This is a genomic window from Undibacterium sp. JH2W (assembly GCF_049340425.1).
Classification (GTDB): Bacteria; Pseudomonadota; Gammaproteobacteria; order Burkholderiales; family Burkholderiaceae_D; genus Undibacterium.
The window spans coordinates 1-40,552 of the sequence record NZ_JBMPOT010000030.1 but is presented as its reverse complement, the minus strand read 5'-3'; the positions used below and the strand labels follow the sequence as shown (position 1 = coordinate 40,552).

Here is a 40,552-nt window from a genome sequence, read left to right as displayed (position 1 = left end):
TGGCAACGACCATGGTGTCCATGAATTCTGCTGCCGGGCGAACATTGAGGCGGCCGCCATTGTAGCGGCCATTGCTCATGACGAGACCATTGAGGGAGGCACCGGTTTCGGTGGCCAGCACGGTTTCGCTATTGGCCTGGTGGCTGCTGGTGAGGTTGGTGTTGGCCTTGTACCAGTCTACGATGACTTCATGGCCCTGGGCATCGCGATACCAGACTTTGTAGTAAATGGCTTTGGCAGGCAGCGGGATGTGTTTGATATCGGCCTTGAAGCCGCCACCATATTGATCCATGACGATGTCATTGGCGAAGCTGAGTCCGTCGCCAGCACCCGCATCTCCCCAAGAGAAGTGCAAGCCTGTGGCCATGCGGCTGCTGTCGCTGGCGGGCAGGATGGTGTAGAGGCTGAGGTCGTAGCCTTTGTGGACCCAGTAGCCTTTGTCTTCGCCATTGACGAAGTTGGGAACCCATTCCATCCATTTGCTGCTGCTGATGCCGGTCTGGTTCTGGTCTTCGTTGTGGTTGCTGTAGTAGATGCCCACCGCGCTGCTATTGACGGACAGGGGCAAGTGGGCGATGACGCGGTCGTCTTCGCCCGGTTTGCCGGGGTCGTTGGCGACCGGGGCTTTGCCTTTGAGGCGTTCGGTGTCAACTGGCTGGCCTTTGACGATGATGACCTGGGAGTCACCATCCGGTGGCGCTGACCAGGCAACGGTGTTGTAGGCAGTGCTGGTGGCGGTGTTGCCAGTCATTTTGTAGACCATGTGGTCGACAATGACTTCTTTGCCGTCCTGGTCTACGCCTTCGACCAGGATTTCATATTCCACGCCTGCATTCATGGCCTTGGTGTCGCCCAGGACGAGGTGGTACTGGCCATTGTCGAGGGTATTGCCGGTGGAGGCAAATGGCTCGTCGTTGACGCCTTTTTTATAGACACGCCATTTGGCTGTCAGAAGGCTGATGTTGGTGGCCCCCAGCGGTTGCATCTGGCTGTCGAACTTGAGCAATAAACCTTTGCTGGTGCTGACTTCGGACAGGGTGTTGATGCTGCCCTGGCGTTTGGCCGGGGCTTCAAAGCTTTGTTCTGTACTGGCGAAGGCGACACCATTGGCGTTTTGCCAACCAAGGCGGAAGGCCAGGGTATTGGGGTCGAGCGCTGCCGACAGGATACCTTCGTAGTAACCATCGCCAACGGCGCTCATGGGTACTGAGGAGGTGGTCGCGCCTTTGGGGCCATAGATCAGGGCCGGGCTGGCAAGACCAGGGCCGAAGCGGGCTTTGACATGCACCTGACCATATTGGTCAACGCTGGCTTTGACGTCCTGTACTTCGGGCGGCATGTCGAGCTTGATTTCGGCACTATAGGCAAGGTTACCCGCCTTGTCCTGGGTGACCACGCGGTAGTAGGTGGTGCTGTTATAGGCAGGACGGGGGATATTGCTGTAGCCGTCTTGCGAGTTGCCATTGATGGTGAGTTCTGACTTGTTGGTATACCCATCCAGGGTGGCATGCGAGACGCTGTCCCACACCACATAGGACGGAATGCGCAAGTCACTGAGGTGGTAGCTGATGTTGAGGGTGGTGCTCAAGGCATCGCTGAGGCTGGCGTGTACATTGGTAGCGGTAATGGCTTCGCTGGCACGTTCACCAGTGACACTATGGGTGACATTACCAGCAGCGTCATAGGCCTGGCGTGAGCCTGTGCCGTCAGGGCCGACGATGTGGGTGACGCGATTGGCGGCATCGTATTGCGAACGGGTGACGCGACCGTTGTCATCCAACAGGGTACGGTTGCCAAGGGCATCGTACTGGTAGTTCTTGGTGTAGGCCGTGGTGAAGGCAATGTTGAAGCTGTCAGCATCTTTGGCTGTTGCGCTGGCCTGGGAAGTGGCTTCGGCTTCGCTAGTGACCTGGCCCCGGGCGTCATAGGTGTAGCGAGTGGCTTTGTCACCTGCATTGGCAGCAACCAGTTGCAGTAAGGCGGTAGCACTGGCAGTGACGCTATTGAGGTCGACACTGCCAGGTACGGCGGTAACATAGCTGATCTTGGCTTGCAGGTGTCCTATATTGTCATAGCTGTAGAGGGTCAGCGCACGACCGGTGCTGACGCTGGCAATGCGGCGGTTGCGGCTGTCATAGTAGTTGTACTCGGCCTGCTCTACGCTGCTGCCGGCGGCGATGGTTTTTTGCACCAGGTTGCCGCTCTTGTCGTAGCGGTAACGGGTGATGGTGACATCGCTGGTTTCTGCACGGCTGTTTTGGTCCATCAACAGAGCGGCAGGTGTGCGTTGCTCTATCAGGCGGTTGGCAGCATCATAGAGGTAGTTGGTGGTGGCAACTTTGCCACCGACGGCAACCGGGATCTGGTTAGGATCGAGCTTGCTGATGTCAACTGCTGCGGTGTACATGCGCTTTTGCAGCAGGTTGCCGCTCTTGTCATAGTCAAAGCGGGACAGATAACCCAGGGCATCAACTTGTGCCACCATGCGGCCTGCCGCATCGTAATAGCCATAGGTATGACCACCATTGGTGGCGACGGATTCGATGACATTACCGGCGGCATCGTAGCGGGCGGTTTCTTCCGGGTTTTCTGATGCTTTGCTGGCATTCGGGTTGGCCGTATCGCTATTACCCAGGTGGGTAATGATGACTTGCGGATAGACTTTGCGGACCTGTCTGCCCATGAGGTCGTATTCAAAGCCATAGATGCGCACTTCTCCTGGCCATGGGGCTGGGCGCTCCGCCGGATTATGGGCGGATTTGTCCAGTCGTACCATGTACATGCGTTCGGCCGTCTTGTCACCAAAGGCATCGTAATCAAATTCATGCAAGACATTGTCGGTATCAAGCTGGGCGACTAAGCGGTTGTCACGGTCATAGTAGTTGGTGGTTTTAAAGCCAGCCGCATTGGTGACTTCAATGAGATTGCCAACGGCATCGTATTGCATGGTGCTGACACCATTGCTGGTGCCATAACCACTATCGAGTTCAAACTTGCCGACGCTGTCGAGGGTGACGCTGGTGCGACGGTTATTGGCATCATAGCTATAGGTTTTATGGCCATCCTTGCCGTATTCATTGATGATATTGCCGTTGAGGTCGTAGTCGAAGGATTGCAGCAGGTTGCTGGAGGCATCCCGGACTTCTTTGAGGCGGCCCATGAGGTCGTACTGACGGGTTGTCAGGCGGCCTTCACCGTCGCGGCTTTCAATGACATTGCCCAGATCATCGACTTTTTGGGTCTGGGAGATGGCCAGGCCGGATGGGTCGAGGGTGGTGCAGACGCGGTGGCCGTCAAGGTCATAGATGTACAGGGTACTGCGGGTAACTTCTCCAGACTTGAGCAATTGTTCGACGATGACGCGGCCTGCACCATCGTAGCCAAATTGGGTGGTCACGCCATCTGCGGTGGTCTTGCTCAGCAGGCGACCGTTTTTGTCATAGCTGTAGCTGGTGTCGCGTCTGACGGCAGTACCAATGAAGTTTTTATCGAGTACCTTGTTACCAGCGCCATCAGTGACGAATTCAGTACGCACATGGTCCGCTGTGGTCTGGGCGATGATGTGGTTGTTTTTATCATACTCAGCCAGGATGCTGCGATCCATGGCTTGTTGTACTGCCTGGGGTAACTGGCTGACGCTGACGTTACCGCTATAACGGCTGGCGTACTGGGTCATGCCTGTGCGATTGTCGGCACTGTCGTACTGATAGCTGGTCAGGTAGCCTTCTGCATCAAGGCTGGCGACCATACGTTTGTCGGCGTCATACCAGAAGTAGCTGGTGTTGCCCTTGGCATCCTTGACACTTTGGCGGTTACCGTTTTTGTCATAGGTGTATTCGGTGCGTTTGCCGGCATTGTCTATGCTGGCGGTTTCCCTGCCATCGGCATCATATTCATGCTGGATGGTCTGGGTGCCATTGGTGGTGCTGATTTCATTGCCAAGGACATCAAACGCATGTTGGATGAGGCTGACACCGGCGATATTTTCTTGTATCAGGCGACCATTGGCATCGTAATCATAGGTGGTGGTGACGGCCGGTCCAAAGCGGTTCTTGCGCAATTCACTGGCCGGTTTGGTACTGCTTTTTTCACCATAGGTGTAGACCGTTTCTGCACCTTCGGGGCTGACGACTTTGATGACGCGGTCAGCACCGTCATAGGTATAGGCAGTGGTCGCCGGGCGGGTATTGCTGGCTTCGGTGACGCTGGTGCGGTTACCACGGGCATCGTAGCCATAGGTGGTGATATTACCTTCGCCGTCAGTGCTGCTGATGAGGCGATTGAGCTTGTCATAGATGGCACTGCGGGTGGATGGCTTGGCCAGGGCGGCCTTGGCGGCATCGCTGGCGCTGAGTGGCGCTGAGTGGTGTGGAGGCAGGAGTTGAGGCAGGAGTTGAGGCTGATGCGGCCAGGTTGGCTGGCGTCGCCGGTGTTGCAGCATAGAGGCCGCTGGTGACGGTCAGCTTATTATCATACAGGTCGTAGGTGATGCTGCTCAGATAGCCTTCGCCATCGACCGTTGTCGTAAGACGGTCTTTCAGATCATAGGCGTAGGTAGTGGTACGCACCTCGCTACCATCGGTCTTGGCTGTGGTGTTGCTGCTCAGGTTGCCCGCGATGTCATAGGTCTTGCTGTCAAGTTTGCCGGTTTCTGTCCTGGTCGTGAGGAGGTGGCTACTGATGTCAAAAACTTGGGTGGTGAGATGACCTTCGGCATCGCGGATTTGCAGGCGATTGCCACGACCATCGACCACAAAGCCGCTGCTAAAGCCCATGGGGTCAGTGATGCCAACGAGCTGGTTGTCGAGGTTGTAACGGTAGTTGGTGGTGCGCTCTTTACCCGCCACGCCTTTTGCTTCTGTGCTGCTGAGGAGGTTGCCAGCACCATCATAGGCGTAGGTAGTCTTGACATGGGCTTTGTCGGTACTGCTGTCGACCTTGTGGTTGGCATCGTAGTGGAAGGTCTGTTCACTGAGGGTACTGCCATTGACTTCGGCGATGCTGATGCGGTTACCCAGGGCATCATAGGCGATGGCAGTTTTAAGGCTGCCCATGCTCAGGTTGGTGCTGAGGACGAGCTGGTTTTCTGCATCGTAGGAGTAGATGAAGCGCTGTTCTTCACCCAGACCTGCGGCGACTGTCTGCCTGATCTTGTTACCGTTGGCATCATATTCAAACAGGCTGACATGACCCAGAGCATTGGTACTCTTGACCAGATTATGGACAGCATCATAGACATTGGTGGTGACACGGTCACCGTCGGTCATGACGAGCAGATTGTCAACAGCATCGTACTGGTAGCTGCTGACTTTGCCAAGTACATCAGTGTCAGTGACCTTGCGGCTCAACAAGTCATAGCTGCTGGTGGAGTTGCGTTCTTGCGGAGTACCGATGTACTGGGTGACGCTGTTACGGTTACCCAGGTTGTCGTAGCTGTAGCTACTGACTGCACCATTGATATCGGTCATGCCTGTCATGTGATAGACATTGTCGTAACGATAGCTTTGGGTATAGGCGACATCCCCTGCCCCACCGGCGTTGATGTTGGTGTGCCCAGTTTTAGCTGTGAGGTTATTGACGAGGTCGTAGGTAAAGGTGGTCAGGTAGCCTTCGGCTGACTTTTGTGATGCGCGACGGTTGATGTTGTCGTAGGTATAGGTGGTCGTTGCGTATTTGCCATTCTTGTCAATCTGCTGGCTGCTTTGCAAGACGTTGCCAGCCGCATCAAGAACGTAATTGGTCATGTAGCCATTACCATCGGTCAGACCAGTACGCTGGCCTGCGCGGTTGTAGCGGTATTCAACGGTGAAGCCACCACGAGTTTGGCGCACTTCATTACCGCTTTGGTCGTATGCATGGGTGGTGGCATTGCCATTACGGTCGGTGTCGCTGATGAGCCTGTCATTGGCATCGTAAGCCAGGGTTTCTTTACCATTGCGCCCATCGGTCTTGCTCAGCAGATTGTCTTTGGCGTCGTAGGTAAGGACGCTAGCAAAGCCAAGTGCATCTGTTGTCTTGACCAGGCGGTTCTTGGCGTCATACTCATAGCTAGTATTATTGCCAAGGGCATCGGTCAGTTTGACGAGCTTACCGGCCTTGTCGTTGACATAGGTCGTCTCACCACCAAGGGCATCGGTTTCCTTGACTTTTTGGTTGGCGGCATTGTAGGTCCAGCTGGTCTTTGCGGCTTGACCTGTGCCTGAGGCTTCGGTACGGCTGGTCATGCTACCTATGCCATCATAGGTAAATGCAGTGATGAGGCCATTGGCGGCAGTGCTGGTGCTCAGGCGGTTATTGGCGTCATAGCTAAAGCTGGTGGCATTGCCGAGTGCATCGGTAAGTTTGGTGCGGTTGCCGACGGCATCGTATTCCAGTTTATTGATGGCACCGATGGCATTGGTCTGTGTGGTCATGCGATTGACAGCGTCATACACCATGGTGGTGGTATGGCCGTTTGCATCGCTACTGTTGATGACATTGCCAACGGCATCGTAATTCAGGCTGCTGGTATGCCCTTCTCCATCCGTATGCTGAACCTGGCGATTGACGGCGTCGTACGCAAAGCTTTCGCTTTGGTCGAGCGTGGCATTACTGTTGACGCTAATGGCCGTGCTGCCATTCCAGCCCACGGTAGTAAAGCGGGTAGCAAAGTGGATACGGCTCAGCAGTTTGCCGACCTTGTCATAGCTGTTGCTGATGACGTAGCCTTCCGCATCGAGTGTCGTGACCAACTGATTGATGGCATCGTACTGGAAGTAGTTGCTGTGGTTGTTGGCATCCGTTACTTTGGTACGGTTACCGACCGCATCATAGCTATATTGGGTCAAGCCACTCAATGCATCCGTCACCGTCAACAAACGATCATTGCTGTCGTAGCCATATTTGGTGACATTGCCATTCTGGTCTGTCAGTTTGCTGCGGTTGCCAACGGCATCATACTCAAATGCAGTCACATAACCGAGTGCATCGGTCTGGCTGCTCAGGCGATTGATGAGGTCATAGACATAGGTGACGGTATTGCCGTTTTCATCTTTGGCAGTGAGGCGGTTACCCGCTGCATCATAGGTAAAGCTGGCTGTCTTGCCCATGGTGTCGGTACGGCTGGCCAGGCGGTCAACGGCGTCATAGATATAGCTGGTAGCATGGCCATTGGCATCGGTGACTTTGCTGCGGTTACCAACGGCATCGTATTCATAGGCAGTGATATGGCCAAGGGCATCTGTTTCCTTGGTCAGGTGGTAGACCGCATCATAGGTATAGGTGGTGGCATTGCCATTGGCATCGGTCAGCTTGGTGCGGTTTCCTTCTGCATCAAGGACATAGGATGTCACGTTACCGAGGGCATCGGTCTGGCTGATGAGTTTATCATCGGCGTCGTAGGCATAGCTGGTGGCATGGCCATTGGCATCGGTGACTTTGCTGCGGTTACCGACGGCGTCATAGTCTATGCGGGTGAGCTGGCCGAGGGCATCGGTCTGGGTAGCAAGGCGATTATTGGCGTCGTAGCTGTAGCTGGTGACGTGCTTATTGGCATCGGTGGTCTTGACGCGGTTGCCGACAGCATCATAGGCATAGCTGGTGAGCTGGCCCATGGCATCCGTTTCACTGATGAGATGGTTGGCATTGTCGTAAATGAAGCTGTTTTCATGACCGTTCTTGTCGATGATCTTGCTACGGTTACCGACCTTGTCATAGGAATAGCTGATGAATTTACTGAGGGCATCGGTTTCTTTGGCCAGTCGGTTCAGTGCGTCATAAGAATACGTAGTGGCGTTTTTGTTGGCATCTGTCACTTTAGTGCGGTTGCCTACTGCATCGTATTCTATGTTGGTGATTTTACCCAGGGCATCGGTCTGGCTGATAACGCGGTTGTCGGCATCATAGTCCCAGGTGATGGCATGTCCATTAGCATCGGTCGCCTTGATGCGGTTGCTGGCGGCATCGTAAGCATAGGACGTGGTTTCGTCCAGCGCATTTTTTTCTGTGATCAGACGGTTGTCTGCATCATAGGTGTAGGTGGTGGCGTTGCCGTTCCTGTCAGTGAGCTTGGTACGGTTACCCACAGCATCATAGGTGTAAGACGTGGATTTACCGAGCGGGTCTTTTTCGTTGGTGAGGCGATAAACGGCGTCATAGGTGTAGGTCGTGGCATGGCCATTGGCGTCTGTACGCCCGGTCAACTTGCCTACTTTATTGTAGGCGTAGCTGGTGACTTTGCCGAGCGGGTCTTGTTCGCTGATAAGCTGGTCATCGGCATCATAGGTGTAAGTGGTTGTATTGCCATTGGCATCGGTGAGTTTGGTGCGGTTACCTACTGCATCGTATTCAAGCTTGCTGATGTTGCCGAGTGCATCGGTCTGACTCAACAGGCGATTCCTGGCATCGTAGACATAGCTGGTGGCATTGCCATTGGCATCTTTGGTCTTGATGCGGTTGCCAACATTGTCGTAGTCATAGGTCGTCACTTCCGTCAGCGCATTGGTGACGGTGATGAGACGGTTCAGTGCATCATAGGCATAGCTGGTGGCTTGTTTGTTCCTGTCGGTGACTTTGGTGCGATTGCCAACGGCGTCATAGGCATAGCTGGTGCTATTGCCCAGCGCGTCTTTTTCGGTGATGAGCTGGTTGTCAGCATCATAGTCAAAGGTGGTGACATTCTTTTTGGGGTCAGTGACGGTAATGCGGTTGCCAGCTGCGTCATAACCATAGGCTGTGACATTACCGAGCGCATCCGTTTGCGTGACCAGACGATTGGCAGCATCGTAGGTATAGCTGGTCGCCTGGGTATTGGCATCGGTGACTTTACTGCGATTACCAACGGCGTCATATTCAAAGCTGGTAATCTCGCCAAGTGCATTGGTCTGGCTAATGAGGCGGTCATCTGCATCATAAGCAAAGGTCGTAGCATTACCCTGCGCATCGGTAAGCTTGGTGCGCTTGCCTACTGCATCGTACTGATAAGCCGTGATATAGCCTAACGGATCTTTTTCGCTGATGAGGCGGTCATCCAGATCATAGGTATAGGTCGTGATGTGACCATTGGCATCAGTTTTCTTGATGCGGTTGCCAACGGCGTCATAGGCATAGCTGGTGACGTTGCCAAGAGCGTCTTTTTCTGTGGCGAGACGATTGTCAGCATCATAGGTGTAGCTGGTGATATTGCCATTGGCATCCGTCATTTTGCTGCGCTTGCCGACGGCATCGTATTCAAACGTAGTGATCTTGCCCAGGGCATCTTTCTGGCTGATGAGCTGGTTGGCAGCATCATAGTCATAGGTGGTCACTGCGCCTTTACCATCAGTCAGGCTGATGAGATTGCCTTGTTTGTCGTAAGCATAGGACGTCACTGCACCGAAGCCATCGGTTTTACTGATGAGGTGATTGGCCTTGTCGTAGGCAAACTGGGTGGCATGGCCATTGGCGTCAGTGACTTTAGTGCGGTTACCGACTGCGTCATAGACAAAGCTGATGACATTGCCGAGTGCATCGGTCTGGGTAATGAGGCGATCGTCTGCATCATAGGCCATAGTAGTCACATGTTTGTTGGCATCGGTGACTTTGAGGCGATTACCGACAGCGTCCAGCTCATAGCTCGTCAGATTGCCTAAGGCGTCTTTTTCTGTGACGAGGCGATTGTCAGCATCATAGGTGTAGCTGGTTTCGTGCCCATTGGCATCGGTGCGCTTGGTGAGCTTGCCGACAGCATCATAGACATAGGATGTCATGAAGCCCATGGGGTCAATCTCGCTTAGCAGGCGATTGACTTCATCATAGATGTAGCTGGTGCTGTGACCATTACCGTCAGTACGTTTAAGGAGTTTGCCTACGCCGTCATAAGCAAAGCTGGTGGTGTAACCCAGGGCATCGGTCTGGCTGATGAGCCTGTCATCTGCGTCATATTCAAAGCTGGAAGCATGGTTGTTGGCATCAAACAGTTTGATGCGGTTGCCAACAGCATCCATGACATAGCTGGTGGTATGACCAAGTGCATCGGTCTGGCTGGTCAGGCGGTTGTCAGCATCATAGACGTAAGATGTGACGTTGCCATTCGCATCCGTCATTTTGATACGATTGCCAACGGCATCGTAGTCGAAGGTACTGAAATTACCCAGGCCGTCGGTCTGTTTGATGAGGCGGTTGGCAGCGTCATAACTGAAGCTGGTAACGTGGCCTATGCCGTCATTGCGACTCAGCAAGAGGCCTATGCCGTCATAAGTCAGGTAGCTGGTGTTGCGCAGCGGGTCGGTGACGCTGGAGAGACGATTCACACCATCATAGGTGTAGGTCGTGACGTGGCCATTGGCGTCAGTCATTTTGCTGCGATTGCCTACGGCATCGTAGTCGTAGGTGGTGACTTTACCGAGTGCATCAGTCTGGCTGATGAGGCGGTTGTCAGCATCGTAGGCAAAGCTGGTGACGTGCTTGTTGGCGTCGGTGACTTTGCTGCGCTTGCCTACGGCATCATATTCATAGGATGTGACGTTGCCCAGAGCATCTTTTTCAGTGAGAAGGCGGTTGTCAGCATCATAGGTGTAAGCTGTGGCGTGGCCATTGGCATCGGTGAGTTGGGTACGGTTACCAATAGCATCATAGGCATAGGCAGTCACCAGACCCAGTGGGTCTGTTTCTGTGAGCAGGCGGTTGATGGCATCATAGACGAAGCTGGTGGCATGACCATTGGCGTCGGTGCGCTTGATCAGTTTGCCGATACCATCATAGGCATACTTGGTGACATTGCCCAGTGCATCGGTTTCGCTGATAAGACGGTCATCGGCATCATAGATGTAGGTGGTGCTGTGCAGGTTGGCATCAGTGACGTTGCTAAGATTGCCGACGGCATCATAGGCATAAGTCGTTATTTTGCCGAGCGCGTCTGTCTTGCTGGTCTGGCGGTTGGCTGCATCATAGACATAGCTGGTCGCATGACCATTGCCGTCAGTCACTTTGGTGCGGTTGCCGACATTGTCGTAGACATAGCTGGTTGCAGCACCTGTGCCATCGGTTTCACTGGTGAGGCGATTGAGCAGGTCATACGCCAGAGTGCTGATGTGCTTATTCCTGTCAGTAATGGTGACCCGGTTACCGACTTCGTCATAGGTGTAGCTGGTGAGATTGCCGAGTGCGTCTTTTTCTGTGATCAGACGGTCATTGGCGTCATAGCTGTAAGTGGTGACGTGCAGGTTCGCATCGGTACTGGTGATGCGATTGCCAACGGCATCATAGCCGTAGCTAGTAACATTGCCCAGGGCATCGGTTTCACTGGCAAGACGGTTTTCTGCGGCGTAGGTGTAGCTGGTCGCATGCCCATTGGCATCCGTCACTTTGTTACGATTACCGAGGGCGTCGTATTCTATTTTGCTGACATTACCCAGGGCATCCGTCTGGCTAATGACGCGGTTGTCTGCATCATAGCTGTAGGTGGTGATATGACCGTTGGCATCGGTGACTTTAGTACGCTTGCCGACGGCATCATATTCATAGGCGGTGACATAGCCTAGTGGGTCTTTTTCTGAGACGAGGCGGTCGTCGGCATCATAGCTGTAGGTGGTGACATGACCATTGGCATCGGTACGGGTAGTACGGTTACCTTCAGCATCATAGGCATAGCCGGTGATATTGCCGAGGGCGTCTTTTTCACTGACGAGGCGGTCATTGGCGTCATAGGTATAGCTGACGGCATTGCCATTGGCATCGGTAAGTGTGGTACGGTTGCCTGCCGCGTCATAGTCAACACGGCTGATCTTGCCCAGGGCGTCGGTCTGTGCCACGAGACGGTTGGCTGCATCGTAGGTATAGGTGGTAAGGGCTAACCTGGCATTGGTCGTGCTGATGCGGTTACCAACGGCATCATAGGCATAGGTAGTGACTTTACCGAGCGCATCCGTCTGGGTAATGAGACGATTGAGCTTGTCGTAAGTGGCGCTGTTGACGTGAGTATTGGCATCAGTGGTGCTGAGACGATTACCGACGGCATCGTAGGTATAGGTCGTGACTTTACCCAGGGCATCGGTCTGGCTGATCAGGCGGTTCAGTTTGTCGTAGGCAAAGCTGGTGACATTGCCTTTGGCATCTGTGACTATGCTGCGGTTGCCATTGACGTCATAGCTGAGGCTGGTGATATTACCCAGGGCATCGGTCTGACTGCTCAGGCGGTTATCCGCATCATAGCTATAGCTGGTGGCATGACCGTTTTTATCGGTGACTTTGCTGCGCTTGCCTACCGCATCGTAGGCATAAGTAGTGATAAAACCGAGAGGGTCTTTTTCGCTAACGAGTCGGTCGTCTGCGTCATAGCTGTAGGTGGTGACATGGCCATTACGGTCTGTCATCTTGGTGCGATTGCCTACGGCATCATAGTCGTAGGACGTGATTTGACCCAGAGGGTCTTTTTCACTGAGCAAGCGGTTGGCTGCGTCATAGGTGTAAGCAGTGACATGACCGTTGGCATCAGTGCGTTTGATCAGCTTGCCTACGGCATCATAGGCATAGCCGGTAACATTGCCATCAGCGTCTTTGACGCTGACAAGCTGGTCACCGGCATCATAGGTGTAGAGGGTGTCGTGGCCGTTTTTGTCGGTGACTTTGCTGCGATTACCTTTGGCGTCATAGCTGTAGCTGATGACTTTACTATAGGCATCGGTCTCGCTGACCTGACGGTTAACCACGTCGTAAGCATATTGTGTGGTGACACCATTGGCATCGATGCTGCTGATACGGTTACCAACGGCATCATAGGTGTAGCTGGTGACCTGATTCAGTGCATTGGTAATGCTGAGAAGTCTGTTGAGCTTATCGTAGCTATAGCTGGTGATATTGCCTTTGGCATCTGTCGATGTCAGGCGGTTGCCCATGGCATCATAGGTATAGCTGGTCAGGTTGCCGAGGGCATCTTTTTCTGTCAGTACGCGGTTATTCAGGTCATAGGTGTAGCTGCTGGCATGACCATTGGCATCGGTGATTTTGCTGCGATTGCCGAAGGCATCGTATTCCAGGCGGGTGACATTACCAAGTGCATCCGTCTGCCCTGAGACGCGGTTCATGGCATCGTAGGTATAGCTGGTGGCGTGGCCATTGGCATCAATGACTTTGCTACGATTGCCTATAGGGTCGTATTCGTAACTGGTGATATGGCCCAGGGCATCTTTTTCAGTAAGCAGGCGGTTGTCGGCATCGTAGGTGTAAGTTGTTGCATGGCCATTGCCATCAACTACTTTGCTCCTATTGCCTACACCATCATATTCGTAGGCAGTGACTTGGCCCAGGGCATCTTTGATGCTCGATAAACGGTTGTCCGCATCATAGGCGAGTGTCGTTGCGTGCCCATTGGCATCAGTGACCTGGGTGCGGTTGCCCGCAGCATCATAGATATAAGAGGTGACTTTGCCGAGTGCATCGGTCTCGGTCGTGACGCGGTTCAGGCTGTCATAGGCATAGGTCGTGTCATTACCATTTTTATCCGTGACTTTGGTACGGTTGCTGGCAGCGTCGTAGGCGTAGCGTGTGGTTTTATACAAGGCATCGGTCACCACGGTCAGGCGATTGATGGCATCGTAAGTATAGCTGGTCAGGTTGCCATTGACATTGCTCATCGTCAGGCGATTGCCGACGTTGTCGTAGGTATAGGAAGTTGCCTTACCGAGGGCATCGACGGTGTTAATCAGACGGTTGTGGTCATCATAGGTGTTGCTGGTGATGACGACACCGTTGGTGTTGATTTCCTTGAGCAAGTTACCGACATTGTCGTAGGTATAGCTGGTGCTGAAACCGAGGGCATCGGTTTTCTTGATGATGCGACTGTCGGCATCGTAGTCATAAAGGGTAGTGAAACCATTTTTGTTGGTGACAGCGGTCAGGTTGCCGACTTTGTCATAGGCATAGCTTTCACCGAAACCAAGTGCTGAGGTCAGCTTACTCAGTTGATGTTTGCCATCATAGTCGTAGCTGGTGGTGTGAGCATTGCGGTCAGTCACCGCTGTGCGGTTGCCTACACTATCATAGGTATAGGTTTCAGCCACACCCATGGCGTCCACCGTTTTGCTGAGACGATTATCCGCATCGTAGTAATAGCTGGTTTTATTGCCATTGCCATCAGTTTGGCTAGTAAGCTTACCTACCGCATTATAGGTCTGGCTTTGTACATTGCCCAGCGCGTCGGTGGTGCTGATAAGCTGGTTGTTGGCATCATACACATAGGTGGTGACCTTGCCATTGGCGTCCGTCAGTTTGGTCAGGTTGCCAACACCATCGTATTCATAGCTGACTTTATTGCCGAGTGCATCGGTCTTGCTGGTCAGGCGGTTTTTGTCATCATAGGTATAGTTGGTGACTTTGCTGTTTTCATCTGTTGACTTTATTTTATTGCCAGCGTAATCGTAGACATTGTAGACCCACGCAGAGGCATTGCCATGCATGAGATGCTGGCCATCAGTCGTATAGATGTCATTGACAATATTGCCGTTTGCGTCTGTTACCGAAATCCTTTCCTGATCCCTGTCATAGATGGATTCGCTATAGTTAGTGACCTTACCGAGTGCATCGGTCTTGCTCGTCAGACGATGGCTGGTATCGTAGGCATAGGTCGTCGTATGACCATTGGCATCAGTGACGGTGGCAAGATTGCCCACCGTGTCATAGGTATAGGTCTCGATACCGCCTAGTGCATCCGTTTTACTGATGACGCGATTGCCCGCATCATAGGCAGTTTTGCTGGTATAGCCTTTGGCATCCTTGGTTTCAAGCAAGTTGCCGACATTATCATAGGTGTAGCTGGTTTTGTTGCCGATGGCATCAGTTTGCGCAATCAGGCGGTGATTGGCATCATAGGCATACTGTGTGGTCTGGCCCAGCGCATCTGTCATGGCGGTACGATTGCCCGCGGCATCGTAACTATAGTGTGTTATCTGGCCGAGGGCATCGGTCTGGCTAATGAGCTGGTTGTCGAGATCGTAAGCAAAACTGGTGGTGTGACCGTTTTCATCAGTGATGCTGCTACGGTTACCCATGGCATCATAGGCGTAGAGCTTGGTGTAACCCAGGGGGTCGGTCTGTTTTGTCAAACGGTTGAGGGCATCGTAGGCATAGGTCGTTGCCCTGCCCATTTTGTCTGTAGACTTGACTAAATTACCGGTCGCATCGTAGACGAAGGTTTTTGTTAAAATAACGTAGACGCCTGTTTTTTCTGTCAGTATCCTGCCGTTTTTATCGCGAGTATATTGAGTCTGGGCTAGGCGCCTGTTATTGACAACAGCGATCAAATCCTTGGTATAGTAATCGTAGTTGTATTGTATGTCGCCATCCAGGCCTGTCGTATTGTCGTAGCTGTGAGAAACTTTACCGGACAAACTATAGGCATAGTCTTTTTGTGTGACAACGCCATTTTCGGTAGTGGTGGCAATATTACCCATCACATCATAGGTATACAGCTTGACCTGCCCTACTGCATTGGTTTCCTTACTCAGGCGATTGACTTTATCGTACTCATAGAGCGTGACATTGCCATTTTCATCCGTCAGTGAAGCACGATTGCCATTGTTATCGTAGGTATAGGACTTGGTCTTACCCAGAGCATCGGTCTCGGCAATCAAGCGATTGGCCGCATCAAACTTGTAGCCTCGCACATTGCCCAACCCATCGATCATGCTGGTGCGGTTATGGTTATTGTCATAGCCAAAACTGGTGATATTGCCCAGTGCATCCGTCACTTTGACCAGTTGATTGTCCGCATCATAGGCCAAGGTGACTTGACCGCCATTAGCCTGGGTCACGCCAACACGGTTGCCCGCCGCATCATAGCTATACTGGGTGATATTACCCAGAGCATCGGTTTCCTGGATCAGGCGATTCGCACCGTCATAGCGATAAGACCTGACATTGCCACGGGCATCGGTAACAGTCTGGCGATTACCCATGGCATCATAGGTGTAGCTATTGGCATTGCCTTCCGGATCAGTTTCTTTGATCAACCTGCCTGCTGCATCGTAGGCATAGGTCGTGGTCACGTTGCTACTAGATTGCGTCTTGCTCAGGCGATTGCCGGATGCATCATAGGTATAAGTAAATTGTTTTTCGGAATAGGATTCGCCCGTCAGACGGTTAGCATTATCATAGGAATTGAGGAAAGAACCCCTGTCCCACAGGTAGCCACCAGTCACCTGACCAAAAGGGTTCCAGTTAAAAGTGCGCACCCGCCCCAGGGCGTCAGTTTCAGTCGTTAACTGATGCGCAAGGTTATAGGTATACTTTGTGACTTGTCCATTGCCATCCGTTGCGGTAATACGGTTGCCCGCACCATCATAGGTGTAGCTGATCGTGACGCCTAGCGGGCTGGTTTGTTCCAGCAGGCGATTGTCTTGATCGTATTTGTATTTGGTGGTGTTGCCGAGGCCATCGGTACTGCTGACTTTATTGCCGTTCAGGTCATATACATTGCTGCTGACATGACCTAATGCATCAGTGGTGCTGAGCAAGCGGTTTTCTGCATCGTAGGCATAGGTGCTGACATGACCATTGCCATCAGTGACGTGGATAGTATTACCCGCTCCATCATAATCATAGGCAGTGACCAGGGCCAGACCATCCGGGTCTTTGATTTCCTGTATGCGCTGACCTTTGTCGTTATAAACGTATTTGACCACATTCGCTACAACACCGCCCTGGCTATGGGCAACCGCCAATTCCCTGCCCTTGGCATCATGGGTATATTCAGTTTGCAGCTTGAGGCCATCTGGATCGATGGTGACACGTGCCAGTTGACCATTCAAATCATATTCTGTCCTGGTCACCGTGCCGTTAGGCTCGGTCACCGTCACCGTACGGCCATTGTCTGTATAGACATAGCTGGTTTTAAGATTCAGGCCCGTAGGTTCAAAGACTTTGCTCAGGACACGGTTTGCTAAGTCGTAAGTAAATACAGTAACCCGGCCATAAGCATCATTCGTCTGGCTTACACGCCCTCCATCATCATAGAAATAACTAAAAGACGAGTTGGGAGATGCGCGTAATTCATTGGCAAGACTACCGTCATTATTGTAGCCATAGGTTTCGGTCCTGCCGCTAGAATCTTCTACAAAATAGATCTTCTTATTGGCATAACCATCACCATCGAATTGCGTCGTGCTGACAACCCCTTCTGGTGTCGTGACTTTGAGGGTGTGATATGAATCGTCATAGACGTAAGTCGTCGCATGTCCCAGTGCATCTTTGATTTGCAGAGTGCGATCAAAGGCGTCGTAAATCATGGTTTGCTGCGCACCATCACTATTGGTGGTGACAATCAGACGACCCTTGAGGTCATACTGATTGCTGGTGGTCTTGCCATTGCCATCGGTGACCGCAATAGCGCGACCAAAGGCATCATATTGCGTGTGTTTGACAGCAGCGGTATTGCCAGCGCCAAGTATCTCGGCCAGCTTCAAGCCGCGGTGATCATATTGATAGGCCAGGACTTCTTGCAGCATGGTGCTGCGGGTCAGGCTGGTTTCCTTGACGAGGTCACCGAAGGCATTGTAGTCACGGGAAGTTTGATTTCCCATGGCATCAAAGGCATTTTTAATTTGTCCACGCAGATTGTAGTCTGTCTGCTTCAAGGAATCATGCAGGGGATCATTGGCATCCGCCAGTTTGGCCAGCAAGGCTGTATTTTTACCGCCAGTCAAACCATCAAGGCTGATATGTTTGGCATATTGCTTGGTTTCTATGACTTCACCAAAGCTATTGTAGCGAATCGCTTGTATGTCACCTACGCTATTGATGGTGTGTGTAAGACGACCAGCATCATCATAGAAATACAAAGTGGTCGCACCGGTGGTGGCACTACGCGAGCGCACCATCAGGCCATTGTCGTCATACTCGTAGGTGGTCTGGTATTTCTTCCAGACTGCGTCGTCTTGTGCTGAGTAACCACTGATATTGCCATTATCCGTGATGGACACCGCACCTAAACCAAGGATATCAGCAATTTTTCTGCCCAGCAGATCATAACGGACCGCTATATTGCCTGTGTCGCGTGGGTCCTGGATCAGGACCGTGCGACCCATCTCATCACGTGCATACGTCTTATTACCAGTAGGCATGCCTGAGCCAGATTCCGAGTAAACGAAATTATCTGCAGAACTGCCATAGCTAACAACTTTATCCAAGGCATTGGTCTGGGGACGTAATTGCTCCAGACTGTTAGCCGTATCCACATTGATCGCCTTGTTCGCATAGCGGGTCGTTTTTTCTAGTCCACCGAAGACACTATAACGATACTCCGTCAGATAATTCTCACCATCCAGTTGAGCGATCACTTTATCCAGGCCATTGTAAAAAAACCTGGTCTGGATATCTGCACTGGATGCGCTCGGTGCCAGTTGGGGCAAAGTGGCTGTCGCCCTCAAGGCAACATCGGTCGCCGTGGCGAACTTGATGGTTTTAGATACCCTGCCAGCTGCATCATAGATATTCCGGGTCAGGTAACCTTCGGCATCAAGTACCGCAGTTTGCTTACCGTCCTTGTTATAAAAATACCGGTTTAGCCTGTCTTCTGTAGAAGTCGCCAGGTGCACATCAGCCGCCGTTAATTGGGCTGGCAAGGCGCTAGTATTGATGGCATTGGCATAACTGATCTTGCTGATCAATTGCGCGTGGCTGTCAAACATCTGTTGCGTGACGTAGCCCAGTTCATCGATGGAATAAATTTCCTGATTGTTTTGGTTGTAGATTTTACGGATGACCCTGTCTTCATTGGAAGAAACGGGCCTGAGTGTATCCAGGTCAGGGTGGGCTGGTGTGCCATCGGTATTCAATAACAGCGCGGTATTGACCAGGGTGGCATGACGCACAGAACGCGTCAGGTTGCCGACTGCGTCGTAGATGTTTTCTGTCAAACCACCAAAGCCATTGATTTCGGCAATTTGCCTGCCCATGGCATCATAAAAATAATGCGTGCGTACACCGCGTTCATCTTGCTTGGTTGTCAGGTGACCATCAGCGTCAAAGAAGTTTTTTGCTTGCGCTAATACAGCACTCGTCGCCGCATTGCTTTGTATGGTGCTGATGAGATTGCCAGCAGCATCATAGACCGTGGTGCTTGCCAGACCATTCGGTAATTTGGTGGTGATACTGTGGTGCGCATCATCGTATTGATACAGCGTAATGATGCCCATCTTGCTTGAACTGAGCATCCTGCCCAGGGCATCATAGGTAAAATGATTTTGGGAATTGTAGCCATCTCTGCTTCCTGTCGTGATCAGATTACCGTGAGCGTCATAGCTAATCCCCTCGTTGACACCACCATAAGTTACATTCCCATCACTACCAACGGCACCATAATGCGTAATAGATTGTGATCGCCCATTCGCCTCCAAAATAGTAGATTTTATCAACAATGTTGTAGTGATATCTTGTGCCGCAGCCCAAGTCACCATGCTTGCTTCGGTGACTACGCTATCCAAATTCAGTGTACTTGTATCAAATGCTGCACCAGCGTAGACGATTTTTGACTGATTGATAGGAAGTCGCAGCAAAGAATAGCCTAACCATACCCCTTGCCAATTATCAATGCGATTTTCATTAACTCGTCCCTCGGCACTAATCGTGAAACGCAAGTGATTGGCCGCGTCATAAACATAGCGGGTAATGGCTGGAGCTGGGTCTGCATCACCTGCTGAGACGGATTCAGCCAGCAATTGATTGCTGGTGCTGAATACGCGTTTTGTGATAGTGCCCGCAGCATCTTTTTGCTCAATCTGGTTCCCATTGGCATCATAGGCCATGGTGCTGGTATTGCCATTACCATCGACGATTTGTGTGATGTTTCCTTTTTCGTCATAGACGTAGCGGGTCTCATAGCGCACGCCGTTGATGGCGGGGCTTTGTATTTTAGTGAGCTGGCCATCTGCATCATAAAAATAGCTGGTCAGGTAACCCATAGGGTCGATCAGATCCGTTCTGCCAGCAGCAGTGTCGTAAATGAAGCGCGTCAGATTGCCCTGGGCATCCGTGACGGTGGCAATCTTGAACTGGTCACCGACCTCGACATAGGTGAAGGTTTGGGTGCTGCCGTCGGTCTGGCTGACACTGGCGATACGCGTGCTGTCGCCATCATAGGTGTAGGTGGTTTGGTAGGTATCTGCAACACCGTTGGTGGTGGTGCCCAACACAACAGTGACCTTGGTCAGTCGATTTAGATTGTCGTAGGCGTAGGTGGTATCGACCGCATCAGCACCATTTTTAAGGCGGATGAGGTTTTTATTGCTGTCGTAGTCCATGCGTACAGCATCACCCCCACCATCCCAGGCCACGGTCACCAGGTTGTCGCTGTTATAGGTAAAGCCAGCCGTATTTCCATCGGCATCGGTGATGGTCGTCACTAAACCTTTATTGTTATAGGCCTCAACTTGTTGCGTGGTTCCGTCGCGCCATTCCCAGGTAGCGTCGGCTTTAAACGTGAGTTTGTCGTAAGCCCCGCTGCCAGAAGTGCTGATATACAGGTTTTGTGTTGTATCGAACGTGTAGAGAGATTGACTGCCGTCGCCTTCGGTGCGGATGACGGTGCTGCCAGCGGTATTAATAACGCCACTTTGCAAGGCGACTGACTTGTACATGCCCATGCGCCAGTTATTGTTACTGTTGGCATCGCTCAATTTACCCTGGCTGTTATAGGTGCGCAAAATGCTGGCATCAGGAGTAACGGAACGGAAATACTCATCCTGGCGCTGTATCATCAAATTGCCATTGGCGGCATTGACGTAGATATTTTCGTTGTTCGTGCCTGCCTTGGCATTGCCTGAGGCGCCCCGGTTACCTAGGGTGTTCATTGAGCTATTTTGCAATCCCAAGCCGCTACCAGTCACAATCGCTGTCATATCTTTTCCTATATGTCGAAATATTCGTCTTCTTGCTGAACACGTTGACGTGTTCGTTCTGTCGTAATAGTCCAAACATTTCAGAATTTGTTTAGGCGAAATCGAAAATAATTTGCATATCCGTGGATTATTTTTAAAATAAATCTAATTTGTTATAAAAATATGGATATTCAATTTGAATTACAAAATAAATGACGGCATCGACATCTTGCTAACGAACTGTTTTTAGAAGACCCGGTAATGTCATTGGTCTGGAAGTTAAGCGATCAGGCACGCACTTAAATCTGTATGGGGGCTCGCTTTTTGGCTAGAATGGCGCGGTGTTTGCGTCTTTGCAGCACGATTGGACAGACTATTACCGGGACTTTATTGATGAATACCACTACTACCGCCAGCTTTGATGAGACCTTGCAGGAGGCTTTGCGTGTCAGTCAGGCTAATGATGGCCCGGCAGCAATCAGGCTGTTTCAGCAGGCATTGGCGATCAATCCACAGTCAGCGACGACGTTTTGTTTGCTGGCGGCAGAGTACATTGCCATGGGACAGGTAGCGGAGAGTGAGGCTGCTTATGCAAATGCGCTGGTGCTGGCACCTGACTTCCACTTGGCACGGTTTCAGATGGGCTTGTTGCAGTTTACCTCGGCCAGGGTGGCAGTTGCTCTGTTGGCTTGGCAGCCATTATTAGCTTTGCCGGATAATAATGCTTTGAAATTGTTTGCCATGGGCTTTGCGCATATGGCGCGGGATGATTTTAATGTGGCGTTGGGGTATTTTGAGCGGGGTGTTACTTGCAATGTTGACATCCCACCTTTGAATACGGATATTGAGCGGGTGATTGCGGAGATCAAGGCTTTGCAGGCAAAAACTGACTCGGTGGCGTCGAGTTCTGCTGAGACATCTCCAGCTATTACGCTAGCAGAAGAAGAAAGTAAAGAAGACGATGCCAATGTGCATTTCTTGCTGAACAATTATCAGCAACAAGGGCCTTTGCATTAAATATGCCCACGAGGAAGTCGATTTCAACTGAGATCCACACTGCTATTTTGGTAGTTTATTTCAGTGTGTCCTACGTCAAACACACAATCCTGCTCATGCTGATGTGTAAGAAGCAGATGATATCGCCTACTTTGTTTGCTGAACACTTTAATCGGCAATCCCAGGCTGCTTAGAACATGAGTGTCCGCTATTGACAGTACACCTCACTATTTTTTGCTAGTAAATAGGAACTTCCCAAATGGCATCGTCAGGTTGAAAAGTATCAACTTGTTGTCTTTGGATGGAAAGTATCGAGATGTTGTCTTTTTGTCGAAAAGTATCAACTTGTTGTCACGCTTCGGTGACATCAAGTTGATACAGAATTCGGGCGCTTAGAGGGAAGCCATCGTTGAAACGCACCACAACTTGTTGTCGGCGTTCTGCGATGACAGGCCGAATGACAGGCCGACATTGTTTTGATCTTTCCGATATAGGTTAGATACAAAACTAGAACCGCAACTCATACTGCATCATGATCAGCAGTTCATTTCAGGGAATACGCGTTTAAACACTTCTAAGTATCTGCCTTGCATATCGTTCTTGCCCTTTGGTATCTGATCTTCGGTTTTAGACGCGGCATCAATTGTACTACTCAACAGCGCGGCATACTCAGGCACGCTTTTGCCTGTCATTCGTGCCATGTTCCGAATGTCTTTGTCTGTTAAGGATGCAACCTTAACCATGCCTTCTTGTGTTAGCGCTACGCTGCTCAGGTCGGTTAATTCGGGTAATGCAGGCGTATTGGTTAACGCGACACTGACGAGTGATTGCACTTCAAAAGTCTCCTTTGAATAGGTAAAAACAGGTGAAATGAACCGATACTCATTTGCCACGATCATCGCTTTAGCTGCCGCTGTCCATTGTGCGGCTTGGACATATAAACCGTCTGGCTTCCAGACAAGGGTGTTAAGCCACCCTGCCGCTGGCGATTGCTGACCAGAAAGGCTTTGATGTTCATAGTCAATCATGCTTGTTTTACGTCCGAAATTGGTACAGGTTGTCTATTGCTCAGCAATCCATTCTGTCTAATAATGCTCAACTCAAGGGTGATTTCGGCGCGCTGCCAATCGACATACCGCGCGACCGTCAAAGCACGTTCGAACCGCAAATCATCGCCAAGCATCAAACCCACTGACTGGAAAGGAGCACTCAATCGCTTTACCGTCCAGTTCGATGACCGGATGTCGCTGAAATAAATGAAAAACCGTTTACACAAAATCCCGGACACCCCCTAGTACAAAGGCAAGGTTGCTTCCCTTTTCATCAGTTCACAATTTCCTGCGACGCAAAAGCAAATACACTGCTGGCACAACAAACATCGACAGCAATGGTGCTGTGACCATGCCACCCACCATAGGTGCTGCGATGCGCTTCATGACTTCCGAACTGGTACCCGTACCAAGCATGATGGGAACCAGACCTGCAATGATGACAGCGACCGTCATTGCTTTCGGCCTCACCCGCAGTACTGCACCTTCCCGAATAGCTTCCAGCAAATCTTTTTCATCGGCACTTCCATTGGCGACACGCGCTTCCCAGGCATGCTTCAGATACAAAAGCATGATCACACCAAATTCAGCGGAAACACCCGCCAGTGCGATAAAGCCGACGCCACTGGCAACCGACAGATTATGGCCAAGCGCCCATAGCAACCATATACCACCAGCCAATGCAAACGGCAAGGTCGCCATGATCAGTGCTGCTTCGTCGACACGCTTGAAGGTCATGTATAACAGTACAAAGATGATTAGCAAGGTCGCCGGTACGACGATTTTCAGTTTGGCAGTGGCACGCTCCAGATATTCAAATTGTCCGGACCAGGCAATCGAATAACCTGCAGTCAGCTTGACTTCCCTGGTAACGACCTCCTGCATTTCACGTACTGTCGAGTTCAAGTCACGATCACGGATGTCAACGTATACCCACCCGGACAGGCGGGCATTTTCGCTCTTCAACATAGGTGGCCCGTCATTAATGCGAATTTCTGCTACATCACCCAGCCGGATTTGTGCGCCACGTTCAGTCAGCACTGGTAACTGCCGCAGCTTTTCGACTGAGTCACGTACTTCTCTCGGATATCGAACGTTGATCGGAAATCGCTGTAAGCCCTCAATGGTTTCGCCGATATTATCCCCGCCAATCGCTGCGGTCACGATGCTTTGTACATCTGCGATATTGAGACCGTAGCGCGCCGCTGCATCCCGGTTGATATCGACATCGATATAACGTCCGCCATTGAGTCTTTCCGCCAGGGCTGAAGACACTCCAGGAAGGTTTTTGATAACACGTTCAATATCGCTGGTAATCCGGTCTATTTCTTTCAGGCTGGTGCCTGCCACTTTAACGCCCACCGGACTCTTAATACCGGTCGCAAGCATGTCGATGCGATTCCGGATAGGTGGCACCCAGATATTGGATAGCCCAGGGGCTTTAACTATACGATCCAGTTCTTCTACCAGCTTATCGGTCGTCATGCCAGGCCGCCATTGATCTCGTGGCTTGAATTGTATCGTGGTCTCGAACATTTCCAGGGGAGCCGGATCAGTCGCACTTTCAGCACGCCCTGCTTTGCCAAATACACTTTTTACCTCTGGTACTGTTTTAATCAATCGATCGGTCTGCTGTAGTAACTCTGAAACCTTGCCAGCGCCTATGCCTGGTAGCGCAGACGGCATATAAAGCAAATCACCTTCATCCAGTGGCGGCATGAACTCACCACCAAGCCGTGCCATTGGCCACACTGTTACTACAGCAACCAAACCTGCGACCAGTAAAGTGCTTTTCGGGAAGCGTAATACTACGTCCAATAAAGGCCGGTATATGGCAATCAAGACGCGATTCAAGGGGTTCTGTTGTTCATCAGGTATCTTGCCACGGATCAGGTAACCCATTAGTACTGGTATCAAGGTCACAGCAAGGCCTGCTGCCGCCGCCATGGCATACGTCTTGGTAAATGCCAGCGGAGAAAATAAGCGCCCTTCCTGCGCCTCCAGGGTAAAGACCGGTATAAAGGACAAGACAATGATGAGCAATGAAAAAAACAGGGCTGGTCCTACCTCAGTTGCCGCATCACCGATCACCCGCCAATGGGCTTCGCCGTGAAGTTTCTCACCGGAATGCGCGTGGTTCCACGCTTCGATATGCTTGTGGGCATTCTCTATCATGACCACTGCTGCATCAACCATGGCACCGACTGCAATGGCAATCCCGCCCAGCGACATGATATTGGCATTCACGCCCTGGTAATACATGACGATGAAGGCCATCAGTATACCAATTGGCAAAGTGACGATGGCGACCAACGCTGAGCGCAGATGAAACAAGAAAATGGCGCAGACAATGGCGACAACAATGAATTCCTCTATTAACTTCTCTTGCAGGTTCTTGACGGCGCGATTGATTAGATTGGACCGGTCATAGGTAGTGACGATTTCCACACCCGCAGGAAGGCTAGCCTTGAGCTTTGCCAGCTTGACTTTGACTGCATCGATGGTTTCCAGTGCGTTTTTGCCGGACCGCATGACAATCACACCACCAGCAACCTCGCCTTCACCGTTCAAGTCGGCGATGCCGCGCCGCATTTCAGGTCCGATCTGTATGCGGGCCACGTCTCCCAGTCGCACTGATACACCGGCATCTGTAGTCATCAAAGGTATTTTACGGAAGTCATCCAATGATTTCAGGTACCCGGATGCACGCACTATATACTCGGCTTCCCCCAGTTCCAGTACTGAACCACCGGTTTCCTGATTGGCCTTCTGCACAGCTGCTATGATTTTTCCATGCGGGATGTTGTAGGCGCGCATCTTATCTGGGTCGAGCTGTATCTGGTACTGGCGTACCATGCCGCCTATGCTGGCCACCTCGGACACATTTGGCACTGATTTCAGTTCGTACTTCAAGAACCAGTCCTGGAATGCCCGTAATTGCGATAAATCCATCTTGCCGCTGCGGTCCACCAAGGCATATTCATACACCCAACCTACACCCGTGGCATCAGGGCCGAGTGAAGCTTTTGCCTGGGGCGGCAAGCGAGACTGCACTTGGTTCAGGTATTCCAATACGCGGGAACGTGCCCAGTACATATCGGTACCATCTTCAAACAATACATAGACGAAAGAATCCCCAAAGAATGAATAGCCGCGTACCGTCTTGGCACCCGGTACGGAGAGCATGGTCGTCGTCAAAGGATAGGTAATCTGGTTTTCAACAATTTGTGGTGCCTGGCCGGGGTAACTTGTACGGATGATGACTTGTACATCCGACAGGTCAGGAATCGCATCGAGCGGTGTACGCGACAAAGACCAGATACCCCAGGCCGTCATCATCAGCGTAGCCAGCAACACTAGAAAGCGGTTGGCGATTGACCAGCGTATTAGTTTGGCCATCATTTTTTTGCTCCTGCAGATGAGGAAGGCATCTTCACCGTATCGTTCATCTTTTTAGCTGGTGGGCCGGATTTGGGTGTTTCTGCCGTTGGTGAGATCGAAGTGATCTGGTACAAACCGTCCTTGGTTTGGCGTATGTCAAAAATCACGCTATCGCCAACGGCGACGTTTGCAGGCAAACCATTCGATGGTAGCTTGAAGCCCATCGTCATCGCTTTCCATTCCAGAGACGGTATAGGATCATGAGATAGCGTGATTTCGTTCTTGTCTATGTTTTCGACTTTGCCACTACCGTGGTGTGTCGCTGCGGTAGCTTTGTCGGCATTGACCGTTGGCGCATCCCCCATGCGCGTCGCTGTACCTTTCAGGCTCGCTTCGGAATCGATCAGGAATTGACCGGATACCACGACTTTTTGTCCAGCTTCCAGGCCTTTAAGGATTTCAGTTTGTCCATTTGCCTCTGTACCGGTTTCGACATCAACGGGTATGAATTTACCATCGCCTTGTGCGACCATCACCACGGCGCGAGTGCCCGTCTGGATGACAGCCTCGGTAGGTACTTGCAAAATATCGTTGCGGGCCTCAGAACTGAAGCTCAAATTGGCAAACATGCCTGGCACCAGTTGACCAGTCGGATTTGCCAGTTCGATACGTGCTTTCAGAGTACGGGTAGCGACGTCAATCTGGGGAAGAATGGCACTGACCCTGCCTTTGAAGATAACGCCTGGCAAGGATGGAGTGCGTGCTTCGACGGCATTTCCTACGTGTACCTTGGCAGATAGATTTTCAGGAATGTCGGCATTGACCCAGATCGTGCCCAGACCATTGATACGGAATAAGGGCGCACCGGTCGTGACGGTCATACCTTCACGTACAGACAATTCCGAGACTACGCCGCTGACCGGGGCCGTGACAGTGATACGTGTGTGCACCTTGCCGCTAGCCTCTACTGCGCGTATTTGATCATCGCTCATCCCAACCAGGCGCATGCGTTGCTTGGCCCCATCCATTAATCCGGCAATACCGCTAGCCTGCATGCGCTTCGCCGTCAGGTATTCTTCCTGTGCAGCAACCCAATCCGGCACGTATAGCTCAGCCAGTACCTGGCCTTTCTTGACTGTATCTAAAGGTGCGCGAACGTAGAGTTTTTCGACAAAGGCATTGCTACGTGCCTGTACCAGAGCGACATCACGCTCGTTATAAGCAACACTGCCAAGCGCCACCACAGCCGATGCCAGGCTGCTGCGTGTCACTTCTGCAGTGCGTATACCAAGATTTTGTTGTACACGGGGACTGATGCTGACCGAACCTTCATCGCCACCATCAGCATAAACAGGTACTAATTGCATGTCCATGAAAGGCGATTTGCCAGGCTTATCAAATTTTTGACCGGGAACCATGGGATCATGCCAATACAGTACCTTTTTAATACCCGTAGCAGAACTCGTTGTTGAGGCACTTGAGTGTGACCCGTCAGCCTCTTGCATTCCTTGCTTGAGGCCAAGGCGATACAGACCATAACCACTACCAGTCAGTACGCCAGCACTAACCAGGGCAATGAGGATTTTCTTATTGTTCATGGCATATCCTTTTTCATGGATTGGGTTGGATACGTCGCTTGGACATCGACAGGAAACAGGAAATTAAGTTGCGCCCATAAACGGGCAGTGTCGGCTTGTAGTTGCAAGGCCTGTAGTCGTACGTCGGTTTCGTTGCGGCGAGCCGCCAGCACATCACCCAGACTGGACTTGCCGCCGCGATAGGCACCCAATATGGCTTGAGTATGCTCTTTTGCCAGCGGTATCAATTCGTGCTCATAACGAGTACAGCGTTCGAGGTCAGTTTGCCACTCTTCTATCATCGCTTTCGTTTCCGCAACATGTGCACGCAATGTTTCATCACGTTCTGCCTTAGCCTGTTCGACCATTGCCAATTTGGAAGACAGTTCACGATCTTGGCGATTCTTTTGATCCCACTGGAAAGGCAGTGATATGCCGACCGAAACCATATTGGAATAAGCTGGGCCACGTTGCTGGAACGCGACTTCAACACTCCAGTCGGTTTTTTTATTGGCTTCGGCCAATCTGGCATCTGTCTCAGCAATCTCCGTTTGCCTGGTCAGCACTGCAATCTGGGGATGGTGAGCAAGTGACTTGTCCAGTGCCGATAAATCCAGGCGAATCTTCTCGATACTGGGCTCACCTGCCAACGCAAGTTCTGGGTCACCTCCAGTCCAACGGCTTAACATCGTCTTGGCCGTACGCACTTTGCGTAAGATTTCACTTTGACGGTCATCGACCATGCTGAGTGCACTTCGGGCTGCGAAGATATCTGCCTGGTTGCCACGACCAGCGCGGTAACTACTCTCGGCCGCTTCAATTTCAAGTTTGGCCTGAATGGATTGTTCTGTGACTACAGCAGCCATACGTTCTGCGTAGTATCGATCGAGCCAAGCGACAGCGGTGTCGCGTTGGATAGCGGCAATCGCGCTGCTTTTCTCTGCCAGGGACTTGTCGGCAAGCCGGTCGTAGCGCTCTGCGCGTAATTGGCGTTTGTCGTTTCTGGTCAATTCTTGCATGACGCCAATGCGACGCATGGTCATGAAATCGCTAGTCAAACTGCCACGGTCAGGGCCGCTGATTGGCAAATTATCGATTCCAGCCTTCAAGATAGGATCAGGCAACTGACCGGCAGCGACTGCCATTTCTCGGGAAGCAGTGACAGCCATATCTTGCGCGATCAATTGACGGGAACGGATAACTGCAAGTTGTTGGGCATTGCCCAAAGTCAGTAAAGACTCTGTAGCGAGAACATTGAGCGGAGTAAGCCCAAAAGCAATCGCTACAGGAATCAGCACTAGGAACTGAGAATGCAGTTTTGTTTTTTGGTGCGCAAACATAGGCGCACGGAATGAGAATGACATGAAACCTCCAGATAGCAAAAAATGGCACTTCCGTCGATAAGACGTAGCAGTGACAGACTAGGCAATCTGGAAATTTAAATGCGGAAACAGCAGTTGCGTATAGCGATGGGCGGTGCGCTGGAACGTGCCAGATGGGAGAGTTGCGGTTGACGCTCTGGTGGAAGACCTGCAGTGTCCGTCAGTTGCAAGGTCAGCGTCAATCCCGCCAATACAAAGGGTTGCACATCGGGTGTTTGCGGCTTATCCAATGATTGTTTTGAATACGGATCGTCGGCATGCGCATGACACAATGCAGGTTGCTCTTTGTCCATGCCAGCACAATCGCCCATTGCGACAAAGCTGATATCTCCAGATAAAGCAGGAATTTCACTACCCGTAATATGGCCCGGGCACACGTATGACGCCACAGCAAACTGCATAAACAGCATGCTGAAGAGTATGATCAACGCAGTGAGCAAGCGATGTGGACGAGATAATTTCACGTATTTTTATTGCATTTAATTAACTTAACATAAAAAATGGATCAGGAAATCAGTGAACTGCATTAATTAATTTCCTTACCCAGATTATAGTTGCCTTTGCCAGATATTTCCTTGATCAGTCTCAAATAGTCAGATGTCCACATCATCGAATATAAAACGCCAGTAGCAGCTGGAAAATCTAGGACGCCCATTTACGCAGTCTTCCTAGACTTTTTTATCGGGTCCGCTGCCGCTATACGTGGTCACAATTACCGGATATTGATGCTATTGAAACTGGAATTCGTTCATTGCTATTTCGCTTTTCGCGAAGACCAATGCACATGCACGATTTGCCAGTCTTCGCCATTTTTTTGCAGTAAGGCAGTTTCTGTTCCAAGAATTTGTATGTCCTTACCCTTTACTTTGGCTTTGGTCTCTGTTTCCGCCCAAATCACTGCCAGATTTCCGTTAACTCTTTGGTTTTGCTGCAATACCGTACGTGTCGATGTCTTGGCAAAAGCGATATCTTCCGACAGATGATGTCCGGCATACTCTGCCCGTGAACGTTCGACATAACCGGACTCATAGATCGTGACGTCCGGTACAAGAAGTTCAGTGGCCTTCGCTTTATCACCTGCAGCCATGGCCGCATAGAAGGCAGCCAAGGCATCTTTTGGCTCACTGGCACACGTAGCGCGTTGCGTTTATTTTGCGACTTGTATTTCCGTGACCACGATTGCGCCATCCACTTTTTCAGCTCTGAATTCCACCTTGTCTCCAGCCTTCAGTGTGTCAAGTGCAGCGGGGTCTTTGATCTTGAACACCATGGTCATGCCAGGCATATTCAGGTTCTTGATATCGCCGTGTTTCAGCGTGATCTTGTTAGTACTCTTATCAATTTTTTTGACTTCGCCATCCGTCATGTCGCTACTGGCACTATTGGCACTACTCATGGAAGCAGATGCTTTTGCAGACATGAAGTGATCTGAAGCAAAGGCTGTATGAAATGTGATGGCAGTAAGAACGCCCAAGGTCAGAGATTTAATAATGGTCATGATGTTTCCTATTTTTTAAGTGAATAAATCAAATTACCGTGCAATCAGTTGCGTACACGGTCTGCATCATTAGTGTTTGTGTTCGTGAGCATCAGGTTCAGCACCGGCACTAGCTGCGGCAACCGTCTTGCCTTTTGCGACGGTGACCTTACCCTTCATGCCAGCGTCATAATGACCAGGTTGCAGGCATGCGAAATCAATCTTTCCAGCCTTGGTGAATTGCCAAACAACTTCACCTGTCTGACCACCAGCCAGGGTGATCATGTTGGGATCACTGTGTTCCATTTCTGGATTTTTCTTCATGACTTCGTAGTGTTCTTTCAGTTCCTTTTCTGTTCCCAGGACGAATTCATGCTTTATGCCGCCTGAATTCTTAATCACGAAACGGATGGTTTCACCTTGCTTGGCGACGATGTTGGAAGGTGTAAAACGCATGTTGTCAGTCATGTTGACATTGACCGTACGGGTAGTTGCCGTGGCGACGCCTGGCTTCCCGATGGCTTCGCTATCATGACCATGTGCGTGGTCATCATGGGCGAAACTGGTTTGAGCGGCGAATGCGAGCGCTAAAGTGACTGTGATGGTAGTGAGACGAGTTTTCATGGGGTGATCCTTTCAGTATTAAATATTAATGTTCCATCTTGCCGACAGGTTTGCGGACTTGTACTTCTACTTGTTGCTGATTTTTTTGTTTCAAGGGCATGGATTTACCGCCTACGGTTGTTGCCCGAGCAGGTTCTGCGATGTTGCCGGTCCATTCCTGCGCAACTGTTCCTGGCGGGTGTTTGTACCATCCGTGATCCTTGTAGTCGCCTGGCTTCTGGTCTTTCCTGACTTTCAGGACGCTGAACATCCCCCCCATCTCGACGCCACCAAATGGGCCTTCACCCGTCATCATAGGCAAGGTATTGTCAGGGAGCGGCATTTCCATTTCCCCCATATTAGCCATGCCACGTTCACCCATGGCCATGTATTCAGGGATGAGGCTGGTGATTTTCTTAGCAACACCAGTGTGGTCAACACCGATAAGGTTAGGAGTGTCGTGGCCCATCGCGTTCATGGTGTGGTGCGACTTGTGGCAATGGAAGGCCCAGTCCCCTTCTTCATCTGCAAGAAACTCGATCTGGCGCATTTGGCCTACCGCGATATCTGTCGTGACTTCTGGCCAGCGCGCAGATTGAGGAACCGGGCCGCCGTCCGTGCCTGTGACCTGGAATTCATGGCCATGAATGTGAATAGGATGATTCGTCATCGTCAGATTACCGATACGGATACGAACCTTGTCGTTCTTACGTACGACGAACGGGTCAATGCCGGGGAAGACGCGGCTATTCCAGCTCCACAGGTTGAAGTCCAGCATGGTCGAAGTCTTGGGGGTGAAGGCACCAGGATCAATATCGTAGGCATTGAGCAGGAATACGAAATCGCGATCCACTTCAGCAATCTGCGGATGTTTAGCTTTGGGATGCGTTACCCAAAAGCCCATCATGCCCATCGCCATTTGTGTCATTTCATCCGCATGCGGGTGATACATAAAAGTGCCAGGCCTGCGTGCGACAAACTCATACATGAATGTCTTGCCAGGCTGTATCGACTTTTGGGTCAGGCCTGAAACACCATCCATGCCGTTCGGCAGGCGTTGCCCATGCCAGTGCACGCTGGTATGTTCTGGCAGCTTGTTAGTGACAAATATCCGCACGCGGTCGCCTTCGACCACTTCGATGGTAGGACCAGGTGACTGGCCGTTATAACCCCACAAGTGTGCTTTCATGCCTGGAGCCATTTCACGCACGACAGGTTCAGCCACCAGATGGAATTCCTTGACGCCATTATTCATCCTCCATGGCAAGGTCCAGCCATTAAGGGTGACCACCGGGTTATACGGGCGTCCTGTATTTGGCACTAGCGGTGCCATGGTATCCGGCGAGGTCTGGGTGGCAGGTTCTGGCAATGCTGCCATGGCGACTTTGCTGACTGACGCAGCGGAGGCAGCAGCAGTGATCGCGCCCAGGCCGCTTAAAAAACTTCTTCTTGAACTCATTTTATTTCCTCTATTTTGAGAATGCGCGACGTCATCAATGTCCAGCAGCCGGTGCATCACTGCCACCCATACCAGTCATCGGTGCGGCGCTCATGCTGGGACGGCCCAATAAGCTCATTTCCAGATCAGCTTGCGCAATCCAGAAATCACGACTGGCCTCAATTGCACTGTTAACACTGGCGATTTGGGAGCGCGCATCGGCCAGCAGATCAAACACGCCGATCAGCATGCCGTTGTAGCGCAACTGGTTTTCTTCAGACACGCGCTTCTTCAAAGGCACGATTTCATTCTGATAATGCATGGCAATGTCATAGCTGGAGCGATAGCCCAGATAGGCTTCCCTGACTTCAGATCGCGCATTGACGGCAATTTCCGCAGTGCGATTGATTGATTGCATATACAGTGCTTCCGCTTTCGCTACCCTGGCACCGCTCCAGTCAAAGAGTGGCAACTCTAGTGTTACCGAGTAACCTTTCTGTATTGGTTGATCATTGAACGTATTACGAATAGCACCTACTTCCAGCACATTGATGAAACGCGTCGCCTTGCTCAGTCCCAGATTTTTAGCCAGTTGCTCTGTACTCAGACGAGCGGCCTGGACATCCAGGCGTTGCATCATTGCTAGTTGCTCGACATTCGTCATTTCATCTGGCTTTTTGGGTAGGTCGGGCAATTTAAGCGGCAAGGTAAAGGCTGTTTGAGGCCCCCATATTCCGATTAGGCGCGTCAGCTTCTCTTTGCTACGCGTTTGCGCCTGCTCAGCACGCGCCAAGTTGAGGGCGGCTTCAGCAAAAAAACCTTGTTCGCGGGCCTGTTGCAGTTTGTTGTAGTTACCTGCCTGTGCCAGCCGTCCAGCCAACTCTGCGCCTGCATCAGCAGCTTTTTTGACCTGTTGCATGTACAGCATGGTCTGGTCTGCAGCCACAGCTATGTAGTAGGCTTTGCGCGTTTCCGCAGCCAAAGACAGCATTTGTATAGTCACTTCACGCTTGGTTTGCTCGAAGCAACGTTGTTCCATCTGCCTTGTTAAAGGCATCGTCAACAAGTGAGCAATATTAAAAGTCAGGCTGCGGTCGATTTCAATTTCACTACCTTGCCGTGTACGGCTAAATGAAAACCCGGGATTAGGTAGGTGACCGGCCTGCACAAAATCAGACTCGGAAATGCCCAGTTCATAGAACGAGGCCTGCAGCCCGCGATTATTAAGCAAGGCGATTTGCACCGCATCATCGACACTCAAGGGGGACGCAAGTAATTCTTTTACCCTTTGTGCTGCGGTATCAACCGCGTTATCAGAACGCTGCCAGGTAACTTCCTTGCCAAGGCGCTCTTTTGCTACTTGCTCTACCGTAGAAAATCCGCCATCAGTACTAAAGCTGGCGCAGCCGCCCAGTATCAATGGGAGACTAATCAGGGCGGCGAGCTTGCTCGGCCGGTGGAAAAACTTGCCATTTGAGGTTGTTCGCATGGTGGTTTCCTTCATTTTGTATGACTGCTGTGATCCATCGACTTGGCCTTGTCCGTTGCGGGAGTTTCTTTTTCTTTCGGGGCAGGCTTGGTGTCGGTGGTGTCTGGCTCTCTGGCCTGTTTGGCATAAACTCGCCATCCGCCAATACGTGCCGTTGTGTCATTCAACTCCTTCCAGGAGCCGACTTCCTGATCGGGAAAGGGACGATAGTTTTGTAAAGTGGACAGGTAGACCACCGGTGGCACGATGGCCTGGGCGTCTGCGGGATTAGGTCGTTGGCTGCGGCTTGCTTCCTTGGCAAGGACGTTCTGACCCATGGTAAGCAAGGCGAGCATAGCCAGTACCAACCGTAGCCTTGACGGAAAAATAGATGGATTCATAAAATCCTCAGTGAGTAATAGGTAATGTGTCCAAGACGAACCGTGCGAATACAGACGCGGCAACGCAATGGCGGATATCAACGCAGAGCTAAGCTGATTGAACAGACGATCAGCGCCTCTATAGCTTCAAATAGCTACTGGCGTTGCAGGTGGAAATTAAGCGCGGGGAGGTCGTTCGAGGCCATCACTGATATGGCCGAAATGAGAAGAAAAAACCAGACTGATTTTTTCTGATGAAAGAGCGGAAACGGGAGGGACAGTAGAGTCGGTGACCAGAGCCGCACCGACACAGCATGAAGCGCAAGCGCTACACTTGTCTTTCATAGACTTGGCGGTGGGCGACACTTTAGCTACTACATGGTCAGAGACTTTATCAGCATCACTGTGCTGATGATCGTGTTGTCTAGCTTGCGCATTGTCATGAGGCTCACCTGGGAATGCATGGTGATGTTCCGTGTTGCAGTCCACCATAGCCGCAGCAGCGAAGCCTTGGAAGGGTATCGCCACAAACATGATGCACAGTAGAAAGAGTCGAAACAGCTTTTTCATGTGGAGGATTATAGCGCAAATTTTTCTACATGCTACTCCCCATCAAAATGGGGAGCACGTACATGGGTTTGAATCGGTTATTTACCAGGCTGACTGGAACTCATGTTGGCCTCATGTTTTTTGAGCCAGGTATCGAATTCAGCCATTTCCTTCTTTTGGGCGGCGATGATTTTAGACGCCATTTTTTGCAACTGCGGATCTTTCCCTTGCTTGAGTTCGACTTCGGCCATATCAATCGCTCCTTGATGATGTTCTTTCATTATCATGGCGAAATCATGGTCGGTATTACCGGACATGCTCATGGAAGACAATTTTTGTTGCATTCCTTCCATTGATTTGTTGATCGCCATGTCTTTGTTTTCAGCTATGGCATTACTATGCATGGAGGCATTAACCGCTGGTTTGGAATCTGAGGAATTCATCTGTGCGCTGGCGATCAAAGGCATACTGATGCTGGAAACGATGCAGGCCAGAATGAAACTACGTAAGTGAGATGATTTCTTAGCTGGGGCTGGCTGATGGATTTCTGTCATGCTGCACTCCTTTAGTGGTTGGCCATTGCGCGACAACTGCTTGCGCAATCACGACAGACTTTTTCGCAATCGCCCATTTCGTCCAGTTCGGCGCTACTATCAGCGCAGGCTTCGCAAACCTCGACGCAAAGTGAACAATATTTAGCGCAAAATGCAGATCCGGATAATTGCAAATCCACTGAGGTTTGGCATATCTGAGCACAATTCATCATTAACCGGAAATGCGCAGGTTCAACATGCTTGCCGCGCGTATCGAGGCAATGGTTCATGGCGGTCTGTAGGCAGGTTTGATAGCATTTGTTGCAGGCATCAATGCAGGATTGCATGTTGTTCATATTTATCGTTTTCTCCTGGCGGTACCCAACAACTTGCTCTCTCCTTATTGGATCGAATGGAAAGTTATTGAAAATTTATGATAGGACGAAGACCATGTTAGTACCGTACTGTAGTACACATAGTGTCCGCCAACTTTGTTATCGGCTGCCTCAGTTTGCGTTTTGGTTTGAAACCATGCAAAGCACAAAAAGCCGCAGCCTAGGCGTATCTCAGATACAGTTCGCATAAATTTTTCAAATACAGGAAGGTGTCCTGAAGAAAGCCCGACTTTTGTGCTGACAACATTGTGGACTTCCTTGGCGTAGTAAATTTAAGATTCCCCGTCAATTTTGATCAGAGCGTAAAGTGCTTTCAGCACCCTCTCCCGCATCTAGTGCTAACCTAGCCGGGAGCAAGACGCATTCGTTGAAACACACTTCTTACCTTTCACTTGAATGGAATCAGCAATATGCGGACCATTTCGGCGCTCTCAGGATAAGCTTCTGGCTCATGGACACCAAGTGATTCAGGCATTGAACCAGGGTGGTAGTCAAAACTACCAAAAAGCTGGTCCCAGATAGTGACAACCGCTGCATAATTCTTCCCCTCGCCCAGCGCTGCACTATGATGGTAACGGTGGAGTTCGGTGCCCATGAAAATATAGTTAAAGTATCCCGCCCTGACATTGACATTGAAATGTGAAACCAGCCCCTGAAAACCTGTCAGGACTGCGGCCGCAAAGATGGCTTCTGTAGAAAAACCAAGGAACACAGGTGGCAACATCAGTATTGCCCTGACATAAACACCATTGATGGGGTGGCCAGCGGCGTGCATGAAGACATATACTTGTTTGGGGAGGTGATGGGCCACATGGGTTTTCCACATCCATTGCCCAAAACGCCCTTGTCCTTCGTGGCTGTAGCGATGTACCCAATACCACAGAAAGTCAGAAATCAAAATCGCTGCGCAAGCTTGTCCCCACCATGGCAACCAATGGGTGTTGCTGACTGTACCAACGCCAATCCACTGCGTCAGTGCGGTGAGACCGGAGGTAGTGCAAGCCAGTGCCGCGCCATTGGCCAACATCATCGGTACGTCCCTACGGAAGAAGCTGCGCCAGGTCATGGCCCAGTCAGGCCTTGCTGGCATAGTCCATTCCAAAAGGAGCATGGTTCCTATCACAGCTATCAAGTAAATCGTATAAGCCTGTTTTGGGTTTCCCAGCAATTTTTGGGTATTCAGATAGATGAATGCCAGTGTAAGCGCCAGGCCGATGGGGTAAAAACCAAATTTGATGAAGCGGATGAGGTATGCACGCATAGAGCTACTTTTAGATATAGAGGTATAGGTCTTGGCAGGTAAGGTTTGCATCGTATTCACTCCACGTTGAGTTGGATGGTTTGTGGGCTATTGCCATGTGCGAAGCGCAGCTTTTCAAAGTTGGGCATTCCAGAGGTCAGGCTGACCCTGAACCCATTGGAGAAACCTAGCGCTTCCACTGGCAAGCCAAAGAGGTTGTGATCAACAGTACCGTTATCATTGGCGTCATGAAAAACCACGACCGCATACTCGCCCGTAGGCAGAGCCGGAAAAACGAAGCTGCTTTGCCCATCGTGAATCGTGGCGCTGATTTCCTGTTGTCCCTTCTTGGTCACTTCATTCCCTGGCAGATAGAGTCTGGCAATAGCATGGCCTTGACTGGTTTTAAAACCACTGACCAACACGGTCAGGTCGCCCGACTGCTGTTGTGCGGTCGCTATTTCGCTGGTTGTGAGCAAGATAAGCAACGCGGCTCGCAGTAGATGGCGGTATCCTCGCTGCAAGGAACTATGCAAAGGTTTATCAACGGTGTTTGTCATCTTGGACTTGTCTGAAAATGGACAGGCATCCATAATCGCAAGCAAGTGAGATTGCCAGAAGAACCAAATTCCTCTTCGCGACCATTTACAGACATTTCTCTCATTCTTGTTCAGGAAGTCCGCACCATGTCCGCAGAAACAGTACCTGACCGACGTATTCTCAAGACCCGATTGGCATTGCGTGAGGCCTTACTGAGTTTGTTGACCGAACATGGCTGGGATGAACTCAGCATCCAGGAAATTTGTGAGCGAGCCAATGTCGGGCGCTCAACGTTTTACCTGCACTTTGATAGCAAGGATGATCTGCTGTCAGAAAGCCTGAATGACTTGCGTGATACCCTGACTGTCGCCAGTGCAACTAATGGAGGGCAGCAGCAGTCATTTGCATTCCTGCCTGGCTTGTTGGCGCATATGGAAGAAAATCGGCTGGTATTCAGAAACGTCGTTGGTCGCCGGAGTGGTTATGGTGTCGAGCGCCGGTTCCGGGAAATGGTTTTTCAACTGATAGAGCAAGATCTACTTAAGCTGAAGGTAACTGACAATCAACGGCAAATGCAGGCGTGCTATCTGGCTGGAGGTATCGTTGACCTGATGGCATGGTGGGTTGACGCCTCGGACGGACCATCCGTAAACATGCTAGCACAGTTCATTTTAACCAAATGCCAAGCCAACATTGATGTTGTAGGCCAGAGGATCTAAATTGGAGAGATTCTTGCTTGACTGTTTTTGTAACTTCCATGCTCTTAAGCAAAGTCGCCAGATGGCAAGCTTTTAATTCGAAAATGGAACAGAAGCGCACCAGTATTATCGATTTCGAAATCAGTGATGACATTTTATAACCGCCAGTGACGTCACTCACGTCTCGGCAATGTACCACCTGCCTTCTTTGCTGAAAATTTCATTCAGCAATCGCAGGCTGCTTGAAACATGAGTGTCCGTTTATTGACAGTCCACCTCACTTTCTGATCAAGCTCAAGAATTAGACATGTGGTATTAGTGGAGAATTTCAACCTATCCTGTTGTTCTTGATGCTTGTGTCTAGTATTTCACATCTACCTCTTCGCCTTCCTTGAGCCACTTCTTGATGGTGTTTCGAAACAAACTGGACTGTCGCTGAATTTCACTGATGAAGAGGTGTTCCCGATAGAACAACAACCCCCTGTTGACGCTACAATTTTTCCAATTTGTACCGCTTTTTAAGCGTCTCAAAATCGGCTTCAGTCTGGTCGGCGTAGGCTTGGGAAAATTCACCCAATGCCAGATCAAACACATTACTTTTACCTAGATAGCCGCTAATGGCGGCTGGATTGCCTGATTTTGCGTGAGCCCGTGCCAGCGCCCATCCACAAAAACCTGCATAGTCAATGAATTCGGGAAGTTGAATGGTGTCGATATTGATAGAGCTCTTCATATCCTTGAGTTGACGTATGTAGTAGTCAATCCCAGTTTCGCTTGATCGGGCCCATCCAAGAAAGATGTCGCTTGCCGACTGCATCAGCTTTTGCCCTTCCACCACCCGTTGACCGTGACAGCCAAATTGGCTCTTGCCATGATAAGGCTCAAGGATTGATGCACGAGCCTCTTTGAATTGAAGGAATAGCGGTTCATGGCCATGCGCCATGAACAAGGCGACTGCACAACGTGTACCGACGCTGCCGACACCGACGACTTTCATAACGACATCGACCAACTCAAATTGATCGATCAGCGATTTCCGGTCACTCGGTAGTGTATGACGGTATAGATGAAAAAAATTGCGCATTTCATCTTCAAAACCCAGATCATCTTTGGGGTGATAAATCAGAGGTGGACTGTCCTTGATGCGATGTTTATCATTGATTATTTCTGTCGATTTAGCCAGCAAATGCTCCACCGTTTGTGCGCGAGCATGAGCAGTTTCTTCCGCCCGTTTTTTGCGGATATCTGTCGTGCGTCCAAGATTGACCAGCGCCTGGGCATCAATGCGAGCATACCAACGGTCGAGCGGGCTCATGTGGGCATACTCGGCCATTTTTTCGCGGTAGCTGGCAACAGAAGCATAAACTGCTTCCAGGCAATTGCGTTCAGGGAAATTTCGATAGCGTGCCGCCACCATGACGCTGGCAGCCAATCGCTTGATATCCCATTCCCAAGGGCCGCTCAATGTTTCATCAAAATCATTTATATCAAAGATCAGATTGCGTTCCGGCGTACCAAATTCACCAAAATTCATCAGATGACTGTCACCGCCAGCTTGTACTTTCACACCAGTTACCGGTGACTCTGCTAAGTCAAAGGCCATAATATTGGCTGCGCCGCGCAAAAAAGCGAACGGCGATTGCAGCATGCGACCATAGCGAATCGGGATCAGGTCTTCAACCCTGCCTTTGTTTGATTGCTCCAGTAGCTTAAGTATATCGCGTCTCTTTTTTCCAGGTTTCCAAGCGGCATGTGACGCTCGTGGAACATCTGTCCTGAGCGCTTTGCCAACTGCCAGTCTTTGCAACAACTCTGGCAGCTCTGCTTCAGGTTCACTGACAATTGATTGTTTTGGATTCTTCATAAGTATTTTGATGATTTGATGCCGGTAATCTCTGAGGTGTACTGTCAATAGCGGACACTCATGTTCTAAGCTGCCTGTGAGTGCCGATTAAAATTTTCAGCAAATAAGGCTGGCGATATATTGCCAAGACGCGAGTGACGTCGCTGGCGGTTATAAA

Annotated in this window: 19 protein-coding genes; 2 read left to right on the top strand and 17 right to left on the bottom strand. The window is 50.8% G+C overall.

Annotation, left to right across the window (positions count from 1 at the left end; genetic code table 11):
* Positions 1-4,289: 4,289 nt before the first annotated feature.
* Positions 4,290-20,846: a hypothetical protein gene (locus ACO0LC_RS27660; RefSeq protein ID WP_423009234.1), complete on the bottom strand. Its 16,557-nt coding sequence runs from the start codon at positions 20,844-20,846 to the stop codon at positions 4,290-4,292.
* A gap of 372 nt (positions 20,847-21,218) precedes the next feature.
* On the opposite strand from ACO0LC_RS27660, the gene ACO0LC_RS27655 reads away from it, so the two are divergent.
* Complete coding sequence (locus ACO0LC_RS27655) at positions 21,219-21,842, top strand: hypothetical protein (protein WP_423009232.1); 624 nt, start codon at positions 21,219-21,221, stop codon at positions 21,840-21,842.
* Positions 21,843-22,357: 515 nt separating this feature from the next.
* On the opposite strand, the gene ACO0LC_RS27650 is transcribed toward ACO0LC_RS27655, so the two are convergent.
* The 15 genes from ACO0LC_RS27650 to ACO0LC_RS27580 form a co-directional block, all read right to left on the bottom strand.
* Positions 22,358-22,849 carry a phage protease gene (locus ACO0LC_RS27650; protein WP_423009230.1) on the bottom strand — a complete coding sequence of 164 codons (492 nt, stop codon included), beginning with the start codon at positions 22,847-22,849 and terminating at the stop codon, positions 22,358-22,360.
* A gap of 300 nt (positions 22,850-23,149) precedes the next feature.
* Positions 23,150-26,272: an efflux RND transporter permease subunit gene (locus tag ACO0LC_RS27645; protein ID WP_423009229.1), complete on the bottom strand. Its 3,123-nt coding sequence runs from the start codon at positions 26,270-26,272 to the stop codon at positions 23,150-23,152.
* Positions 26,269-27,849 (bottom strand): efflux RND transporter periplasmic adaptor subunit, encoded by a 1,581-nt coding sequence (locus tag ACO0LC_RS27640; protein WP_423009227.1) that lies wholly within the window; start codon positions 27,847-27,849, stop codon positions 26,269-26,271. Before ACO0LC_RS27640 ends, ACO0LC_RS27645 begins: the two co-directional genes overlap by 4 nt.
* Positions 27,846-29,192 (bottom strand): TolC family protein, encoded by a 1,347-nt coding sequence (locus ACO0LC_RS27635; RefSeq protein WP_423009225.1) that lies wholly within the window; start codon positions 29,190-29,192, stop codon positions 27,846-27,848. Before ACO0LC_RS27635 ends, ACO0LC_RS27640 begins: the two co-directional genes overlap by 4 nt.
* Positions 29,193-29,266: 74 nt before the next feature.
* Positions 29,267-29,674, bottom strand: a complete 408-nt coding sequence (locus tag ACO0LC_RS27630) for a hypothetical protein (RefSeq protein WP_423009223.1) — start codon at positions 29,672-29,674, stop codon at positions 29,267-29,269.
* A gap of 290 nt (positions 29,675-29,964) precedes the next feature.
* Positions 29,965-30,318, bottom strand: a complete 354-nt coding sequence (locus tag ACO0LC_RS27625; protein ID WP_423009221.1) for a DUF4440 domain-containing protein — start codon at positions 30,316-30,318, stop codon at positions 29,965-29,967.
* A gap of 39 nt (positions 30,319-30,357) precedes the next feature.
* Positions 30,358-30,708, bottom strand: coding sequence for a copper-binding protein (locus ACO0LC_RS27620; protein WP_423009219.1), 351 nt, complete (start codon positions 30,706-30,708; stop codon positions 30,358-30,360).
* A gap of 69 nt (positions 30,709-30,777) precedes the next feature.
* The gene (locus ACO0LC_RS27615; protein WP_423009217.1) at positions 30,778-31,311 is read right to left on the bottom strand and encodes a cupredoxin domain-containing protein; all 534 of its coding nucleotides are present in this window, start codon (positions 31,309-31,311) and stop codon (positions 30,778-30,780) included.
* A gap of 25 nt (positions 31,312-31,336) precedes the next feature.
* On the bottom strand, positions 31,337-32,749 hold the full coding sequence (locus ACO0LC_RS27610) for a multicopper oxidase family protein (RefSeq protein WP_423009215.1): 1,413 nt from the start codon (positions 32,747-32,749) through the stop codon (positions 31,337-31,339).
* A 34-nt stretch (positions 32,750-32,783) separates the two neighbouring features.
* The gene (locus ACO0LC_RS27605; protein WP_423009213.1) at positions 32,784-34,217 is read right to left on the bottom strand and encodes a TolC family protein; all 1,434 of its coding nucleotides are present in this window, start codon (positions 34,215-34,217) and stop codon (positions 32,784-32,786) included.
* An 11-nt stretch (positions 34,218-34,228) separates the two neighbouring features.
* Positions 34,229-34,597, bottom strand: coding sequence for a hypothetical protein (locus ACO0LC_RS27600; RefSeq protein WP_423009212.1), 369 nt, complete (start codon positions 34,595-34,597; stop codon positions 34,229-34,231).
* 156 nt (positions 34,598-34,753) lie between these two features.
* Positions 34,754-35,146, bottom strand: a complete 393-nt coding sequence (locus tag ACO0LC_RS27595; protein ID WP_423009210.1) for a hypothetical protein — start codon at positions 35,144-35,146, stop codon at positions 34,754-34,756.
* A 77-nt stretch (positions 35,147-35,223) separates the two neighbouring features.
* Positions 35,224-35,592 (bottom strand): DUF305 domain-containing protein, encoded by a 369-nt coding sequence (locus tag ACO0LC_RS27590; RefSeq protein ID WP_423009208.1) that lies wholly within the window; start codon positions 35,590-35,592, stop codon positions 35,224-35,226.
* A gap of 849 nt (positions 35,593-36,441) precedes the next feature.
* Complete coding sequence (locus ACO0LC_RS27585) at positions 36,442-37,314, bottom strand: sterol desaturase family protein (protein WP_423009206.1); 873 nt, start codon at positions 37,312-37,314, stop codon at positions 36,442-36,444.
* Positions 37,315-37,370: 56 nt separating this feature from the next.
* A complete protein-coding gene (locus ACO0LC_RS27580) occupies positions 37,371-37,853 on the bottom strand; it encodes a DUF2141 domain-containing protein (RefSeq protein ID WP_423009204.1) in 483 nt (160 codons plus the stop codon).
* Positions 37,854-37,979: 126 nt separating this feature from the next.
* Here ACO0LC_RS27580 and ACO0LC_RS27575 point away from each other — a divergent pair, with 126 nt between their 5' ends.
* Complete coding sequence (locus tag ACO0LC_RS27575) at positions 37,980-38,552, top strand: TetR/AcrR family transcriptional regulator (protein WP_423009202.1); 573 nt, start codon at positions 37,980-37,982, stop codon at positions 38,550-38,552.
* 469 nt (positions 38,553-39,021) lie between these two features.
* Here ACO0LC_RS27575 and ACO0LC_RS27570 read toward each other — a convergent pair whose 3' ends face one another.
* Positions 39,022-40,395: a DUF2252 domain-containing protein gene (locus ACO0LC_RS27570; RefSeq protein WP_423009200.1), complete on the bottom strand. Its 1,374-nt coding sequence runs from the start codon at positions 40,393-40,395 to the stop codon at positions 39,022-39,024.
* Positions 40,396-40,552: the final 157 nt, after the last annotated feature.

Excerpts from the sequence above, each read along its gene's own strand:
- ACO0LC_RS27570 (WP_423009200.1), bottom strand. The coding sequence starts at position 40,395 with ATGAAGAATCCAAAACAATCAATTGTCAGTGAACCTGAAGCAGAGCTG.
- ACO0LC_RS27615 (WP_423009217.1), bottom strand. The coding sequence starts at position 31,311 with ATGAAAACTCGTCTCACTACCATCACAGTCACTTTAGCGCTCGCATTC.
- ACO0LC_RS27640 (WP_423009227.1), bottom strand. The coding sequence starts at position 27,849 with ATGAACAATAAGAAAATCCTCATTGCCCTGGTTAGTGCTGGCGTACTG.
- ACO0LC_RS27610 (WP_423009215.1), bottom strand. The coding sequence starts at position 32,749 with ATGAGTTCAAGAAGAAGTTTTTTAAGCGGCCTGGGCGCGATCACTGCT.
- ACO0LC_RS27660 (WP_423009234.1), bottom strand. The coding sequence starts at position 20,846 with ATGACAGCGATTGTGACTGGTAGCGGCTTGGGATTGCAAAATAGCTCA.
- ACO0LC_RS27585 (WP_423009206.1), bottom strand. The coding sequence starts at position 37,314 with ATGCGTGCATACCTCATCCGCTTCATCAAATTTGGTTTTTACCCCATC.
- ACO0LC_RS27620 (WP_423009219.1), bottom strand. The coding sequence starts at position 30,708 with ATGACCATTATTAAATCTCTGACCTTGGGCGTTCTTACTGCCATCACA.
- ACO0LC_RS27595 (WP_423009210.1), bottom strand. The coding sequence starts at position 35,146 with ATGAAAAAGCTGTTTCGACTCTTTCTACTGTGCATCATGTTTGTGGCG.
- ACO0LC_RS27605 (WP_423009213.1), bottom strand. The coding sequence starts at position 34,217 with ATGCGAACAACCTCAAATGGCAAGTTTTTCCACCGGCCGAGCAAGCTC.
- ACO0LC_RS27635 (WP_423009225.1), bottom strand. The coding sequence starts at position 29,192 with ATGTCATTCTCATTCCGTGCGCCTATGTTTGCGCACCAAAAAACAAAA.
- ACO0LC_RS27650 (WP_423009230.1), bottom strand. The coding sequence starts at position 22,849 with ATGATTGACTATGAACATCAAAGCCTTTCTGGTCAGCAATCGCCAGCG.
- ACO0LC_RS27655 (WP_423009232.1), top strand. The coding sequence starts at position 21,219 with ATGAATACCACTACTACCGCCAGCTTTGATGAGACCTTGCAGGAGGCT.
- ACO0LC_RS27580 (WP_423009204.1), bottom strand. The coding sequence starts at position 37,853 with ATGACAAACACCGTTGATAAACCTTTGCATAGTTCCTTGCAGCGAGGA.
- ACO0LC_RS27645 (WP_423009229.1), bottom strand. The coding sequence starts at position 26,272 with ATGATGGCCAAACTAATACGCTGGTCAATCGCCAACCGCTTTCTAGTG.
- ACO0LC_RS27590 (WP_423009208.1), bottom strand. The coding sequence starts at position 35,592 with ATGCCTTTGATCGCCAGCGCACAGATGAATTCCTCAGATTCCAAACCA.
- ACO0LC_RS27575 (WP_423009202.1), top strand. The coding sequence starts at position 37,980 with ATGTCCGCAGAAACAGTACCTGACCGACGTATTCTCAAGACCCGATTG.
- ACO0LC_RS27600 (WP_423009212.1), bottom strand. The coding sequence starts at position 34,597 with ATGAATCCATCTATTTTTCCGTCAAGGCTACGGTTGGTACTGGCTATG.